51 protein-coding genes (2 of these 51 running past the window's edge) are annotated in these 57,671 nt (G+C 59.6%); 27 read left to right on the forward strand and 24 right to left on the reverse strand.

The window, feature by feature from the left end; all coding sequences use genetic code 11:
• From L1P05_RS06500 to L1P05_RS06520, 5 genes are all read right to left on the reverse strand, one after another.
• A protein-coding gene (locus L1P05_RS06500; protein WP_012848182.1) for an ABC transporter permease crosses the window boundary here: on the reverse strand, positions 1-599 show its start. 1,474 nt of this gene lie to the left of the window's left edge; 599 of the gene's 2,073 nt are visible here — the first part of the coding sequence; the start codon lies at positions 597-599; the stop codon falls past the left edge of the window.
• A gap of 130 nt (positions 600-729) precedes the next feature.
• A complete protein-coding gene (locus L1P05_RS06505) occupies positions 730-1,761 on the reverse strand; it encodes an ABC transporter substrate-binding protein (RefSeq protein WP_012848183.1) in 1,032 nt (343 codons plus the stop codon).
• Complete coding sequence (gene uhpC / locus L1P05_RS06510; protein ID WP_034168768.1) at positions 1,758-3,062, reverse strand: MFS transporter family glucose-6-phosphate receptor UhpC; 1,305 nt, start codon at positions 3,060-3,062, stop codon at positions 1,758-1,760. The genes L1P05_RS06505 and uhpC overlap by 4 nt, the downstream gene beginning before the upstream one ends.
• Before the next feature lie 85 nt (positions 3,063-3,147).
• On the reverse strand, positions 3,148-4,689 hold the full coding sequence (locus L1P05_RS06515) for an MASE1 domain-containing sensor histidine kinase (RefSeq protein WP_012848185.1): 1,542 nt from the start codon (positions 4,687-4,689) through the stop codon (positions 3,148-3,150).
• Positions 4,689-5,318: a response regulator transcription factor gene (locus L1P05_RS06520; RefSeq protein WP_012848186.1), complete on the reverse strand. Its 630-nt coding sequence runs from the start codon at positions 5,316-5,318 to the stop codon at positions 4,689-4,691. The genes L1P05_RS06515 and L1P05_RS06520 overlap by 1 nt, the downstream gene beginning before the upstream one ends.
• Before the next feature lie 434 nt (positions 5,319-5,752).
• Here L1P05_RS06520 and L1P05_RS06525 point away from each other — a divergent pair, with 434 nt between their 5' ends.
• Positions 5,753-6,535 (forward strand): helix-turn-helix transcriptional regulator, encoded by a 783-nt coding sequence (locus L1P05_RS06525; protein ID WP_012848188.1) that lies wholly within the window; start codon positions 5,753-5,755, stop codon positions 6,533-6,535.
• Here L1P05_RS06525 and L1P05_RS06530 read toward each other — a convergent pair.
• Together L1P05_RS06530 and L1P05_RS06535 are read right to left on the reverse strand one after the other, a co-directional pair.
• Positions 6,428-6,847, reverse strand: coding sequence for a universal stress protein (locus L1P05_RS06530; RefSeq protein WP_015461302.1), 420 nt, complete (start codon positions 6,845-6,847; stop codon positions 6,428-6,430). The genes L1P05_RS06525 and L1P05_RS06530 overlap by 108 nt on opposite strands.
• Positions 6,848-7,108: 261 nt before the next feature.
• The gene (locus L1P05_RS06535) at positions 7,109-8,263 is read right to left on the reverse strand and encodes an iron-containing alcohol dehydrogenase (RefSeq protein WP_012848190.1); all 1,155 of its coding nucleotides are present in this window, start codon (positions 8,261-8,263) and stop codon (positions 7,109-7,111) included.
• 943 nt (positions 8,264-9,206) lie between these two features.
• Between L1P05_RS06535 and flhD the strand changes: the two genes are divergently transcribed.
• The 13 genes from flhD (at position 9,207) to L1P05_RS06600 (ending at position 22,576) form a co-directional block, all read left to right on the forward strand.
• Positions 9,207-9,554 (forward strand): flagellar transcriptional regulator FlhD, encoded by a 348-nt coding sequence (gene flhD / locus L1P05_RS06540; RefSeq protein WP_012848192.1) that lies wholly within the window; start codon positions 9,207-9,209, stop codon positions 9,552-9,554.
• A 1-nt stretch (position 9,555) separates the two neighbouring features.
• Positions 9,556-10,137 (forward strand): flagellar transcriptional regulator FlhC, encoded by a 582-nt coding sequence (gene flhC / locus L1P05_RS06545; protein WP_012848193.1) that lies wholly within the window; start codon positions 9,556-9,558, stop codon positions 10,135-10,137.
• Positions 10,138-10,290: 153 nt separating this feature from the next.
• Complete coding sequence (gene motA / locus L1P05_RS06550; protein ID WP_015461304.1) at positions 10,291-11,181, forward strand: flagellar motor stator protein MotA; 891 nt, start codon at positions 10,291-10,293, stop codon at positions 11,179-11,181.
• Positions 11,178-12,176 carry a flagellar motor protein MotB gene (motB, locus tag L1P05_RS06555; protein WP_012848195.1) on the forward strand — a complete coding sequence of 333 codons (999 nt, stop codon included), beginning with the start codon at positions 11,178-11,180 and terminating at the stop codon, positions 12,174-12,176. Before motA ends, motB begins: the two co-directional genes overlap by 4 nt.
• A gap of 3 nt (positions 12,177-12,179) precedes the next feature.
• Entirely contained in the window at positions 12,180-14,288 is a 2,109-nt protein-coding gene (cheA, locus tag L1P05_RS06560) for a chemotaxis protein CheA (RefSeq protein WP_015461306.1), read from the forward strand.
• A 69-nt stretch (positions 14,289-14,357) separates the two neighbouring features.
• Entirely contained in the window at positions 14,358-14,852 is a 495-nt protein-coding gene (gene cheW, locus L1P05_RS06565; protein ID WP_012848197.1) for a chemotaxis protein CheW, read from the forward strand.
• Positions 14,853-15,030: 178 nt separating this feature from the next.
• Positions 15,031-16,701 carry a methyl-accepting chemotaxis protein gene (gene tsr / locus L1P05_RS06570; protein WP_041692501.1) on the forward strand — a complete coding sequence of 557 codons (1,671 nt, stop codon included), beginning with the start codon at positions 15,031-15,033 and terminating at the stop codon, positions 16,699-16,701.
• Positions 16,702-16,848: 147 nt separating this feature from the next.
• Positions 16,849-18,441: a methyl-accepting chemotaxis protein gene (locus tag L1P05_RS06575; RefSeq protein ID WP_012848200.1), complete on the forward strand. Its 1,593-nt coding sequence runs from the start codon at positions 16,849-16,851 to the stop codon at positions 18,439-18,441.
• A gap of 56 nt (positions 18,442-18,497) precedes the next feature.
• The gene (gene cheR, locus L1P05_RS06580) at positions 18,498-19,373 is read left to right on the forward strand and encodes a protein-glutamate O-methyltransferase CheR (RefSeq protein WP_034168386.1); all 876 of its coding nucleotides are present in this window, start codon (positions 18,498-18,500) and stop codon (positions 19,371-19,373) included.
• Positions 19,370-20,422: a protein-glutamate methylesterase/protein-glutamine glutaminase gene (locus L1P05_RS06585; protein ID WP_012848202.1), complete on the forward strand. Its 1,053-nt coding sequence runs from the start codon at positions 19,370-19,372 to the stop codon at positions 20,420-20,422. Before cheR ends, L1P05_RS06585 begins: the two co-directional genes overlap by 4 nt.
• Positions 20,423-20,517: 95 nt before the next feature.
• Complete coding sequence (gene cheY, locus L1P05_RS06590; RefSeq protein ID WP_012848203.1) at positions 20,518-20,907, forward strand: chemotaxis response regulator CheY; 390 nt, start codon at positions 20,518-20,520, stop codon at positions 20,905-20,907.
• Positions 20,908-20,916: 9 nt separating this feature from the next.
• Positions 20,917-21,552 (forward strand): protein phosphatase CheZ, encoded by a 636-nt coding sequence (cheZ, locus tag L1P05_RS06595; RefSeq protein WP_012848204.1) that lies wholly within the window; start codon positions 20,917-20,919, stop codon positions 21,550-21,552.
• 181 nt (positions 21,553-21,733) lie between these two features.
• On the forward strand, positions 21,734-22,576 hold the full coding sequence (locus L1P05_RS06600; RefSeq protein ID WP_012848205.1) for an EamA family transporter: 843 nt from the start codon (positions 21,734-21,736) through the stop codon (positions 22,574-22,576).
• A gap of 5 nt (positions 22,577-22,581) precedes the next feature.
• Here the strand turns inward: L1P05_RS06600 and chaA are convergent, their stop codons facing one another.
• The gene (chaA, locus tag L1P05_RS06605) at positions 22,582-23,688 is read right to left on the reverse strand and encodes a sodium-potassium/proton antiporter ChaA (RefSeq protein ID WP_012848206.1); all 1,107 of its coding nucleotides are present in this window, start codon (positions 23,686-23,688) and stop codon (positions 22,582-22,584) included.
• Between the two features lie 218 nt (positions 23,689-23,906).
• Here chaA and L1P05_RS06610 point away from each other — a divergent pair, with 218 nt between their 5' ends.
• Both L1P05_RS06610 and L1P05_RS06615 read left to right on the forward strand, forming a co-directional pair.
• Positions 23,907-24,467, forward strand: a complete 561-nt coding sequence (locus L1P05_RS06610; RefSeq protein WP_012848208.1) for a DedA family protein — start codon at positions 23,907-23,909, stop codon at positions 24,465-24,467.
• 128 nt (positions 24,468-24,595) lie between these two features.
• On the forward strand, positions 24,596-24,901 hold the full coding sequence (locus L1P05_RS06615) for a YceK/YidQ family lipoprotein (protein ID WP_012848209.1): 306 nt from the start codon (positions 24,596-24,598) through the stop codon (positions 24,899-24,901).
• 56 nt (positions 24,902-24,957) lie between these two features.
• Here L1P05_RS06615 and L1P05_RS06620 read toward each other — a convergent pair whose 3' ends face one another.
• Together L1P05_RS06620 and dcuC (L1P05_RS06625) are read right to left on the reverse strand one after the other, a co-directional pair.
• Positions 24,958-26,238, reverse strand: a complete 1,281-nt coding sequence (locus L1P05_RS06620) for a M20 family metallo-hydrolase (protein WP_012848210.1) — start codon at positions 26,236-26,238, stop codon at positions 24,958-24,960.
• Between the two features lie 18 nt (positions 26,239-26,256).
• Positions 26,257-27,534, reverse strand: a complete 1,278-nt coding sequence (gene dcuC, locus L1P05_RS06625) for a C4-dicarboxylate transporter DcuC (RefSeq protein WP_012848211.1) — start codon at positions 27,532-27,534, stop codon at positions 26,257-26,259.
• Positions 27,535-27,672: 138 nt separating this feature from the next.
• On the opposite strand from dcuC (L1P05_RS06625), the gene L1P05_RS06630 reads away from it, so the two are divergent.
• Together L1P05_RS06630 and L1P05_RS06635 are read left to right on the forward strand one after the other, a co-directional pair.
• Complete coding sequence (locus tag L1P05_RS06630) at positions 27,673-28,599, forward strand: LysR substrate-binding domain-containing protein (RefSeq protein WP_012848212.1); 927 nt, start codon at positions 27,673-27,675, stop codon at positions 28,597-28,599.
• A gap of 32 nt (positions 28,600-28,631) precedes the next feature.
• On the forward strand, positions 28,632-28,955 hold the full coding sequence (locus L1P05_RS06635; RefSeq protein WP_012848213.1) for a hypothetical protein: 324 nt from the start codon (positions 28,632-28,634) through the stop codon (positions 28,953-28,955).
• 48 nt (positions 28,956-29,003) lie between these two features.
• On the opposite strand, the gene L1P05_RS06640 is transcribed toward L1P05_RS06635, so the two are convergent.
• From L1P05_RS06640 to iadA, 5 genes are all read right to left on the reverse strand, one after another.
• Positions 29,004-29,732 (reverse strand): acid phosphatase, encoded by a 729-nt coding sequence (locus L1P05_RS06640; RefSeq protein ID WP_012848214.1) that lies wholly within the window; start codon positions 29,730-29,732, stop codon positions 29,004-29,006.
• Between the two features lie 114 nt (positions 29,733-29,846).
• Positions 29,847-30,689 carry a fumarylacetoacetate hydrolase family protein gene (locus L1P05_RS06645; protein WP_012848215.1) on the reverse strand — a complete coding sequence of 281 codons (843 nt, stop codon included), beginning with the start codon at positions 30,687-30,689 and terminating at the stop codon, positions 29,847-29,849.
• A 40-nt stretch (positions 30,690-30,729) separates the two neighbouring features.
• Positions 30,730-32,088 (reverse strand): 2-hydroxycarboxylate transporter family protein, encoded by a 1,359-nt coding sequence (locus L1P05_RS06650; RefSeq protein WP_012848216.1) that lies wholly within the window; start codon positions 32,086-32,088, stop codon positions 30,730-30,732.
• A 295-nt stretch (positions 32,089-32,383) separates the two neighbouring features.
• Positions 32,384-33,853 carry a C4-dicarboxylate transporter DcuC gene (gene dcuC / locus L1P05_RS06655; protein WP_012848217.1) on the reverse strand — a complete coding sequence of 490 codons (1,470 nt, stop codon included), beginning with the start codon at positions 33,851-33,853 and terminating at the stop codon, positions 32,384-32,386.
• 4 nt (positions 33,854-33,857) lie between these two features.
• Positions 33,858-35,006, reverse strand: a complete 1,149-nt coding sequence (gene iadA / locus L1P05_RS06660) for a beta-aspartyl-peptidase (protein WP_012848218.1) — start codon at positions 35,004-35,006, stop codon at positions 33,858-33,860.
• Between the two features lie 271 nt (positions 35,007-35,277).
• Between iadA and L1P05_RS06665 the strand changes: the two genes are divergently transcribed.
• A complete protein-coding gene (locus L1P05_RS06665) occupies positions 35,278-36,177 on the forward strand; it encodes a LysR family transcriptional regulator (RefSeq protein WP_012848219.1) in 900 nt (299 codons plus the stop codon).
• A gap of 34 nt (positions 36,178-36,211) precedes the next feature.
• On the opposite strand, the gene L1P05_RS06670 is transcribed toward L1P05_RS06665, so the two are convergent.
• A complete protein-coding gene (locus L1P05_RS06670; protein ID WP_015683323.1) occupies positions 36,212-38,374 on the reverse strand; it encodes an FAD-dependent oxidoreductase in 2,163 nt (720 codons plus the stop codon).
• 584 nt (positions 38,375-38,958) lie between these two features.
• Here L1P05_RS06670 and L1P05_RS06675 point away from each other — a divergent pair.
• Positions 38,959-40,425: a basic amino acid/polyamine antiporter gene (locus L1P05_RS06675; protein WP_012848222.1), complete on the forward strand. Its 1,467-nt coding sequence runs from the start codon at positions 38,959-38,961 to the stop codon at positions 40,423-40,425.
• Positions 40,426-40,620: 195 nt separating this feature from the next.
• Here L1P05_RS06675 and L1P05_RS06680 read toward each other — a convergent pair whose 3' ends face one another.
• The 3 genes from L1P05_RS06680 to L1P05_RS06690 all read right to left on the reverse strand — a co-directional run bounded on the left by L1P05_RS06680 (position 40,621) and on the right by L1P05_RS06690 (position 44,188).
• The gene (locus tag L1P05_RS06680; RefSeq protein ID WP_012848223.1) at positions 40,621-41,172 is read right to left on the reverse strand and encodes an ankyrin repeat domain-containing protein; all 552 of its coding nucleotides are present in this window, start codon (positions 41,170-41,172) and stop codon (positions 40,621-40,623) included.
• 63 nt (positions 41,173-41,235) lie between these two features.
• On the reverse strand, positions 41,236-42,783 hold the full coding sequence (locus tag L1P05_RS06685) for a catalase (protein ID WP_012848224.1): 1,548 nt from the start codon (positions 42,781-42,783) through the stop codon (positions 41,236-41,238).
• Between the two features lie 865 nt (positions 42,784-43,648).
• Complete coding sequence (locus L1P05_RS06690) at positions 43,649-44,188, reverse strand: DUF2058 domain-containing protein (protein WP_015461319.1); 540 nt, start codon at positions 44,186-44,188, stop codon at positions 43,649-43,651.
• A gap of 174 nt (positions 44,189-44,362) precedes the next feature.
• Here L1P05_RS06690 and dbpA point away from each other — a divergent pair, with 174 nt between their 5' ends.
• The 4 genes from dbpA to L1P05_RS06710 all read left to right on the forward strand — a co-directional run bounded on the left by dbpA (position 44,363) and on the right by L1P05_RS06710 (position 49,453).
• Positions 44,363-45,736, forward strand: coding sequence for an ATP-dependent RNA helicase DbpA (dbpA, locus tag L1P05_RS06695; protein ID WP_012848226.1), 1,374 nt, complete (start codon positions 44,363-44,365; stop codon positions 45,734-45,736).
• 994 nt (positions 45,737-46,730) lie between these two features.
• A complete protein-coding gene (locus tag L1P05_RS06700) occupies positions 46,731-47,369 on the forward strand; it encodes a GNAT family N-acetyltransferase (RefSeq protein WP_012848228.1) in 639 nt (212 codons plus the stop codon).
• Positions 47,370-47,728: 359 nt separating this feature from the next.
• Positions 47,729-47,932 carry a cupin domain-containing protein gene (locus tag L1P05_RS06705; protein WP_231295888.1) on the forward strand — a complete coding sequence of 68 codons (204 nt, stop codon included), beginning with the start codon at positions 47,729-47,731 and terminating at the stop codon, positions 47,930-47,932.
• A 45-nt stretch (positions 47,933-47,977) separates the two neighbouring features.
• A complete protein-coding gene (locus tag L1P05_RS06710) occupies positions 47,978-49,453 on the forward strand; it encodes an MFS transporter (protein WP_012848230.1) in 1,476 nt (491 codons plus the stop codon).
• Between the two features lie 124 nt (positions 49,454-49,577).
• On the opposite strand, the gene nikE is transcribed toward L1P05_RS06710, so the two are convergent.
• From nikE to nikA, 5 genes are read right to left on the reverse strand one after another with little or no spacing between them, the layout of a single operon-like run.
• A complete protein-coding gene (gene nikE / locus L1P05_RS06715) occupies positions 49,578-50,390 on the reverse strand; it encodes a nickel import ATP-binding protein NikE (RefSeq protein WP_012848231.1) in 813 nt (270 codons plus the stop codon).
• Positions 50,387-51,151 carry a nickel import ATP-binding protein NikD gene (gene nikD / locus L1P05_RS06720; protein ID WP_012848232.1) on the reverse strand — a complete coding sequence of 255 codons (765 nt, stop codon included), beginning with the start codon at positions 51,149-51,151 and terminating at the stop codon, positions 50,387-50,389. Before nikD ends, nikE begins: the two co-directional genes overlap by 4 nt.
• Positions 51,151-51,984 carry a nickel ABC transporter permease subunit NikC gene (gene nikC, locus L1P05_RS06725; RefSeq protein ID WP_012848233.1) on the reverse strand — a complete coding sequence of 278 codons (834 nt, stop codon included), beginning with the start codon at positions 51,982-51,984 and terminating at the stop codon, positions 51,151-51,153. The genes nikD and nikC overlap by 1 nt, the downstream gene beginning before the upstream one ends.
• Positions 51,981-52,925, reverse strand: coding sequence for a nickel ABC transporter permease subunit NikB (nikB, locus tag L1P05_RS06730; RefSeq protein WP_012848234.1), 945 nt, complete (start codon positions 52,923-52,925; stop codon positions 51,981-51,983). Before nikB ends, nikC begins: the two co-directional genes overlap by 4 nt.
• Positions 52,925-54,493, reverse strand: coding sequence for a nickel ABC transporter substrate-binding protein (nikA, locus tag L1P05_RS06735; RefSeq protein ID WP_012848235.1), 1,569 nt, complete (start codon positions 54,491-54,493; stop codon positions 52,925-52,927). The genes nikB and nikA overlap by 1 nt, the downstream gene beginning before the upstream one ends.
• A gap of 312 nt (positions 54,494-54,805) precedes the next feature.
• On the opposite strand from nikA, the gene nanR reads away from it, so the two are divergent.
• The 3 genes from nanR to L1P05_RS06750 form a co-directional block, all read left to right on the forward strand.
• Entirely contained in the window at positions 54,806-55,597 is a 792-nt protein-coding gene (gene nanR, locus L1P05_RS06740; protein WP_034168371.1) for a transcriptional regulator NanR, read from the forward strand.
• 135 nt (positions 55,598-55,732) lie between these two features.
• Complete coding sequence (gene nanA, locus L1P05_RS06745; protein ID WP_034168370.1) at positions 55,733-56,629, forward strand: N-acetylneuraminate lyase; 897 nt, start codon at positions 55,733-55,735, stop codon at positions 56,627-56,629.
• Positions 56,630-56,749: 120 nt separating this feature from the next.
• A protein-coding gene (locus L1P05_RS06750; RefSeq protein ID WP_012848238.1) for an MFS transporter crosses the window boundary here: on the forward strand, positions 56,750-57,671 show its 5' portion. The gene runs 569 nt beyond the window's last position; 922 of the gene's 1,491 nt are visible here — the first part of the coding sequence; it begins with the start codon at positions 56,750-56,752; its stop codon lies off the right edge, out of view.

Here is a 57,671-nt window from a genome sequence, read left to right on the forward strand (position 1 = left end):
GCGATCGACAGCGCGATCGAGTTGAGGATCACCTGCAGAATGTGCGCCTGCGCCAGCACCTGGGTGAACGCCAGCGGGGCAAAGGCGCCGTGTTCGTCGGTAAACATCGGGATAAAAATCGCGATGCTCGGCCAGACGATAAACACGCCGATCAGCGCGACGATCGCGATCAGCGAGCCGATCACGAAGCGATCGCCGCCCAGCCATTCGAGGCGGGCCAATGCCTGCGTCATGATGGCGCCGAGCGCGACAAACAGCGCGATCGCCGCGTACCCCAGCCCCCGACCTTCCACCGTGGCGCTGATCGCCACAAAGAGGATACAGCATAGCGCCCCGCCGGCGTCAGCGTAGTCGCGGCGGCGCGACGTCGGCGCCCCACGGCGCCGGATCAGCAGCAGGGTCGGCAGCAGGTACCACAGCCAGCTGATGTTGAGCTGTGACCAGCCGTAGGCCGCCAGAATTTCGTCGGGCGTTGACGCCAGCAGACCATAGTCCAGGCTCCAGCTTGGCAGCAGCGCAAAGGCCAGCCAGCCGAGTAAAATCCAAAGGCGTAGCGTATCCCGCTTGGCGACGGGAGGCTGCGTTAGGGTGTGTGACATAGGTGCCCCGGTGTGTTGCGCGGCCCGTCTGACGAGGGCGCCGACGGGCCGCGGGTTAGGCGATGAGGGTCGGCGCCGGCGCGGCGTATGCGGCGCGCCGCTGCGTTTGGCCGACGTCTCCTGAGCGGGGCTAGTTCCCCATCTTAACGTCGTTGACCCACTTGTTGATCAGTGCCTTACGCACGTCGGTCGAACCGTATTTGTCCATGTCATAGCTGATAAGATTTAGGTCATCGAGCTTCAGCGAGTGGGGGGAACTCTCTGCCGTGGTGTTGGTCAGGATCTGGTAAGACTTGCCCTTTTTCCAGGCCAGCTCCTGGGCCTCTTTCGACAGCACCCAGTCGACGAACAGTTTGGCGTTGGCGAGGTTGCGGGCGCCTTTCAGGATGCTGACGCCGCCGATCTCATAGCCGGTGCCCTCGCAGGGCGAGACCAGCAGCAGCGGGGCTCCCTGCTCTTTTTCCAGCGAGTAATCGTGCAGGAAACCGATGCCGATGGCGGTCTCACCGCGCGCGGCGTTGCGCGCCGGGGCAATGCCCGATTTGGTGTACTGGGAGACGTTGGCATTCAGCCGCTTCAGATAGTCGAAGGCCTGCGGCTCGCCCCACAGCTGGACAAAGGTCGCTAGCGCGGTGTAGGCGGTGCCGGAGCTTTGCGGATCGGCTATCTGAATTTCACCTTTGTACTCCGGTTTGATCAGATCCTTCCAGCAGGTCGGCACCGGCAGATGCTTCTCTTTGAGGCGCTCGGTATTGACGCCAAAGCCGAGAATGCCGATATAGACCGCCGAGGAGTAGTTGCCTTTTACCTTGGCCGGGTCGCGAAATTTCTCCATCACCTGCGCCAGATTGGGCGAGGTGTAGGGCTGCAGCAGCCCTATCTCACCGGCCTGAGACTGGGGATCCAGCGTACCGCCATACCAGACGTCCGCCTGGGGGTTTTTCTTTTCGGCGTCCACCTTGGCCAGGGTGCTGCCGGAGCCGTTGCGGATGAACGCAGTTTTGACATCGTATTTTTCACCGAAGGCCCGGGTTTCCGTCTCACACATTTCGTTCGTCGCACTGCAGTAGACGACCAGACGGCCCTGGGCGTGCGCGGCGCCGCTCAGCATGGACAGCGTAACGGCAGAGGTCATCAGGGTAGCGATCAGCGTTTTTTTCATTGTTTTATCCTTTGGCCAAGAGAGAGGGTGACGCCCGCCATCAGCAGCGGCATCAGCAACAGCACCATCAGTACGGCGGCGATGGAGAGCAGGCTAAACATCCCCGACCAGCCGTAGCGTTCGATAATCTGTGACAGCGGCCAGCCTGCCAGCGCGGCGCCCAGATACGCGAACAGGCCGAGAAATCCCGTAATGGATCCCGCGGCATCCTTGTGACCGCATTCGACGGCGGCGAGGCCGATCAGCATCTGCGGACCAAAGACAAAGAAGCCCACGGAAAAGAAGCAGACGGCGAGCAGCGCATAGTGGTGAACCTGGACCAGCCACAGCGCGCTCACGGAGACCATCAGCCCGAGCGTGAACAGCAGGATCATGGGCGCCCGCTGTCCGCGGAACAGCAGATCCGATCCCCAGCCGGCAAACAGTGCCCCCAGCAGGCCGCCGACCTCAAACAGCATCACCGTGGCGTTGGCGCTGAGCAGATTGACGCCGTGGCTTTCGGTCAGCCAGATGTTGCCCCAGTCGTTGAGCGCAATACGGATCAGGTAGACCAACACATAGGCGATGCCCAGCAGCCAGATCATGGGGTTCTTCAGCACGGTGGTGCGCAGCATTTGCCACAGCCCCATGGGCGGACTTTGCCGTTCCTGGCGCAGCTCTAGCGGATCGTTACGCCAGACGCCGACGGAGGGCAGCCCCAGCTCCCGCGGCGTTCCCGTTAACTGCATTATCAGCCAGATCCCCAGGATCATACCGATGATCCCCGGGGTCAGCATGGCGGCCTGCCACCCCCAGCGCAGGGCGGCGTAGGCGCAGATCAGCGGCATCAGCGCGCCGCCGAGATTGATGGACATATTCCAGCTGCCCCACCAGAAACCGCGCTCGTTGCGCGAGTACCAGTGGGTGAGCAGCCGGGCGCAGGGGGGCCATCCCCACCCCTGAAAGAAGCCGTTCAGCGTCCAGATCACCAGCATCAGCGGCAGCGACTGGGTAAAGGCGAACGCCACGTTCAGCGCGCCGGTGGCAAACAGGCCAATGCCCATAAACGCCCGCTGACCATGGCTATCGTGCCAGAGCCCGGCGGCAAACTTGGACAGGCCATAGGTGAGGTAAAACAGTGACCCCAGCAGGCCGATGCTGCCTTTGTCCAGTCCGAGATCCGTTTGCAGCGCAGGAAGGACGTAGTTCACGCTTTTGCGCGTCAGGTAAAACGCGGCGTAGCCCAGCGCCATCCCGATCCACAGCCGCGACCGCAGCGTCCGGTAGCGTTGGTCTATTGCCGAGGCGGGGCGTGCGTGCATGATGTTCTCCACTGGCGTTGACTATAGAAAGACGCGGGGCAAAAGGGATGAGACAATGTCTGGCGTGGCTAAGACTTTTTCCTGCTTAGGCGCCGGCGCGTTGCAAAACTGTGGGCAGCTTAACAATGACGCGGGTACCGCGCTGCGACGCCAGCGTGAGCTCGCCGCCGAGGGCATGGACGCGCTCGCGCATGCCCTGAATACCCTGGCCGGGAGGGCTCTGGCGGCCGATGCCCACACCGTTATCCTGCACCAGCAGATGCAGGCAGGGGGCGTGATAGCACAGTACGATGGAGACCGCGCTGGCGTCGGCGTGTTTACAGACATTGTTAAGCAGCTCCTGCAGCAGACGGTACAGGGTAAACTGTACGGTTTCGCCCGCGGGCGGCGCGTCTAGCCGGTAATCAAAGCGGCAGCGGATCCCGCGCTCGGCGAAGGCAAACTCGTTGACCAGGTGGTACAGCGCCTCCTGGAACGACAGCTCATCCAGCGCCGGCGGGCGCAGCTGGCGCAGGAGCTGACGGGTCGAGTGGTGAATGCGCCGGGCCAGATCGTTGATCTGAGCGGCGGCGGAGAGCACGAGGGCAGGCTCCTGCCGCTGTCGGAGCAGCTGAGACTGGATCTGGATCGCCGTGATGTTCTGGCCGATCTCATCATGCAGCTCACGCGCCAGGCGTTTGCGCGTGTTCTCCTCGGTATGCACCAGCTGTTCGGTTAGCGCCCGGCGCGCCGCGAGCTCGCTCTCCAGCCGCTGACGGTAGTGGTGCAGATTTTGCGCCAGGTGCTGCTGACGGCTGATGGCGATGCCCAGGCCGATCCCCAGCAGGGCCTGCGTGGCAAGAAAGATCTCCAGCTCCAGCAGATTGCTGAATCCGACCCCAATCTGGCGCGCGATGGTGATCATCATGCTGCCCAGCAGGCCGGAGAGCACGCCCCCCTGCCAACCGAACTTCCAGGCCATCACCACGTTGGGCAGGAACACGACCATCAGCAGCAGGCGCTCGATCTCCGGGGAGAGCACCATCTGTGTGCCGATGCCGATGATAAAAAAGAGGCTGCACCAGATAAGCAGCGAGGCGCGCAGGGGCGGGTTGTTGGTATCGAGCCCCAGCAGATGATAGCGATGCTGCTGGCGTAGAAAGTCGAAGATCAGGTAGACGAAGGGCGTCAGCAGAACCCCGCCGGTAAATGAGCTCAGGCCGAGCAGCAGCGCCGGACTTTTAACCCACGGGGAGAGTAGGGCGGTGTTGAGCAGCGCGGTCGCGGTAACGGCGGCGAGCAGCAGCGTTAGCCGCTGCCAGTAGAGCGGAAAGCGGTGCCAGGCGCGCTGCACCAGCCGGGCGGGGAGCAGGCTGATCAGCGGCACGATAAGCAGAATATCGCCGTTGAGCAGCTGCTCGCTGCGCAGCCAGTACAGCGCCAACATGGGGGGCAGCACCAGCGCTGGCCAATAGCGTCGAGAGAGCAGTATCAGCAGCGCCAGGTAGACGCCGTGCGGCAAAAATAGCGCCGCCTGCTGACCGCTGTGGGTCAGATAAAATCCCAGCGTCCACAGCATGAGCCACCCAGAGCCCCAGGCCAGCAGAATAAACAGGGAGATAACCCGGTAACGCGCGCGGCGCGACATCAGAGCCCCGTCAGCAGCTGGTGGTCAAGGGCAAAATGCACCAGATCGATGGTGCTGTGGCACTGCAGCTTACCCAGTACGTTGGCCCGGTGTACGTGCACCGTTTTATGGCTGAGATCGAGCGCAAAGGCGATGCGCTTAACGCTATCGCCCTTCACCAGCAGCGCAAAGATCTCGCGTTCGCGCGGGGTGAGTATTTTGAGCGCCTCGGCCGCCGGTTCGCCGCCGCGCAGCGCCCGCAGCGCATCGGCGCACAGGTAGTGCCCCCCCATGCTGACGGAGCGGACCGCCTGGACCAGCTCTTCGGGCCCGCAGCGCTTGGTCAGATAGCCGCTGGCGCCGGCGTCCAGGGCGCTTTTGACAAAGGCGGGGGTGTCGTAAATGCTGAGGATAATCGCGCGGAATCCGGGCCTCTTGGCGCGCAGGCGTTTCAGCAGACTCAGGCCGTTTTCATCCGGCATGGCGATATCGAGCACCGCGACGCTGACATCGTCACGCAGCAGCGGCTGCCAGGCCTCTGCCGCGCTGCTAAACTGGCCGGCGACAGCCAGATCGGGCTCAAGGGTTAGGAGCTGTGCAAATCCGGAGCGGACCACGACATGGTCATCTACCAAGACGACGCGGATCATGAGAATGCCTCCTTGCTAAAGGATGGCGCCTATGATGCCCGCTGCGAAAATCGCTGCAATCAGCTGAGCGTGTTTATGTCGTCAGGGTAACAAAATTGCGCTTCATCCCCCTACGTCGTCACGGCGGCGGGAGCATCAATCGGGGGAATTATCGGGGAGCGCTGCGTCGCCCTACCGGTTTATGCGGAATAACTGTTCACCTTACGGGGGATATTGGCGTAGAAAAATCCGAATACGATAATCCAGCCTAAAAATTAGCGTAACAGGAAAATCACCGTAGAGATAACTGAAAATATTTATCAAGTTGTTCGAATTCCCCAAATAGCAATCTGTGCCTTTAATGGAGGATAATTACTCGCGCAGGATGGTCATCATCGCGATACGGTGATAGCCGCACAGAGATAGGGCCAACGCGTGGGAGGGGGTGCCAGGCAATGACAGCAGTACAGGATCGTTTCGCTCACCAGTCTCCGCCTGCGGATACCGATCGCCGGGTTACGCTGGTGATGGACTGCGATCGTTTTTTTTATGATGGTCTGGCGCAGCATATTATTTCTGACGATCGGATATTACATGAAACGCGCTATGCCCATCTGGCAGACGCGATCGCCACACGGCGGGTCGATCACGTGATCGCCGAGCTGTATACCCATGATGATACGCCCATCGATGCGCTGCTGGCGCTGATGCGCGTGCGCGCCTATCGTCCGTCGCTGCGGATCACGGTGATGACGGATATTACCCACCCAGCGGTGCTGGCGGCGGTGCATAGCCTGGGGCAGGTGAGCCTGATCTCCAAACGGGAGCCGCTGCCCCGTCTCGCCGAGGCCTACCGGCATTCGCTGCGCCAGGCGCACCTTAGCCCGCGGATGAAACGCAAGATGCAGGCGCAGCCTGAGATGGCCGGCATGTCGTTTCCCGAGTGGAAGGTGGTGGCGATTCGCAGCCGCGGCGGCGATAACTACCAGGTCGCCAGCTACCTTGGGATCCACCATAAGAGCGTTAACTATCGCCAGCGCTGCATCATGCAGAAACTGGCGTTTGCCAGTAAGCCGGAGTTTTTGCGCTTTCTCAGCGCCATGAGCGATAACCCCGTGCATGCTCCCCGCTTACAGCGGCACCAGCAGCACGTCGGTATGGGTGCGGTCGATCAGTGCCCCCGCAGAGCTGAGCAGGCGCTTGACGAAGCCTTCGCAGTGGTTGCCGCAGATCAATAGATCGACGCGCTGGCGCCGACAGGTGTCGACGATGCAGTCGATCAGCTCTCCGTGGCCGATGTGGGTGTGGGCGATAGGGTAATCGACCCGGCGGCATAGCTGTTCCAGAAACAGGGCGGTCTCCTCGTGCAGCAGGTGACGCGTCTCTGCGAGCAGGGGACCCGCGTAGCTGCAGCACAGATCGGGCTCATTGCACAGCGTCAGCAGGCTGATGCTCGCGCCCGATGGGCGGGCGATGGCGATGGCTTTATCCAGCAGAATGTGGCTGTCCGGATCCGGGGCAACGGCGACCAGAATCGTATGGTAGCTCATGGGACTCCTCCTTGTGATGGGCCGGCTTTCGATGGGGCGGAGGGCCAGCGCGGCCGGATCGGCGAGGGTATCCGGCTATTCGCCGCGCGGTGCCGCTCTAACAGGAATAGGCCAACTTTATTGACTGCGCCAGCGTCAGGCGGTTTTTAACGACGCCGGCGGGCGGCGTTGACCTTTCTACGTTAGCGCGCTTTCTATGGTATAAAATGCGCGGCGCGGGCGATGTGGCGTCTATCACAGCGTATCCCGCGCCGGATAGCGTCAGTAACTTAGGCTCAGGATACGGCGGGCCGCCGTCTCATCGATGTTCTGTCGCTCGCCCAGCGGCAGCAGCTGAAAACGCCGCAGGTTATCGATAACGGCATCGATACAGCTCTCTTCAAGACCACAGGCGCTGAGCCGGGTCTGCATCCCCATATCGCTGAAGAAGCGCTCGGTATGCTCGATGGCCGAGGCGATTCGCTCCTCTTCGCTGCCGCTGCGCAGCCCCCATACCCGCTCAGCATACTGCAGCAGCTTCAGGCGTTTATCCTGCTGCTGCACCCGCATGACGGCCGGCAGCAGAATGGCCAGCGTCAGGGCATGATCCATTCCGTACAGCGCCGTCAGCTGGTGGCCGATACGATGGCTTGACCAGTCCTGCGGTACTCCGGCGCCGACCATACCATTCAGCGCCATACTGGCCGCCCACATTACGCTGGCGCGGACGTCGTAGCTGTGGGGCTCGCTGAGCGCCCGCGGTCCCTCCTCCAGCAGCGTCAGCAGCAGCCCTTCGGCCAGACGATCCTGAACCCGGGCGTAGACCGGATAGGTGAGGTATTGCTCCATGACATGGACGAAGGCATCCACGACGCCGTTGGCAACCTGCCGCGCGGGCAGGGTATAGGATTTGTGGGGATCCAGCACGGAGAAGCGCGGAAACAGCGCGGGGTGAGAGTAGCCGACCTTGGCGCCGAGGCGTCGATGGCTGACGACGGCGGTCGGGTTCATCTCTGAACCGGTGCCGGGCAGGGTCAGAATGCAGCCCAGCGGCAACACCCGCTGCGGCGGCCGCTTTTGGCGCCACATCTCCCAGGGATCGCCCGTATAGTGCGCCGCGGCGGCGATAAACTTGCTGCCGTCGATCGCCGAGCCGCCCCCGATGGCCAGCAGAAAATCGATGCGCTGCTCGCGCACCTGCTGTACCGCCTTCAGCAGCGTCTCCAGCTCGGGGTTGGCCTCGATGCCGCCAAACTCACCGATGATGCGGGGGCCCAGTACGCGGCGGACTTCGTCCAGGTAGCCAAACTGGCGGGCGCTGTTGCCGCCGTAGGTGATCAGAATGCGTGCCTCGGCGGGAATATGCTGCGGGATATCCGCGATGCGTTCGCCGCCAAACAGAATGCGGGTGGGATTATAGTAGTCAAAGTTGAACATAGGCGGGACTCCTCAGTCGTGGTGGGGGCATACGCTTCCCCCGGTCGGATCGGTCGTGTCCGTGATGTGCGAGTAACGTCGGCGTAGCGCGGCGTGATAGAACACAGCCTAACATGCCCCTTCTGAGCCCACAGGCGCGAAATGTGACGATACGCACTTTTGGTCATAAAAACCATTAACCACGCGCGTAAGGTCTCTGCGTGGCGTAATTTATTCTGTCAAATGATGAATACAACGAATAAATTCTATGAATAGTTATATCGATATTACTGAATAAAGAGAAATAGGTGCTCGGTGGAGGGGGGGATATCCCCGCATTAATTGAGATATATCAGAATTTAGCGCAGGAAGTATTCTATGGCGCCACGCCGGCTATCAAGGCTATCTATTTTTATTCTATGGTTTTGCTCATCGTTTAGTTCTTTGTATGACTATCGAATTTTTATTCAGACTTTAAACCTAAAAATATACATTATTACAACGTAAAAATCTAAAAATGCAAAAATCGGTTTATTTTTTCTCCAAAAATTTTTCTTGCTATTCAAAAAGTTAAATGGATAGCGCGCGCAGATTGCGCGTTAGGTCAAAATGTGAGCCAATACGGCAAAAGTCATACTTTTCCTACCATTTTTTGTGATCTAGATCACACTTTTCTCAAATTTGACGCCTTGGCGCGTTGTACATTCCGGTCATTCAGGGGTAGAGTTGCAGCGTTTTAAGAATAGTCTTAATGGCGTCTGTTATTCACCCTCAGGGTGCCTAACCTCCATTTGTATATCAAAAGTACAACGTCGGGTCATATAACACGCAGTAATCATGGCCGTTATGCTCCATTTCACATTAGTTGAGCGGTTATCAGGTACCTCGTTCACCTGCGCCTCGCGCAGTTATAGTAAAGGTACGTTTCATTGTGTTGGCCGATTGAGTCAAGCAGGGTGAGATAATGAGTACCTCGGAAATACTCAAGCATATTTATGACATTAACTTGTCATATTTGTTATTAGCACAGCGATTAATTCATGACGACAAAGCCTCCGCCATGTTCCGGCTGGGGATTGACGCTGAAATGGCGGAAACGTTGGTTCAGCTGACGCTGCCGCAGATGGTAAAACTGGCTGAAACCAATCAGTTAGTATGCCAGTTTCGCTTTGAAGATCATCAGACTATCCAACGTTTGACCCAAGAGTCACGCGTGGATGATCTGCAACAGATTCATACCGGAATTCTTTTGTCCAGCCATCTGCTTCAGCAGCTGTCGGCGGACGGAAATGATTCGGGGAAACGGGGCTGACATGAGCGAAAAAAGCATCATTCAGGAAGCACGCGACATACAGCTGGCGATGGAACTTATCTCTCTGGGGGCGCGTCTGCAGATGTTGGAGAGCGAAACCCAGCTGAGCCGGGGACGCCTGATCAAGCTGTACAAGGAGCTGCGCGGCAGTCCGCCGCCGAAGGGGATGCTGCCATTCTCCACCGACTGGTTTATGACATGGGAGCAGAATATCCACTCCTCCATGTTCTATAATATTTATGCGTTTATGCTGACCAGCGGCGCCTGCCACGGGGTAGAGGCGGTGATCCGCGCCTACAAACTCTACCTGGAGCAGTGCCCGCCGGCGGATAGCGATCTGCCGGTGCTGGCGCTGACGCGCGCCTGGACACTGGTGCGTTTTGTCGAGAGCGGCATGCTGGAGCCGGCTCACTGCAACAGCTGCGGCGGTAGCTTTATTGCCCATGCGCATCAGCCGGTGCACAGTTTTGTCTGCAGTTTGTGCCAACCGCCGTCGCGGGCGATAAAAAGACGTAAACTTTCTGAGAATCTTGCCGATATCTTTCCACACTTGCTCGGTGAGCAAGAGAAACGTGTGGTGTAACTGATTGAGGCAATCAGTCCAATAGCGTGCGGTGCCGCGGTAGTGCTGCCGTACGCTGTCTTCGGGCAGCATTCTGTCATCGACCTTCCTCTTTCCGGCTCTGCGCCGGCAGATTACATCCGACTGTTCACTCCGATCATGTAAGGAATTCACGTGCTGATTCTACTGGGATATGCCGTTGTGCTAATCGCGGTTTTTGGCGGTTACACGCTTGTTGGGGGCCATCTGGGAGCGTTGTATCAGCCATCTGAGTTATTGATTATCGGGGGAGCGGGCATTGGCGCTTTCATCGTAGGCAATAATGGCAAGGCGATTAAGTCGACGCTGCGTACCCTGCCCAAGCTTGCCCGCGGCTCTAAGTACAACAAGGCGTTGTATATGGATGTGATGGGGCTGATGTATCAGCTCCTGGCCAAATCGCGCCAGCAGGGCATGCTCTCCCTGGAGCGAGATATCGAAGATCCTAAGGCGAGCGAAATTTTTTCTAATTATCCCCGCCTGATTGCCGATAACACACTCATTGAGTTTATTACCGACTATATGCGGCTGATCATCAGCGGCAACATGAATGCCTTCGAGATCGAGTCCCTGATGGACGAAGAGATCGAGACCTTCGAACAGGAAGCTGAGGTGCCGGCAGGCAGCCTGGCGGCGGTGGGCGACTCTCTGCCGGCGTTCGGTATCGTGGCGGCGGTGATGGGGGTTGTCCATGCGCTGGCTTCGGCCGATCGCCCCGCGGCGGAGCTGGGGGCGCTGATCGCCCACGCGATGGTCGGGACGTTTCTGGGTATCCTGCTGGCCTATGGGTTTATCTCCCCGCTGGCTTCGCTGATGCGCCAGAAGAGCGCCGAAACCACCAAAATGATGCACTGCATTAAGACAACGCTGCTCTCTAGCCTGAACGGCTATGCCCCGCAGATCGCGGTGGAGTTTGGGCGTAAGACGCTGTACTCCACCGAGCGTCCGTCGTTCATTGAGCTGGAAGAGCACGTGCGTCAGGTGAAAACCCCGGCGAAACAGGCGGCAACGGAAGAAGAAGTATGAAGGGCGGTAAACACCCGGTCATTCTGGTCAAAAAGAAACGCGGCGGCCACGGTCAGGCCAGCCATGGCGGTGCTTGGAAGATAGCCTATGCCGATTTTATGACCGCCATGATGGCGTTCTTTCTGGTGATGTGGCTGCTGGCGATCGCCAGTCCGCAGGAGCTGACTCGCATCGCCGAATATTTTCGTACCCCGCTGAAGGTTGCCCTGAGCGAGGGACAGCGCTCCAGCGACAGCTTTAGCCCGATCCCCGGCGGCGGCGATGATGTGACGCAGAAAGAGGGCGAGGTGCGTAAGTTTGCCGAGGATCCCGATCCGCAGACGCGCGCCGAGCAGATGCGTCTGAAGCGGCTGCGCGAGCGTTTGGAGCAGGTGATCATCAACGATCCGCGCCTGAAGGCGCTGCGGCCACACCTGATGATCAACATGATGGATGAGGGGCTGCGGATCCAAATTATCGACAGTCAGAACCGCCCCATGTTCCAGAACGGCAGCGCCCAGGTTGAGCCCTATATGCGCAATATTCTGCGCGCTATCGCCCCGATCCTGAATGAACTGCCGAACAAGATTAGCCTGTCCGGGCATACGGACGATCTGCCCTACGCCAACGGTGAGCGTGGATACAGCAACTGGGAGCTCTCGGCCGACCGCGCCAATGCCTCGCGGCGCGAGCTGATCGCCGGTGGGCTGGCGGGTAACAAGATCCTGCGGGTGGTCGGCATGGCCGATACCATGAATCTGCGCAACCTGGCCGGCAATGCGGCGGTCAACCGCCGTATCAGCATTCTGGTGCTGAATAAAGCCGCGCAGAATCGGATTGAACACGAGGATGCGGAAGGGGGAGACGCCGTTGATATGCGTCAGCCGACGGCCTCGGATCAGTGGCAGCGCATCGGCGCCGCCAGTGGTCAACCGGCGGTAACGCCCTTTATTCCGACGCCGATGGCGCCAATGAACGACCACGTCAAAATACCGAGCGCGATAGACAAGAGGTGACCTGTGAGCATGGATATTAGCGCGTTTTATCAAACGTTCTTTGATGAAGCGGATGAACTGTTGGCTGATATGGAACAGCACCTGTTGGCGCTGGATCCTCAGGAGCCGGATAACGAACAACTGAACGCCATCTTTCGCGCTGCCCACTCGATTAAGGGGGGGGCGGCCACTTTCGGTTTTACCGTACTGCAGGAGACCACGCATCTGCTGGAGAACCTGCTCGACGGTGCCCGCCGTGGTGAAATGCGGCTGAGTACCGAGATCATCAACCTGTTTCTGGAAACCAAAGATATTATGCAGGATCAGCTCGATGCCTATAAGTCCGCTCAGGACCCCGACGCCGATAGCTTCGAATATATTTGCCAGGCGCTAAGACAGCTGGCGTTAGAGGCGAAAGGGGAGGCTCCTGCCGCCGTGGCTGCGCCGGCGCCTGCGTCGGCCGCAGCGCCGGCTACGCCTGTCGCCGCGGCGAGCGTGGCGCCGCAGGGCGGACTGTCCATCTCGTTAACCGGGCTCAAGGCGGCGGAAATCCCGCTGATGCTGGAGGAGCTGGGCAATCTGGGTACGGTACAGCAGCATCAGGAGAGCGACAGCGCGCTGGATGTGGTGCTGGAGACCACGGTCAGTGAGGACGACATTACGGCGGTGCTGTGCTTTGTGCTGGAGCCGGAGCAGATCCACTTTACCCGCCCGACGGCGGACCTCGCGCCGCAGGTCAGCCTAGAAGAGGCGGCTCTGCCGCCCGCCGAGGTCGTGCGTGAGGCACCGGTCTCTGCGCCTGCGCCTGAGCCGACTCCCGCGCCTGAATCCGCCTCCGCGCCTGAGCCCGTTTCCGCGCCTGAGCGTGCGACTCCGCCGGATGCGACGGCGGCCGCGGCGCCCCACGTTCCGCGCCACAACCCGCGCGCGGCCAAAGGGGCAGAGAACAGCACCAGCATCCGCGTCGCCGTGGAGAAGGTCGATCAGCTGATCAACCTGGTCGGCGAGCTGGTGATCACCCAGTCGATGCTGGCGCAGCGCTCCAATATGCTGGATCCGGTCGATCATGGCGATCTGCTCAACAGCCTGGGCCAGCTTGAGCGCAACGCCCGGGATCTGCAGGAGTCGGTCATGTCGATCCGCATGATGCCGATGGAGTACGTCTTTAGCCGTTTCCCGCGTCTGGTGCGTGACCTGGCCAGCAAGCTTGACAAGCAGGTCGAGCTGACGCTGCTGGGCAGCTCGACCGAACTGGATAAGAGCCTGATCGAGCGCATTATCGATCCGCTGACTCACCTGGTACGCAACAGCCTGGATCACGGCATCGAATCGCCGCAGGTGCGTCAGGCGGCGGGCAAGAGCACCGTCGGCAACCTGACCCTCTCTGCGGAGCACCAGGGGGGCAATATCTATATTGAGGTCATCGACGATGGCGCCGGCCTGAACCACCAGAAGATCCTGGACAAAGCGCGCTCCCAGGGGATGTCGGTGCACGACAATATGACCGACGAAGAGATTGGCCTGCTGATCTTTGCGCCGGGCTTCTCCACCGCCGAGAAGGTCACCGACGTCTCTGGGCGCGGCGTCGGGATGGACGTGGTGAAGCGAAATATCCAGGAAATGGGCGGCCACGTTGAGATCGAGTCGCGTGAGGGGAAAGGTACGACGATCCGTATCGTCCTGCCGCTGACCCTGGCAATTCTGGACGGTATGTCGGTCAAAGTCAGCAACGAGGTTTTCATTCTGCCGCTGAACGCCGTGATGGAGTCGCTGCAGCCGAACGATGAGGATCTCTATCCGCTGGCCGGCGGTGAGCGCGTGCTGCAGGTGCGCGGCGAATATCTGCCGCTGGTGGAGCTACACCGCGTCTTTGACGTCGCCGACGCCAAGACCGACGCCACTCAGGGCATTGTCGTGATTCTGCAAAGCGCCGGACGCCGCTATGCGCTGTTGGTCGATCAGCTGATCGGTCAGCATCAGGTGGTGGTGAAAAACCTGGAAACCAACTACCGCAAAGTGCCGGGCATCTCCGCGGCAACCATCCTCGGCGACGGCAGCGTGGCGCTGATCGTCGACGTCGCGGCGCTGCAGAGCATTAACCGGGAAAAACGGGTCGCCGGCGCGGCCGCCTGACTCTTAACCATGCAACCGGCGCCGCCGCAGGCGGCGCTGATGACGATGAATAAATAAAGGTGAACTGACATGACTGGACTGGCTTCCGTAAGCAAACTGGCGGGTGAAACCGTAGGCCAGGAATTCCTGGTATTTACGCTGGGGGATGAGGAGTACGGGATCGATATCCTTAAGGTGCAGGAGATCCGCGGTTACGACCAGGTTACCCGTATTGCCAACACGCCCTCCTTTATTAAAGGGGTGACTAACCTGCGCGGTGTGATCGTCCCGATCATCGATCTGCGGGTGAAGTTTTCTCAGCAGGACGTCAGCTATAACGACAATACCGTGGTCATCGTGCTGAACTTCAGCCAGCGCGTCGTCGGGATTGTGGTGGACGGCGTCTCCGATGTGCTCTCCCTGAGCGCGGATCAGATCCGTCCGGCGCCGGAGTTTGCGGTAACGCTGTCGACCGAGTATCTGACCGGCCTCGGCGCGCTCGGCGAGCGTATGCTGATTCTGGTAGACATCGAAAAGCTGCTCAGCAGCGAAGAGATGGCGCTGGTGGACAGCGTCACCGCCTGATATCAGGCCCGCCGCGGCGGCGGCGGGCCGGTGCTCAGCACGACTCTCGGGACTCATGCTTAGTATAATATGCTGCTATAGTGGACAAAAAAGATATTTTGACTGTCCTCCTCGCCATAAAGTTTTATCGCCGCGCGCCGATATCTCTGACATCTGATGCAGCAAAAATGAGACGCCCATGTTAAACCGCATAAAAGTAGTTACCAGTTTGCTACTGGTGTTGGGGTTATTTGGCATTTTGCAGATGACTTCCGGAGGAGTGTTCTTTGACGCCCTGAAAAGCGACAAGGAAAGTATTACCGTTTTGCAAACCATTCGCCAACAGCAGGCCGCGCTTAACGGCAGCTGGGTGGCTTTGCTCCAGACACGCAATACCTTAAACCGTGCCGGGATCCGCTATATGGCCGATCTGAATAAAACCGGCTCCGGTGCCACCGTACCCGATCTGATGCAGCTGGCCAGCGCCGAGCTGAAAGAGGCGGAGCAAGAGTGGGAGCGCTATCAGGGCTTGCCGCGCGATCCGCGTCAGAGCGACGAAGCCGTACAGGCCATGAGCCAAAGCTACGATACGCTGCACAGCGCGCTGGGCGAGCTGATCCAGATGCTCACCGCCGGTCGGATTAACGACTTCTTCGAACAGCCGACGCAAAGCTATCAGGACAGCTTTGAAAAAGCCTATGAGACCTACCTGGCGCAGAACGACAGCCTATACCATCAGGCCGTGGCATCAAATAACGACGCCTATCATATGGCGCTGTGGATCCTGCTGGCCGTGATGGTGGTGGTGGCCGCGGCGATCGTGCTGGTGTGGATGGGTATCCATCACACGCTGATCCGTCCGCTCAATAGCCTGATGGGCAATATCCGTCAGTTCGCCGCCGGCGATCTCTCCGGTCGCATCGAGGTGTGCGGCAGCAACGAAATGGGGCAGCTGGCCGACAGCCTGCGCCATATGCAGACCGAATTTGTCCGCACCGTCAGCGACGTCCGTCAGGGTGCCAATGCCATCTACAGCGGCGCCAGCGAAATCTCTGCCGGAAATAACGATCTCTCCTCGCGTACCGAGCAGCAGGCGGCCTCGCTGGAAGAAACGGCGGCCAGTATGGAGCAGCTGACGGCGACCGTGAAACAGAACGCCGAAAACGCCCGCCAGGCCAGCCAGCTGGCGCTGAGCGCCTCCGAAACGGCCCAGCGCGGCGGCAAGGTTGTCGCCAACGTCGTGCAGACCATGCATGACATCGCCAGCAGCTCGCAGAAGATCGCCGACATTACCGGGGTTATCGACGGTATTGCCTTCCAGACCAATATTCTGGCGCTGAACGCGGCGGTAGAGGCGGCGCGCGCCGGTGAGCAGGGGCGCGGCTTTGCCGTGGTGGCGGGCGAGGTGCGTAACCTGGCCCAGCGCAGCGCTCAGGCGGCGAAAGAGATTAAAGGGCTGATTGAAGACTCCGTCAGCAAGGTCGATACCGGCTCGGTATTGGTCGAAAGCGCCGGCGATACCATGGGCGACATCGTTAACGCGGTGACCCGGGTGACCGACATCATGGGTGAGATTGCCTCGGCCTCTGACGAACAGAGCCGCGGCATCGAGCAGGTTGGTCAGGCCGTTTCCGAGATGGATCGGGTGACGCAGCAGAACGCCGCGCTGGTGGAAGAGTCCGCCTCTGCCGCCGCGTCGCTGGAAGATCAGGCCAGCCATCTGAATCAGGCCGTCGCGGTATTCCGCATTGAGCCGCAGGGTGAGGCGGAGCCGGTGGTTCGCGCCGCGCCGCGCAGCAGCGCCGCTCCCGCGCCGGCGAAAGCCAAAGCGTCGGACGACAGCAGCAGCGATAACTGGGAGACGTTCTGACAACCCGACCGGCTCCCCGCCCCTGACGGCGGGGAGCTGACTGCCAGTGCCGGGCGCCGTGAGGCGCCGCAGGCATATGGGGAGCCAACAGAAAAATAACAACCGAGCCGGTACCCTACACGCTGCCGGCCAACGAGGAAGCCTATCGTGTTTAACCGAATCCGCATATCGACCAGTTTGTTTGCGTTGGTGCTGGCATTCTGCTTTTTGCAGCTGTCATCCAACGGGGTGTCGTTTATGGCCATCCGATCTGACAGTGATAACTATGCCCGGGTACAGATATCCAACGATCAGCGCGAAACGCTGGGGCAAACCTGGGTTGCCCTGCTGCAGGCGCGTAACACGCTGAACCGCGCCGGTACCCGCGCGGCGCTGCATATCCCTCAGGATCAGATCGATGCGCTGATGCACCGCGTGCGCGCCATGCTGAAAAAGGCCGATGACTCGATGCAGCAGTATATGGCCTGCTCAGACAGCGATGAGGAAGATCGCGCGCTGTCTCAGGAGGCGCTGCAGCACTATCAGGCGCTGCGCACGGCGCTGCTGCAGCTGGTCTCTCTACTCGAGAAGGGAGACCTGCAGGGGTTTATGGACCAGCCGACCCAGCGGATCCAGGATCAGTTTGAAGCCAGCGTGGCGAAGCTGACGCAGCACGTTGAGGGCGAACTGAAGCAGGGCGCCGAGATCAATCGCAACTCCTACCACCTCTCCATGGCGCTGAATCTAGCGGCCGTGGTGCTGCTGGCGCTGGTGATGCTGATCGCTATCTGGTGGCTGCGCAATATGCTGCTGGCGCCGCTGACCGTCATGCGCGCGCACTTTGAGCGCATCGCGCGCGGCGATCTGTCGGCGGAGATCAAGGTGTATGGCCGTAACGAGATCAGCCAGCTGTATGCCAGCCTGCGTAACATGCAACAGGCTCTGGCCGGGACGGTGCTGTCGGTACGCCAGGGGACGGACGCCATCTATACCGGGCTGCAGGAGATCGGCGCCGGTAACAACGACCTCTCTTCGCGCACCGAGCAGCAGGCGGCCTCGCTGGAAGAGACGGCCGCCAGCATGGAACAGCTGACCGCCACGGTGAAACAGAACGCCGACAACGCCCGCCAGGCGTCACAGCTGGCGCAGGAGGCCTCTCATACCGCCGGTGAAGGCGGCGAGATCGTCAGCCAGGTGGTGCGGACCATGCATGATATTACGCAAAGTTCGCAAAAGATTGGCGATATCACCGGCGTTATCGACGGCATCGCTTTCCAGACCAATATTCTGGCGCTGAACGCGGCGGTAGAGGCGGCGCGCGCCGGAGAGCAGGGGCGCGGCTTTGCGGTGGTCGCGGGTGAAGTGCGCAATCTGGCCCAGCGCAGCGCCCAGGCGGCGAAAGAGATCAAAGGGCTGATCGACGAGTCGGTCAGCCGGGTAAAACAGGGGTCAACCCTGGTAGAGAGCGCCGGAAATACCATGGATAACGTGGTGCGTTCGGTGGTGCGGGTGACCGATATCATGGGCGAAATCAGCTCCGCATCGGAGGAGCAGAGCCGGGGCATTGAGCAGGTCGCCCAGGCGGTAACGCAAATGGATCAGGTGACGCAGCAGAACGCCGCGCTGGTAGAAGAAGCGGCATCGGCAACCCAGTCTTTGGAAGCGCAGGCCGATGTCCTGTCGCGTGCCGTCGCCACGTTCCGTCTGAGCGGCGATGCGGCGCAGACCGACCTGCAGGGGCAAGCCAACGGCACGAGCTGATGGGCTTTCCGCTCGGCGGAAAGCGAAATTGAAGTAGGTGAGTTAACTGGTGAGTGATGACGAATTTATTACTACAGGCAGCACAGGGGGAAAACAACGTCTCCTCACTGGCAATGCAACGTCTGACGTTGGGGGATGCCCATTTTCGGCGGATTAGCCAGTTGATTTACCAACGGGCCGGTATCGTACTTGCCGACCATAAACGTGAAATGGTTTACAACCGGCTGGTGCGTCGCTTACGGGCGTTGAATCTGAGCGACTTTGGCGACTATCTGGCGCTGCTGGAGAGTCACCCGGAGAGCGATGAGTGGCAAACCTTTGTCAACTCGCTGACCACTAACCTGACCGCCTTCTTTCGCGAGGCGCATCACTTCCCGATTCTGGCGGAGCATGCGCGCGCGCGGCGGCACAACTACTGTGTCTGGAGTACGGCGGCCTCCACGGGCGAGGAGCCTTACTCGATCGCGATGACCCTGGCTGAGGCGCTGGGGCCATCGCCGATGGCGCCGCAGGTGTGGGCCAGCGACATCGATACACAGGTGCTGGAAAAGGCGCAGCGCGGTATCTACCGCCAAGAGGAGGCCAAGCTGCTGAACGCCACGCAGCTGCAGCGTTTTTTTCTGCGCGGCACCGGGCCTCATCAGGGGCTGATCCGGGTTCGCCATGAGCTGGCGCAGCGGGTGCATTTCCAGATGCTGAACCTGCTGGACGCTAAGTGGGATCTGCCGGGCCCATTCGATGCGATTTTTTGTCGTAACGTAATGATCTATTTCGATAAACAAACGCAGGCTCGCATTCTGCGTCGTTTTATCCCCTTGTTAAAGCCGGGTGGCCTGCTGTTTGCCGGTCATTCGGAGAACTTCAGCCAGATCTCCCGCGATTTCCATCTGCGCGGGCAGACCGTTTATGGGCTGACGAAGGAGAGCCGATGAACAAGATCCGGGTATTGTGCGTGGATGACTCCGCGCTGATGCGCCAACTGATGACCGAGATCGTGAACAGCCACCCCGATATGGAGATGGTGGCCGCCGCGCAGGACCCGTTGGTCGCGCGGGATCTGATCAAAAAATTCAATCCTCAGGTGCTGACACTGGATGTTGAAATGCCGCGCATGGACGGCCTCGACTTTTTGGAGAAACTGATGCGCCTGCGCCCGATGCCGGTGGTGATGGTCTCTTCCCTGACCGGGAAGGGGTCGGAGATCACCCTGCGGGCGCTGGAGCTGGGCGCGGTGGACTTTGTGACCAAGCCGCAGCTGGGGATCCGCGAGGGGATGCTGGCCTATAGCGAGCTGATCGCCGATAAGATCCGCACCGCCGCGCGCGCGCGTCTGCCGCGCCAGCTGAAGCAGAGCGAGCCGCCGGCGACTCTCAGCCACGGCCCGCTGCTCAGCAGCGAAAAGCTGATCGCCATCGGCGCCTCTACCGGCGGCACCGAGGCGATTCGCCACGTGCTGCAGCCGCTGCCGCCGACCAGCCCGGCGCTGCTGATCACCCAGCATATGCCGCCGGGCTTTACCCGCTCTTTTGCCGAGCGGCTGAACAAGCTGTGCCAGATCACGGTGAAAGAGGCCGAGGATGGCGAACGTATCCTGCCGGGACATGCCTATATTGCCCCTGGCGCCCACCATCTGGAGCTGGCGCGCAGCGGTGCCAACTATATCGTGCGCCTGCATCAGGGGCCGCCGGTGAACCGTCATCGCCCCTCTGTCGAGGTGCTGTTTGACTCCGTCGCCCGCTGCGCCGGCCGCAACGCCGTCGGAGTGATCCTGACGGGAATGGGCAACGACGGCGCCGCGGGGATGCTGCGACTGCACCAGGCGGGCGCCTATACCATTGCGCAAAATGAAGCCAGCTGCGTGGTCTTTGGTATGCCGCGCGAGGCGATTCAGATGGGCGGGGTCGACGAGGTGGTCGATCTCTCCCAAATCAGCCAGCGTATGCTGGCGCAGGTCAGCGCCAAGCAGGCGCTGCGTATTTAACCGATACCGGACCGCGCCTGCGGGCGCGGTCATTAACCGAATGCCTGTTTTTCAGGTTATTGTTCCCGGCTCAAGGGATTTTTTTAGGAGTTAGTATGGCGGATAAGAATCTGCGTTTTCTGGTTGTCGATGATTTCTCTACCATGCGTCGTATTGTACGCAATCTGTTGAAAGAGCTGGGATTCAACAACGTAGAGGAAGCCGAAGACGGCGCCGATGCGCTGAGCAAGCTGCGCGCCGGCGGATTCGACTTTGTGGTATCTGACTGGAACATGCCGAACATGGACGGTCTGCAGCTGCTGCAGGCGATCCGCGCGGACGGCACGCTGAACAAGATGCCGGTATTGATGGTAACGGCCGAGGCGAAGAAAGAGAACATCATCGCCGCCGCGCAGGCAGGGGCCAGCGGCTACGTGGTGAAGCCGTTTACCGCCGCAACGCTGGAAGAAAAACTGAATAAGATTTTTGAAAAGCTCGGGATCTAAGGAGTCACGATGAACGAACATCCGATGCCAGCCGCCGATGCCGGCGATATTATCGCTAGGATTGGCCAACTGACGCGTATGCTGCGTGACAGCATGAAAGAGCTTGGACTGGATCAGGCCATCGCTCAGGCAGCCGAAGCCATTCCGGATGCCCGCGACCGTCTGGACTATGTGGTGCAGATGACCCGCCAGGCCGCCGAGCGCGCCCTGAGCTGCGTTGAAGCGGCGCAGCCGCGTCAGACGCAGATGGAGAAGGGCTCCAAAGAGCTCAAGCAGCGTTGGGATGCCTGGTTTGAAAATCCGATCGAGCTTGAGGATGCCAGGGCGCTGGTAACGGATACCCGCCAGTTCTTGAGCGAGGTGCCGGAGCATACGGCCTTCACTCACAGCCAGCTGCTCGAAATCATGATGGCGCAGGATTTCCAGGATCTGACCGGTCAGGTGATCAAGCGCATGATGGACGTGATCCAGGAGATCGAAAAGCAGCTGCTGATGGTGCTGCTGGAGAATATGCCGGAGCAGCCGCCCAAGCCGAAGCGTGAAAATGACAGCCTGCTGAATGGCCCGCAGATGAACCAGAACGGGCCGGGTGTGGTCGCCAACCAGGAGCAGGTCGACGACCTGCTGGACAGCCTGGGATTTTAAGCGCGATAGCGGCAGCGCGGTGCGAACATCAGGCCACCCTCGGGTGGCCTATTTTATTGGGGGCCGCCATGACAGCGCGTGTCGTGCCGGTTATGCTGTAGTCAGCGTGGATTCCAGCCCAGAGTGGGTGGCAATACCGCGCTGATTCGCCGTTTATCTTGGGAAAGGATACCAGTGCCAGATGACGACCTCCGTGTTTATTGCCGTGCTGTTTGCCGCGCTGCTGCACGCCAGCTGGAATGTGCTGGTGAAAGGCGGTTCGGATCGCTTTGCCAGCGTCGCACTGGTGGCGCTGTTTGCCGGGCTGACGGCGCTGCCGCTACTGCCGCTGTGCGCCGCGCTGCCGACGGCTGCCTGGTACTGGCTCGGTCTGTCGGTGCTGTTTCATACCGCCTACTGCCTGTTTCTTAGCCGGGCCTATAGCCATGGCGATCTGGGGCAGATGTATCCGCTGGCCCGGGGCTGCGCCCCCCTGTTGGTGATGCTGCTTAGCCTGCTGCTGCTGCGGGAGACGCCGCCGCCTTTGGCGACCGTCGGCGCGCTGATCCTGATCGGCGGGGTGCTGCTGATGGCCCTGCGCGGCGCCGGCAGACGCCCGCTGAGCACCGCCGCGCTGCGTGATGCGCTGATCACTGCGCTGTGTACCGCTGGCTATACCCTGACCGACGGCGCCGGCGCGCGGGCGGCGGGGGATGCGCTGGGATATACCCTGAGGCTGTTTACGCTCAATGGGGCGGTGATGCTGGTATGGCTCTGGCAGCGTCAGGGGCGTCGCACCGGCTATCTGATACGCAGCGCCTGGCGCCGGGGATGGGCCGGGGGGGCGATGTCGTTGCTGGCCTATGGCATCGTTATCTGGGCGATGACCCAGGCGCCGATCGGCATCGTCGCGGCCCTGCGCGAGAGCAGCGTGCTGTTTGCGCTGCTGCTGTCGGCCCGCCTGCTGCATGAGCCGCTGGGGCGGGCACGGGTGACGGCCGCGCTGGTGATCCTCTGCGGCGTACTGCTGACCCGTCTGGGGTAGGTCGGCTACAGAAACAGGGTCATCAGGTAGGCGACGAACAGCGCCAGATGCGCCGCGCCGTTGAGCACATTGGTACGGCCGGTGTTAAACGAGACCTGGCACAGCATCAGGGTGGCCAGCATCACCACCATCTGCGGCTCGCCCAGCCCGAACAGCAGGGGCTGATCGGTCAGCAGGGCAATCAGCGTGACCGTCGGCACCGTCAGCGACAGGGTCGCCAGCACCGAGCCAAAAAACAGATTCATGGCGCGCTGTACCTGATTGGCCAGCACCGCTTTCAGGGCGCCCAGCCCCTCGGGGGAGAGGATCAGCAGCGCGACCAGAAAGCCGGTCATCTGCTGCGGCGCGTTCAGGGCGCCGAGCAGTCCCTCCAGCGGCAGAGCGTTCAGCTTGGTGACCGCGATGACGGCGATAAGGTAGGCGACCAGCCAGGCGGCGTGCCACAGATTACCGTGGGATGAGGGCTTACCGTGGTGTGGATCGCTGGGATCGTCGCCTTCATCCTCATGTTCGTAGACGAACAAACTCTGATGGGTGCGGGTCTGGATCAGCAGGAATACGCCGTACATGGCGGCCGATAGCAGCGCGACCACCAGCGATTGGCCGTGGGTAAAGTTATCGCCCGGCAGGGTCATCGGCAGCACCAGCACAATGATCGCCAGCGGGATCAGCGCGATCAGATACTGCTTGATCCCGCCCAGATTGACATACTGCGTGGCGAACTTATGGCCGCCGAGCAGCAGGGAGAAACCGACCAGCCCGCCGCTGACGATCATCACGATGGAGTAGAGCGTGTCGCGCATCAGCTCCGGTGCGGCTTTGCCGCTGACCATCAGGGCCGAAATCAGGCTAACCTCCAGGATCACCACTGACAGGGTCAGGATCAGCGAGCCATAGGGCTCACCGAGGCGGTGGGCCAGGACATCGGCGTGACGCACTACGCTGAAGGCGCTGGCGAGGATCGCGATCAGCGCCAGCAGGTTGATCGCGGCTAGGGCGCCCAGGGTGGTGGGCTGCGTCACCGCCAGCACCCCCAGCGCGATCAGCGGCAGGATCAGCTGATACTCGCTGTGGCGGGTATTGTGGTGACTGGTTTTAATATGAGACTTCATGAATGGCACCCTCCTTTTAATGACTGCGCGCTCACCGACCGCGGGGCGGAATACCGCCGCGCTGACATTATCAAAAAAAACGATATACCATAACAGTTTTTATGATTATTCGCGTTTCTATTCAGCCTGGATTTAAGTATGGCTCATCGGATGCGCTGGCGTGACGCCGGACGTTTTTTCGGTATGATAGGCGCCCTGCGCAGCACTAAGGATGAACAATGATCGATGCAGCACGCTGGATAAGTGAATATGGCTATGTTGCCGTGGTAATCGGCAGCATTATCGAGGGGGAGACCATCGCCTTTTTGGCCGGGGCCGCCGCCCATAAACACCTGCTCGCCTACCCGTGGGTGGTGCTGCTGACGGTGGTCGGCGCGACGCTGGGCGATACCACGCTCTACTTCGTCGGACGCCACTTTGGCACGCCTATTTTACGGCGTTTTCCGCGCCAGCAACAGAAGATAGCCTATGTGCAGCGTCAGGTGCGTCGTAACGAAAGTTGGCTGATCTTGGGAATGCGCTTTGCCTATGGCTTTCGCACCATTGGCCCGATCATTATTGGATCTGCGGGCGTTAAGCCGGGAAAATATATTCTGTTTAATCTGCTCGGCGCGATCCTGTGGGCGCTGACCATCGTCAGCCTTGGCTATGGCGCCAGCGAAGTGCTGCTGCGGATCTTTGCCGACCCGCAGCAGCGCCTGTGGGCCGGCGGCGGACTGCTGGTGGCGCTGCTGCTGCTGGTAGCGTTGCTGCGCTGGTACAGAGCGCACCGCGGCTAGGTGCGTGCGGTGGGGCGGTAAAATCGTGAGCCGCTGCAAAAAAATGCAGCGATGGATCGGCGTCAGGTATCCTGCGCCGGGGATCCCGATTATTATCGGCCCAGGACGGATTATCCAGGGAGATATTGATGAAACAGCGATCGTTAAAGATGGCGGTGGTACTGGTGGGGGCGACGATGCTGGCGGGATGCGGCAGCATCATGGGGCGTACCACCATGCAGGAGGGGCATACCTATTACGCCGGGGTGCATAACGATATGGCGCGGGTGAGCGGCAGCGGCAACTACGACTACGATTTTATGACCCGCAGCCGGGCGTTTATCGATCTGCCGTTTTCGCTGTTGGCCGATACGCTGTACGCGCCGGTGGACTATTTCCACGGCCCCTATCGTGGCCAGTCGGAGAGCGCGGACGCCCCGCAGAAGCCGCGCTGAGGGCATGGGGTGCCACCGTCAAGGAAAGCCATCGCCGAGCGATGGCTTTTGCGTTATTAGGCCGAGTGCGCCGTACGGCAGAGGCGGCTGACGCAGGCGGTAAACAGCGCGCAGCCGCGCGACAGCACCGCTTCGTCAAAGTCGAACTCAGACTGGTGATGGCCCGCGCGCAGATCGGCGCCCAGCACCACGTAGGCCGCCTGGCCGCCGTGCGCCTGCACCCGTTCGACCAGCAGCGTGGCATCCTCGCTGCCGCCAAAGCTGGCTTCAGCGATCCGCAGATCCTGCTGTTGGCTAGCGATATCCGCCACCAGCGTCATCAGCGCCGCATCGTTGTGCAGATCGACGGCGCTGCCCATCACCTGGTGCTCTACCCGCAGGCCAAAGCTCTGCGCCGCGCCGTCGGCGATGCGCAGGGCCTGCTGTGCCATGTAGTCATTAATGGTGCGGTTGGCGCCGCGCACCTCCAGCTGCATCTCGGCGTAGGCCGGGATCACGTTACGCCCTTCACCGGCGCGCAGGGTGCCAATGTTGATGCGCGACATACCGTCGCCGTGGCGTGGGATGCCCAGCAGCTGCGTGACGCAGTGACAGGCGCCGGCCAGCGCGTTGGCGCCGCCCTGGGGCATCATCCCCGCGTGGGCCGGCGCGCCGAAAAAGCGCAGGTCCAGCTTGGTCGTGCAGAGGAAGTCGCGCGGATCGACGACGATCTCCCCGCTGGGAACCCCCATGCCGATATGGGCAGAGAGGAAATAGTCGACGTCGTCGAGCATTCCGCCCTCCGCCACCGGCTTAGCGCCGCGCACCCCTTCCTCCGCCGGTTGAAACAGCAGTTTTACCGTACCGCAGAGCCGATCGCGCAGGGCGTAGAGCGCCTGGGCGACGCCGAGCCCGATGGCCATATGGCCGTCGTGTCCACAGGCGTGCATGCAGCCGGGGTGGCGCGAGGCAAAGTCAGCGGCCCGCGGCGGATGCTGCGGCGCGTCGCTCTCGGTGACCGCGACGCAGTCGATGTCGAAACGCAGGGCGACGGTGGGGCCCGGTCGTCCGGTTTCCAGCAGGGCAACGCAGCCGGTTAAATCCCCCATCTCCTCCAGCAGGGCATCGCTAATCGGATAGCGGCGCGCCCGCGCCAGCCCCTGCGCGACCTCATCGTCGTTACGCCCCTGGATATGCTCCCGGGAGAGAAAGGCGCGGCCCGGCAGCACCCGGTAGCCCATGGCGCGCAGCATCTCTATCAGCCGCGCGCTGGTGATGAATTCACTCCAGCCGGTTTCAGGTATTTGGTGGAACATACGGCGCCAGCGGCGCAGCTGTTCCGGATCGGAAACGGTCATCATGATCTCCCTGTGTGATTAAAGGAAAAACAGCGCCACGTACAGCACGGCAACGATAGCGCCCGGCGCGGTGCGCTTGGCGATTTCGACCGGGCTGACGCCGGCCAGGCCGGCGCAGACGATGGCGGCACCGGCGAGCGGTGACATATTGCGACCCAGGGCCGACGCGAGCATGACGCCGGCGCCTAGATTATTGATTTCATATCCAAAATCCCCTGCGTGCGGGGTGACGGCCTCATTAAAGGCAAAGGCGGTGGCGTCGCCGGTGCCGGTGATCAGTCCCATCAGGAATGGCCCTAAGGTGCCGCCCCAGCGGGCGAACTCCGGCGAGTCGGTCAGCAGCTGGATGAATGCCTTGATCAGACCGACGGCGTTTAACCCTTCGATGAAGACGGCGGCGGCGATGATGATGCCAAGGATGTTGGCGTAAGAGGAGCCCATCCCATCAAAAAAGCTTTTGGTCAGGGCGCTGGGGCTTACCCGGGTGATCAGCAGCGCGTACAGGGAGCCGATGATCATCGCCGCCGGGACGCTCATCTTGCTGCTGCCGAGCCAGCCCAGACTGGAGCAGACCAGCAGCAGCACCGGCAGAAATGGGGCCAGGGTCTGCAGATAGAAACGCAGATTGCGTACCGGATCCGCCTGTGCCGCCCCCGTATCCTGCGCCGCAGGACCTTCCGGGCGGTAGTTAAGGCCGTTGCTGGCAAAGGCCACCAGCGTCAGGCAGACGGCGCAGATAACGGCGCAGATGACGGTGGTCGGCGCATGATAGAAGACAAAGTCCATCAGCGGCGTTTTAGAGATATGGGAGATAAAGGCATTGTGGGCCACGCCGGGATTCAGGTAGGCCCCCAGGGTGCCGGAGAGCACGGCGCCGCCGGCGATGGCCGGATGCACCCGCGCGGCGATCAGCAGCGGGATCAGCGTGGCGCCCACCGCGGCGGAGACCCCGGCGGCGGAGGGGATGGCGATACAGATGACAAAGGTGACGGCCACGGCCGTCGGCACCAGCAAAAAGCCGAGCTTGCTCAGCCCGCGGGTCAGCAGACGCACCAGACACATATCGCAGCCGGTAAATTTCATCACATAGGCAAAGCCCATGCTGCTGCAGATCGATTCGATCAGCCCGGAGGTGGTCATTCGGGTACTGAAGGCGTTAAATGCATTCATCGGCGCCAGAGAAATAATACATAATAGAATGCCGGCGCCGATAAGCGTGGTACGGGTGTCGTACCGTTTAATCAATAAAACGACCGTAGCAATTAATACTACGATGCCTAATATTACCGTTAGCATAAATGCCTCTCCCCAGATTTATGGTTTGTTTTATAGTGGATAAAGTCAGTATCATGGCTATTGATTTAACGCAAAAATTGATGGCAGGGTAATATGCTATTAGTTTCACGATGATAAAAAAAACTGATAGGGGGAGCGATGCGCTATTTGCCAAAAATACAACATCTGAAGGTGTTTAATGAGGTTATTCGCAGCGGAAGCATCCGGGCAGCGGCGCGTAAAATGGATCAGTCTCAGCCCGCTTTAACTCGTACACTCAAAGAGTTAGAGCATCATATGGGGGCGACGCTGCTGATCCGCAGCAACGAGGGGGTGACGCTGACCGACGCCGGAAAATCCTTTGCCATTCGGGCGCACTTGATCCTGGAGGAGCTGGAAAAGGCGGCGGAGGAGGTGGAGCAAATAACCAAAAACGGCCATGGACATGTCGCCTTTGGTATTTCATCTTTATTCGGAATAACTGTGTTAAATAAAGTGTTGAATGATTTTAAACAGGGATTTCCGGCAACCGTAATTAATGTTAAGGAAGCGCAACTTTCTACACTATTACCCAGTTTACGTGATGGGCGACTCGATTTTGCACTCGGGACATTGACAGAGGAGATGCCGCTGGGGGACTTTATTTCGATTCCCCTGTTCGATGCGCCATTTTGTATTGTTGCCAGAAAAGAGCATCCGTTAGCTAATTGTTCTGAGCTGGAGGCGTTACGCCAGGCGAAGTGGGTAATGCCAGAAACTGATATGGGATATTATCATAACATCCGGCGTATTATTCCTTTTGACCATCCGGATAATCCGCACTATCCCATTCTGACGGACTCCACGGTGTGCATCATGAACCTGGTGATGAACGGTGACTATCTGACCATTCTGTCGCGCGCGCGGCTGCGCGAGGCCCGCTTCGGCGGCGTGCTGACGGCGCTGCCCATCGGACTGCAGTTCCTGCCGGTGGGGCACTATGGCTTGATCTACCCGCGAAAGCGTCCGCTGACGCAGGCCTCACAGGCGCTGATTGAACAGTTTCGCTGGCACTGCCAGCACCATGACTGGCAGCACCCGCAGTGACGGGCGCTGTCGCACTCTTTGCAGGAGGCTATATGGACTTTTCCGCCGCATATCACCGGTTCCAGCAGAGTTTGGATGGAACGGACAGCTACGTGGCCCTGAGCCGCGATATGCAGACGCTGATGACGCAGGATGCGCAGAACGCCAGCCTGTATTACACCGTCTATCGCTTTGCTCGCCAGTATGTGCTGCTGTATGAGGATCAGGCGATCGATCCCGACTTTGCCCAGCACGCCAAGCGTACGCTGGCGGGGTTTCTGGCGACGCTGGAGGCTGCCTTAAACGGGGCAGAGGCGCCCTACAGCGCGCTGAATCGCGTGGTGACGGCGTATCTGGCGGGCGATCGCATTTTCTGATCTTTGCGCGGCGACCCCGGCGGCGCCGGGATCGCGCAGCGCGCGCGTTTAGCGCTGGTGCAGCCGTGCGAACTCGGCCTTTGCGGCGGCCAGGTCGCGCTCAAACTGCGGCTGAGCGTGCAGGCTGGCGACAAACGCAGAGCCCAGCAGGCGCCCCTGGTCGACGTCGCTTTGCCAGTGTGCGCCGCAGATCACCCGGCTCTGACCAAACTGGTAGCCGCGCTGCAGCAGCGCGTCCTGCCGGGCAGGATTGATCTCTGCCAGCACCAGCGCCACCGCCCAGCCCAGCGTGGCATGGCCGGAGGGGTAGGAGCCGGAGCCAGCCATCTCCTTATCATACTGAGGCGTACAGGTCTGCCCGTGGTAGAAGACGAACGGGCGCTGGCGCATATAGTGATTCTTGGCGGAGCGCAGGGTCGGGTTGTGGCTGTCCGCCATCATATTGCTGAGCAGGCGGTAGATCGCCGGCGTCGCCGCGTCGCTAATGGGCATGCCGAAGGCGGGAGAGAACAGCTCAGGGATCGCCTTGTAGTTACCGTCGCGGGCGGCCTGCTCGACGCGTTTGGCATCATAGACGGCGCCGGTCGACTGGTAGACGGCCTTATCTTGCAAAAAGGCGACGGAGTCATAGCCCGGCGGCGGCGGCAGTATCTTGACCGCGTTCGGGGCGCTCTGCGGTGTCAGGTAGACGTCATGGCCGGCGGCGAAGACCTGACCGGCCAGCAGTAGCGCGGTAGAGATAAGCAGTAGCCGGTGCCTATAGCCGATAAACAACATGATAAATCCTCTTGCTAACGCGGGTGTGCCGTACCGGATAGCCCGCAGATGGGCGCGTCATGGATGGCGCACCTCCCGGTCGGCGGCGTGAGGGCTCGCCCACGCCGCCGGCGCTCAGATCGTGCCTTCGGCGACCCGATTCGTCAGATGACCGACCCGCTCGATATCGACCTCAATGCAGTCGCCGGGGTACATAAACAGCGGCGGCGTGCGTTTTTTACCTACGCCGCCCGGCGAACCGGTGATGATAACATCGCCGGGGCTCAGGACGGTAAAGGTGCTGATGTACTCCACCAGGCGACTGACGGGGTGGATCATCGCGGCGGTGCTCTCCTCTTGTACCATGCTTCCGTTAAGCCAGGTGCGGATGCGCAGATGCTGGGGGTCGGGAATCTCATCGCGGGTCACCAGCCAGGGGCCGAAGGCGCCGGTACGGCTCCAGTTTTTCCCGGCGGTGAACCAGCTGTGCTGCCAGTCCCGCACCGAGCCGTCCATATAACAGCTGTAGCCGGCGATATGCTCCAGCGCTCGGGCGTGGGGAATCGAGCTCCCGCCGCGGCCAATAATGACCGCCAGCTCGCCTTCGTAGTCAAACTCCTGCGACTGCAGCGGCTTTAGCAGCGGCGTCATATGGCCTGCCTGTGAGTCGGCGAAGCGGACAAACAGGGTCGGCGCCGGATCCTGCTGGGCGAACTCCCGCCGCTTATCGGGGTAGTTCATGCCGACGCAGAGGATTTTCCCCGGATTGTCGATCACCGGTAAAAAGGTAATCTGTTCATAGTCGAGATCCACCGGATAGCGCTGCAGCGTCCGTGCCTCCTCCAGCGCCTGGGCACTCAACAGGGCCTTTAAATCGGCGTAGTAGAGACCGAGGCGGCGACCGAGATCGATGATGCCATCCGGGCGGGCAATGCCATAGCTGCGCTGCCCTTGGTACAGATAACTGATAAGTTTCATGATAGGGATAATGTAATGGTGTATGGGATAGAGGGCGCTATCAGAGTAGCACTTTGCCTAAAAATAGCAGGGCCAGCGAGACATTAATCGCGCCGCCGATGCGGGTGGCTATCTGGGCAAACGGCATCAGCGACATGCGGTTGCCCGCGGTGAGGATCGCCACATCGCCGGTGCCCCCCTGACCGCTTTGGCAGCAGGAAACGATCGCCACATCGATCGGGTACATGCCAATCTTCTTGCCGACGATAAAGCCGGTGGCGACCAGCGTCGCGACGGTGCAGACGATCACCGCCAGGTTGGCCAGCGTAAAGGCGTTGACCAGCTCCTGCCACGGCGTAATGGCCACGCCGACGGCGAACAGGATCGGGTAGGTTACGGAGGTGCGGAAGAAATGGTAGACGATCTGTGACCCCTGCATGATGCGCGGAGAGACGCCGTGCGCCAGCTTGATCAGCACCGCGACAAACAGCATGCCGACCGGCGCAGGCAGACCAATGAGACGGTGTCCCAGCATACCGACCATATACAGCAGTACGGCCAGCAGCGCGCCGGAGGCCAGGGCGCTGATATCCAGTTTATCGCCGCCGCGCTCGCTCAGGGCGGCCATCGGCTCCCCGTTATCGCCGTCGCGGCGCGGCATCAACTCGCCTTCGCCGGTCAGATGGGGGAAGCGTTTACCCAGCATATTCAGGGAGCCGGCGATGATAATCGCCGTCAGGCTGCCGAGCATCACGATGGGGAGAATGCGCCCCAGCGCCACGCCCTGCTGCATATGTAGCAGGGTGGCATAGCCCATGGAGAGTGGAATGGCCCCCTCGCCGACGCCCCCGGCCATGATCGGCAGGATCAGGAAGAAGAAGGTCTGAAACGGCGCTAATCCCAGCGCATAGCCTACCCCCATTCCGACCAACATACCGGCGATCTCACCGCACAGCATGGGGAAAAATATCCGCACAAAGCCCTGTATCAGGGTAGTGCGGTTCATGCTCATGATGCTGCCGACGATAATGCAGCAAATGTAGAGGTAAAGAATATTGGTGCTTTTAAAAAAATGGGTGGTCGAGGTAATGACCGGCTGGGGCAGCAGACCGTAATAGACCAGCGCAGAGGGGATAAAGGTCGCGCAGATCGCGGCGGCGCCCATCTTACCGACAATTGGCAGGCGCTTACCAAATTCGCCGCAGGCAAAGCCAAAGAATGCCAGGGTAGCAACCATCACCACAATATTATTGGGCAGGCTGTCGTTGATACAGTCGATGGTAATTAAGATACCGGCCAGGACAAATAACGGCAGGGGAATAATCCCCACCTTCCAGTTATCCATCAGATTCCACCACAGCATTTTTAGCGACGGCGCAGGGCTGGCGAGGGTTGCCAGTTTTTCATTGGATGTAGTCATATTTCAGCCCACCTGTTTTATTGGTGGAATATATATAGCATGCTAATTTTTGAGAAAAATGTGATCGTCCACGGATACGCTGGGGTTATTTAATGTCTTTATTCTGACTTAACTTATTTAAATAGAATTAAATTTTGGGATATGTTTTTTATTTAGTTAAATCGTTAGGGCGCGACAGGTGAGGTCGGCGGGGGCGCGGTGCGAAAGAGGGGGACGCCGGCGTCGGCGAGGGGGAGAACGCGGCCCCGGCGATGGCGGGAGCCGCGTGGATATCCCGGCGAAGGGGATACGACGTTTAACCGGCGTGGCTCTGCGCCGCGCTGCGCTTTTTACGCGCCATGGCGTATACGGCGCCGACCATGATCACCACCAGCAGCGCGATAAAGGGCAGTACCGACAGCAGCTGACCGGAGCGGTAGAAGGTCAGCAGCAGCATAAAGCACCAGCCGCCGAGCATCGGGATCAGGGTGCGGCGCACGATGTCGACCTGCGAGATGCCGGCGATACCGGCGACGGCGATGATCACCCCGGCGATCGGCGAGATGGTGCGCCCCATGCCGGCGGAGATCTGCACCGGCAGGATCATCTCTGCGGTACTGCCGCCGACGCGCTTGGCGATATCCGGCAGCATCGGGGCGAAAGAGAAGAAGGCGGCGTTGCCAGAGCCCATCAGGGCGGCGATGGTGAAGGTTAACAGCGCCATCAGCAGTACCACGACGCCGCTGCCAAAGCCGGCGTTGCTGGCCAGATCCAGCAGGTCATGCACCGCCCCGATCGACTTCAGCCCCTCGGCGAAGGTCTGACCGGCGACGATCAGCGTCACCACGGTGGCGAACACCTTACCCATATTGCTGAAGACTACGCTGAGCCCGGCCATCACCGGCTTGGCGGCGCGGAAGCGCAGGTATTCGCACAGCATGGAGAGCGCGACGCTGATCAATACGGCGGTATTCATGTTGATGACGATCGTGCCGACGCCCAGCTTGCTGAAGGTCAGCATAAAGAACAGCGGTAGCATCGGCAGCAGCACATAGTGCAGCGGCGCATCGCTCTGCGTCTCCTGTAGCTTCTCCTGATCCAGGCTCACCTCTTCGGCCATGGCGCCATCGCGGCGGTCGAAGTAGCGTTGTACCAGGATATGCAGCAGCGCTACCGCCAGGATAGTCAGCACGGCGACCGGCAGCTGCTGGTGGATAAAGTATTCGGTGATATCCACGCCCGAGGTCTGCGCCGCCATGATGGAGTTGCCGGAGCCGGGGCCGAATTCGATGGCGCAGGTGCTGGCCAGCACCGCCGCCGCCGCCGCGCGGCTACAGCCCAGGCGAGTCAGCACCGGGTACAGGGTCGCCATCAACAGCAGGCTTAACCCGGTGGCGCTGGTGATAAACAGCGACAGCGTCTGGCCGAGGATAAAGGCGATCCCCAGCAGCAGATAGGGGGAGTTGAGGCGCTGCAGCGGACGCGCCGTTACCCGCACCAGCGCCTGGCTGGCGCCGATGGCGGACATATACATGGCAAAGCCGCCGATCAGCATGATCTGCAGCCCAAGGCCGCCGCCCATCTTCTGAAACAGCTGGTTGATGTATTCCAACAGGTCAAAGCCGACCCAGCCGGTCGACTTGTTGATAAAGGTGGCATCGTTGGTAAAGACGGCGATGGCCATCATCACCAGGCCGCTCAGCAGCAGTACCGCCTGGGGATTATAGTTTTTTAGGATCAGGCGTCCGGCAAACAGCACGGCGCACAGCGCGATCAGTAGGCTCATTCTTTCAGTTTCCTTGTTCAAAGTTACCCGTGGCCAGACACTCTTCTCCCTTCAGCATCAGGCGGCCACGGGCGTATACGCGTTCGGGGCGCAGATTATCATCGAATAGGCACAGATCTGCATCCCCTGCGGGTAAAATTCTGCCCTTCGCGATCCCCAGCGCGTCGGCCACGTTGGCGGTGACCATCGCCAGCGCCTGCGGCAGGGGAATACGCTGGTCAATCAGCTGCGGCAGCAGCTGCAGGTTGCCGTCCAGCGGCGCCGCGTCCAGTCCGATAATGCTGCCCTGCGCGTCAAAGCGCGGCACGCTGCCGTTGCCATCGGAGCTGATGGTGAGCCGATCCGGACTGACGCCGGCGTCCAGCGCCAGGCGGGCGGCGCAGGCCGGCGGAACAAAGCGGCTGCCGCCGGAGGTAATATCGATATGGCCGCCGGCGCGGGCAAAGGCGATGGCATCGCTGAACAGCGCCTCGGTGCGCGCCACGTGGGTCGGCGAGATATGCTGGATAGGCAGGCCGTGCGCCAGCAGCGCATTGATCTGGGCAAAGGCATCGGGCAGCGCGCCCAGATGGATGTGCAGCAGCCCGCGCTTGCCCGCCAACAGCGCGGCAACGCGGATATCGGAGACGATACGCAGCAGCTCCTGGGTCGCCGGGAACGAACCGCGGTGATCGGCCAGCGCTATCTTCACCCCCAGTACCCGCTCAATAAAGGCGATGTCATCGCGAATGGTGCCGGTGATGGTGCGGGTGGGGAGTTCGTAAGATCCGGTGTGCATATAGGCGCTGATCCCCTCTGCGTTCAGCGCTTGCATTTTGGCGTACAGATCCTTCGGGGTACGGGAGATACCGTCGGTGCCGAGCACCCCGACGACGGTGGTGGTCGCGGCGCGGATCAGGCGCGACAGGGAGGCCGCGGGCGTCCGGCTGGCAAAGCCGCCTTCGCCGCCGCCGCCGATCAGATGCACGTGCTGATCGATGAGGCCGGGGGCCAGGATTTTACCGCGACAGTCGATAACCTCACGCAGTCCGGGCAGCGCGCTGACCTGCAGGTTCTCCTCGATGGCGACGATCTTCTCGCCGCACAGCAATACGTCCCGGCGCCCCAGGGGCTGTGGTTGATAGACGTCGGCATCTTTAAGCAGGGTAAACATGGGCTTCTCTCCTGTGTTGGACATGCAATAGCGTGACCCGCCGAGGAGGCGGGGGAATGGCTGTGTCGATATGACGATCGGCGAATCCCCATGGCGGGGCGGGCGCGGCGGCGGATCGCCGCCGAGATTCGGGTGATGACGCCGCGGTAGGGGGCGGTTTAGTGCCGCGCATCCCATAGGAATCTATTTGTATAAAATATAATATCACCACAGTTTATACCGCCATTGCTTATTGGGCATGGCGCTATGCCGCCAGAACATAGGACGCACGATGGATGTAAAATGGTTGGAGGATTTCATCAGCCTGCAGCGACTGGGCAATTTTTCGGCGGCGGCGCGGGCGCGCAACGTCACTCAGCCCGCCTTTAGTCGCCGGATCCGGGCGCTGGAGATCTGGCTGGGAGTGCCGCTGTTCGATCGCAGCAGTAACCCCATTGCCCTTACGCCCTACGGCGAAAAGTTTCTTCCCTCGGCCGAAGATATCCTGGCGCGGATCCTCGATGTCAAGCTGGACTTCGCCCAGTTGGCGATCCAGTCCGACGAGACGGTGCGTATTGCCAGTCTGCACACCTTTGCCGTCAATATGCTGCCGATGCTGCTCGACGCCATGGGATCGGCGCTGGAGGGGATCAAGGTGGTCGTTAATCCGGGGCTACAGGGGATTGATAACCATTTTAATACGCTGTTGGAAAACAGCGCCGATCTGCTGATGGTGTACGACATCGACGGCGCGCGTCCCAGCGCCGCCGAAATGGACTGCCTGCAGTCGCATCTGCTGGCCCATGAAACGCTCATTCCGGTCATCTCGCGCGCGCTGGCACAGCGCCACCCGCCGGGACAGCCGCTGCCCTACCTGGCCTACAGCGACTTCTCCTTTATTGGCCGCGTCGTAGCCCCCCTGTGCCGTCATGCGCCGCAGCCGCTGGTGAAATGCTATGAAACCAGCATGAGCGAGGGGTTAAAGCATATGGTGCTGCGCGATCGCGGCCTGGCCTGGCTGCCGCTCTCCATGGTGCATCGAGAGCTGGCGCAGGGGGTGCTATGTAATGCCTTTCCAGACTATCCGCGTCTGAGCCGCTGTCTGCAGATCCTGCTGTATAAACGCCGCGAGAGCAGTCGCCCAGCGGTGGAGCGCTTCTGGCAGGCGGCCACGGCGTGCCGGCTGCCTTAGGCCGCGGCGGGATACGCGCTCATATCGCGGCGCGCTACGGGTGCGATCGCCCCCGCTGCCAGCGATGATAGCGAGCCAGCCAGGCTAACGCCCGCTGCGGCGCGTGGGCCTTTTTCCACACGCCGGCCGCATATTTATTGGCTTCGCTGTAGGTCGGGTAGGGGTGAACGGTCGCCAGCAGCTTATTCAGCCCGATCCCGTGGCGCATGGCCAGGGTATATTCCGCCAGCATCTCTCCCGCCTGCTCGCCGACGATGGTGACCCCCAGCAGGCGATCTTTACCTGGCGGGGTCAACACCGTGATAAACCCCTCGGTAGCGCCATCGGTGATGGCCCGATCGAGATCCGCCAAGGCAAAGCGGGTCACCTCATAGGGAATGCCGCGCCGCTGCGCCTCGGATTCGTTTAGCCCCACCCGGGCGACCTGGGGATCGACAAAGGTACAGCGCGGGATAACCGTATCGTCGATGCGCCAGCGCCAGAGGCGGCCAAACAGGGCATTGACGCTGGCGTACCAGGCCATATGGGCGGCAAGGTGGGTAAACTGATCGCCGCCCGCCACGTCACCGGCGGCATAGAGGGTGGGACACAGGCTCTGCAGATAGGCGTTGCTACACAGCTGCTGCGCGCTCTCGATCCCCAGCTGCTCCAGCCCATACCCGGTCAGGCGGGGGCGTCGTCCTAGCGCCAGCAGCAGGTCATCAAACGCCAGGGCGATCTCTTGACCGTTTCGACTGACGATCAGGCGCTTGCCCAGGGCGTCCCGCTCAATGCGCAGCGTCTGGCAGTCGGTGAATAGCGTAATGCCGTCGGCGCATAGGCTGCGCTGTATCCGTGCACTGACCTCTACATCCTCTTTGGGCAGAACGCGCGGCCCCCGCTGTACCAGCGTGACGCCGGCCCCCAGCCGCGTCAGCGCCTGGGAGAGTTCACAGCCGATAGGGCCACCGCCCAGCACCAGCAGGCGCGGCGGCGGCGCGTCTCTCTGCGCCAACGCCTGCCACAGCGTATCGCTGGTCAGGTAGTCATCGGGCTGCAGCCCGGGGATATCGGGTACGATCGGTTCCGCGCCGGCGGCGATGATGATGGCGCGAGTGCTGATGATCCGCCGAGTGCCGTCAGCCAGGTCGACCTCTACCTGCCAGGGCGATATGACGCGGGCGCGCCCTTTTAGCACCTCGACCCCCAGCGCCGTGTAGCGCTCGACGCTGTCATGGGGAGCAATATTTTGGATGGTTTCCCGCACCCGCGCCATCACCTGTGTAAAGTGCAGCGCCGGCGGCGTGGCCGGTAGTCCGTAGCGATCGGCGTGGCGCATCTGATGTGCCAGCGTGGCGCTACGGATGAGCGCCTTGCTGGGTACGCAGCCGGTATTCAGGCAGTCGCCGCCCATCGCGTCGCGCTCTATCAGGGTGACCTTGGCGCGGACGGTCGCGGCAATATAGGCGCTGACTAGACCGGCGGCGCCGGCGCCAATGACCACCAGATTACGCTCAAGGTGGCGCGGCCGTCGCCAGCGACGATAGTAGCGTCGCTGCGCAAGCTGACGTACCCCAAAGCGGGCCAGCCAGGGAAATACGCCGAGCAGGGTAAATGAAAGCAGCAGCGTCGGTGAGACGATGGCGGCCAGCGAGTCAATGTCGGCCAAGCGGGTGCCCGCGTTGACGTAGATCAGCGTGCCCGGCAGCATCCCCAGTTGGCTGACCCAATAAAAGCGCCGCGCGGAAAGGGGGCTGAGCCCCAGCAGCAGGTTGATAAGAAAAAAGGGCATCAGCGGCACCAGGCGCAGGGTAAACAGGTAAAAGGCGCCGTCGCGCTCCAGCCCCTGGTTGAGCGTGGCCAGACGCTCGCCCAGCCGGCGCCGCAGCGTATCGCGCAGCAGAAAGCGCGAGGCTAAAAAGGCCAGCGTTGCTCCGGCGCTGGAGGCAAAGGAGACCAGCAGGGTACCCTGCCAGAGGCCAAACAGCAGTCCAGCGGCCAGCGTCATGACCGCGGCGCCGGGGAGAGAGAGTGCGGCCACCAGAAGATAAAGAGCGAAAAATGCCGCGGCGCTCTGCCAGGGGGCTTGGTGACGCAGCGTTTCCATGGCGGCCTGGTGCTGTTTTAGCGTCTCGAATGTCAGCCAGCGCTGACCATCCAGGGTGAAGAAGGCCAGGATTAACAGCAGCAAGAGGAGCAAGATCAGCGTTTTTTTCATGGTGACTCCGGAGAGGGTTGCCGGAGCAACGTGCCGATTGAGCGATTGTTTTAACATTGAATATACATTTGGGCTCGGCAGCGTCAATTTATTTTGTATCGTGCGATACAAAATAATAGATAATCTATTGATAATAAACTTGAAATTGATATAGCTGTGCGCTGGTCAGGCACGGCCTGGCCGTGAGCGGAGAACGATGGCATTCGCTCTCGCTCGGGCTACGGGGACGGAGAGCAAGGTGAACGATAACCCCGTGTCGCGGCTACCTGCGCTTAACGGGCGACGTTGAGCGCTGTCGTCGATGCTGCGTATCGCGGGTAATACATGGCAGGGCCTCGCGTGCGGCGGCGCGTTGTCTTTTATATATAATAAATAGCCTAGGCGACGCGCTCTATTTTATTTGCTTGTGAGCCTGAGGAAGCACGGTGCGGCAAGGGGCTCCGTGTGAATATATATTGACACCTCACGTGTTGGATCATAAATAATCAATCGTGGCTTATCTAAAAATAAAAAAAGCTAATTTTAGGTTGATGTTTGTCTAAAATATAAAAATGCCATCTATCTTTACAGTGAGCGGATAAATCATGTCAACAGATGCATCTGACAACGGCAAGGGCCAGAAGCTGGGCCTCCTGGCACTGGTGTCGATCGTCGTCAGCTCCATGATCGGCAGCGGCGTAGATAGCCTACCGCAAAACATGGCGGTGCACTCGGCGGTTGGCCCGATAGCCACGGCGTGGCTGATCTGTGGCTTTGGCATGTTTTTCATCTCGCGAACATTTATTGTACTGTCCCGCATTCGTCCCGATTTACAGTCAGGAATCTATATGTATGCGCGGGAGGGATTCGGCGCATTTATCGCGTTTATCGTTGCCTGGGGCTACTGGCTGATGACTATTTTCAGCAACGTCGCCTTTGCTATCATGGTGATGGATACATTGAATTACTTTCTCCCCGGTGACTTCACCGGGGGGAATAACCTGACCTCTGTTATTGGTTCATCTGTCTTAATTTGGGGATTTAATTTTTTAGTTTTGTCAGGACTGCGCGTCGCCGGGGCTATTAATATCGTCGGGACAATTTCAAAAACGATTCCACTGATCGTTTTTGTTTTGGTCCTGATCTATTTTCTTGATGACCAGAAGATCATAAGCAATGTCTGGGGACACAGCGCATTATTGCCACAACAGCGGCTGGGGCCGATATTTACTCAGATAACCTCACCGCTTGATGTCGCGCTGTGGTGCTTTATCGGGGTCGAGGGCGCCGTGGCGCTGTCAGGCCGGGCCAAGCACCCAGCGGATGTCGGCAAAGCGACCTTTATCGGCTTTATCATCTCACTGGTGATTTGTATTTTGGTATCAATACTGCCGTTTGGCGTTTTGTCGCAGCAGGCGCTTAGCGTGATCCCAACGCCATCGACGGCGGGCGTTTTGAAGGCCGTGGTCGGTGAATGGGGCGAGGTATTGATAAACATTGGCGTCCTGATTTCGGTGCTGTCCAGCTGGTTGGCATGGACCATGATTTGCGCCGAGATCCCCATGGTGGCGGCGAATAACGGAACCTTTCCGCTCAGGTTTGCGCAGAAAAATAGCAAGGGCTCGGCCTCTGTGTCGCTATGGGTCAGCAGTGGTTTGATGCAGCTGGTCGTTTTTATGGCCTATTTTTCACAGCATGCATGGCTGGCTATGTTAGCGATTTCCGCGCTGACGGTGCTGCCTGCGTATTTGATGTCAACAGCCTATTTATGCAAACTTTGTGTAACAGGAGAATACCGCCGGTATTGCGATAATAATCGCTGGGTGGGGCTGGTGACGGGAGCTATCGGTCTCCTGTTTTGTCTTTTCATGTTTTACGCAAGCCAGATTAAATATCTCACGCTGGTTCCTCTTCTCCTGACGTTGGGCATTCCCTTGTTTGTCTGGGCTAGGCGCAGTGAGTGTGACAGCAGAGAAATATTTACCCGCACTGAGATGTCTGTGCTGTTAGCTCTGCTGATTATCGATATTATTAGCCTGTATCTACTATTGAGCAATATTATTAATATTTAACTAAAAATATGACTGACGTGGGCTAAAAAAGGGGGGCGGCGGCGAGTACGCACACCCCTGATAATACGTCCGCTCGGCGGGCGCCTTTTACCGGCGGCTCCTTTCCGTGGCGAGATACCCTGGGGGGAACTCGGGCCAAGGCGTATTGCGCGCCCCCCAAAGGGCGGCGTCGGCGAGATACCGTGATGCAGAGGATTATTTTCCTGTATTAATCTCGCCCGTGGAAAGGGTAGCAACGCTGTTGCCGTGAGTGTCCGTGATAGTCATATCCGCTCCACTGGCCTCGAGTTTGGCAAGCAACTCATGCTGCTGGAAGAGTGATGCATACATCGCTGCCGTTTGCCCTGCTTTATTCTGAATATCCGGGCTGCATTTGGCTGCAATCAGTTTCCGGGCAATACTGACTTCACCTTTGAAAATGGCTCCCATCAACGCGGTATTTCCACGATTATCCCGCAGGCAAGGATCTGCTCCTGCATGGATTAAACGCATTACAATGTCTTGATGGCCATGGTAGGCCGCTAAGATCACGGCCGTATAACCATGGCTATCTTGCACATTCATGTTGTAGCCCGTGGAGATAAAGTCATTGATGACCGCGATATTGCCATCGCGAGCGGCATTCCACAGATAGCCGTTTAGCTGTTGCTTAACCGAGTGTGAGTCGGGGAGCGGCTGGGCAAATGTTGGCGCACTGGATACCGCCACTAGGCTTGATAAGAGAAAAAACAGAGCGCGTATTTTCATACTATGGCCTTATCAGGTGATATAAATAGCCCGCGCGATCACGCGGGCTAAGTCGATTACGATTTAATCTTGGAGCTTATCCGCCAAGTTTTTTACCGTTGGCAAATCACCGTTAGCGACGCTGGTAAGGCGAGTGCCGTAGTCCTTATCCGCTTTATAAAAATAGGATAACATAATGTTTTTACTGACAGTGTCAGCGCTAGTCAGGGAGGTTCCCAGGCTATTGATGAGGTCATTTTGCTCTTTTTTACTGTACGAGCGATAAAGCTCTCCCGCCTGTTTGAAATTTTGCTCGCGCTGGATTTTACTTTGCTGCGTGGTGCCTGACAGGGGCGTCTGGCTATAACGGCTGGAGACCAACTCTTCCCGCGGGTAAATACGGCTTGGCTGGTAGTTAACCCCTTTGTCTAGCGTATGCCCACTGTTGAGTTGCCCATCCTGGTTGCCATTATTGACCGCGCTATGAGGCTTGTTTATCGGTAGGCTAAGTCCATTGGCGCCGATACGGTAAAATTGTGTATCGGCATAGGCGAACAGGCGCCCTTGCAGTAGCTTATCTTCCGATGGTTCAATGCCCGGGATGAGGTTTGAGGGCGCCATCGCCACCTGCTCGGTCTCTTGGAAAACGTTATCAGGGTTTTTGTTAAGAACCATTTCGCCAATTTTTCGCTCAGGCACATCTGGCCAGACCTTCGTGGCATCAAGCGGATCGAAATCGAAGTTTTTTAGGTCGGCGGGCTTGAGAACCTGGATGTACAGATCCCATTTTGGATAGTCGCCACGGTTGATTGCCGTCACCAGATCCTGCGTCATATGGCTATAATCTTTACCTTGAATCTGTTCAACCTGCTGTGGATCCAGATTCTTGATCCCTTGGCGCGTTTTCCAGTGAAACTTCACATAGTGGACTTCGCCTTTGTCATTAATCAGCTTATAGGCATGTACGCTGTTACCGTCCATATTGCGATAGGATAGCGGCGTACCCTCGTTAGAGTAGAGCAAGGTCAAGGTCCGCGTTGACTCAGGCAGGTGTGAGAAAAAATCAAAGCGTCGCGCATCATTATCAAGATTTGTCCGGGGATCGGGCTTAAACGCATGCACCATATCCGGGAACTTGATTGCATCACGAATAAAGAAGGTGGGGAAGTTATTGCCTACCAAGTCCCAGTTACCCTCGGCAGTATAAAATTTTGTCGCAAAGCCACGCGGATCGCGCAGGGTTTCCGGCGAGTGGGTTCCATGCACCACGCTTGAGAAACGGACAAAAACAGGCGTTGTACTACCGGGGGTAAAGACTTTTGCAACGGTTAAATCTGAAATATCCGCCGTTGGCATAAATACACCGTGAGCGCCTGTACCTCGAGCATGCACTACGCGTTCTGGAACACGCTCACGATCAAAGCGCTGTAATTTTTGTAATAGCTGTACATCCTGTAGCAATACTGGACCATTAGGGCCGGCAGTTTGTGAGTTTTGATTATCCCCGACGGGGGCTCCATTATCCCGGGTTAAGGTGTCAGCCAATACGGAAGGGCTGATGGCTAAGGAGGTTAAGAAAAACAACACATTCTTTTTTGCGATTAATCCATTGATTCCATTGACTATATGCATAGCACTCTCCTCGGTTGTTGTGGCATGTTGCGATGGTTTATTGAGTTATGTTTTTTCTAAGAATTGCAAAAAATCAATATTGACTATTGGGTAAATAACCATTCCTGCCATTCATATTGTATGTTTTTTTGATGGAAAGAATACGCGTATCGACATCCTAATGTTTTATTTTATTATGCTGAATGCTAATGGGTGGAGATATTTTATTATAATAATATGCTATGACTTATAACCTTCCGCGCGGTTACTATTTGAACATTTTTATCATTGTAGGTGGCCGACTGCCATATTTGTTAACTAATTATATCTATTGATTTGATAGGGGGCGGCGAATATAGCATGGTTTACATGCATACCGGGAATTATCCGAAAAGCGATAGCATGTGGGTAATTGCAGAATAGTCTACGAGTAAAACTCATCTCATTATAAAAGCATGCTGTGTACCTTATCTGGATTCGTTGAGGTTGCGCCATTGTGGCATTTTGCCTGGGCAAGTACGGCGCCACGAATAGGGTGGCTTTAGGCGTCGCGTAAGACAACCGGGGGGCTAGCGCTTGCGTGATAATGCCATTGAAGGCGAGATGCGCTTCTCTCTACTGGCATGGGCGATGTCAATAGCGAGACATACGTACTGATGCCGGGCAGCAATGATGGCGCGCGAGGAAGAAAGCGTCGCGCCGCTAACGCGAGTGCAAGCAAACGCTGGGGCGGGGCGGCGGCGATCGCGCTATTTTACGTTAGGCGGCCACCCGCGCGATGGTGACTCACGGGCCCGCGACGCGTGCAGGCTATAGGCTGGTAAGTGTATGTACCCCGCCTGGATATATATTCCCGACCATCACGCCGCGGTTCCCGGTGGCGGACTTACCACATCAAGTCATCAGGCACTTTAAAGTCGGCGTACGGATCGTCCTCGTCCTGCGCTTCCTGGCTTAGCGTGCTGTTTAAGACGATGCTGTCTGCGTCTCGCTGTGCAATTTTATCGGCAACGCTTGCCGGAATGACGGCGTATTCACATTTGCCGCTGCTATCGACGACTAAACGGGCAATGGCGAGCCGGCCGCTGATCAGCTGGGTCTGCGTCAGCTTATCCACAGCGATTTTTTTGATCACGTTATTATCGGTGAAGTTAAAGTCTATATCGCCTCTTTTAAGCGTGATTCTATTCATCTCAATAAGCTGCTTAACCTGAGCCTTGACCTCTTTGGCGATAGTCGCCTGCTTCTGCTGTTCGCTCAGCTGCTTATCACGCTCAAGTTGCGCCTGCTTCTTTTCTTCCACGGCCTCTCTGGCCTCACGCGCCTGAACCCGTGATTTTTTGGCCGTTCTCTGGACCTTGGCCATCTTTTTGCTGGTCACGAGTCCTGCTTTGAGCATCTGCTCTTGTAAAGTAAGTTTTGTCATCGTCGTATCTAAGTCAGCCAAGTTATCGGTGAGATTATACCTGCAATCTTGAAGGCTGTACCCCGTCTCAGGGTAAAATCACGGTATAGCCACCGGTATTGAATGGTATCATGGTGCTTTGACGGCCTGGCAATAACGCCCGGACGGCCTTTTTTATCCGCTGAGACTATCACTGTGACATCGTTTGCTGAACTTAATGCCCTTCCTGAAGAACAACTCAACAACCTTAATGAGCTGGGCTACCAGACCATGACGCCGGTGCAGGCGGCGACGCTGCCGGCTATTCTGGCGGGAAAGGATGTCCGCGCGCAGGCGAAGACCGGCAGCGGTAAAACGGCGGCGTTTGGCCTTGGCCTGCTGCAGCATATTGATGCCAATCGGTTTATTACCCAGTCGCTGGTGCTGTGCCCGACCCGTGAGCTGGCCGACCAGGTGGCGACCGCGCTGCGCAAGCTGGCGCGCTACATGCCGAACATCAAAGTGCTGACGCTGTGCGGTGGCGTCCCCTTCGGCGCGCAGCGCGATTCGCTGATCCACGCGCCGCACGTCATCGTGGCCACGCCGGGCAGACTGCTCGATCACCTGAAAAAAGAGACCGTCAGCCTAGAGGCGCTGCAGACGCTTATCTTGGATGAGGCGGATCGGATGCTGGACATGGGCTTTGCCGATGCGTTGGACGAGGTGATCTCCTGGGCACCGGAAAAGCGTCAGACGCTGCTGTTTTCCGCGACCTGGCCTGCGGAGATCGCCGCCATTAGCCGCCGAATTCAGCGCGATCCGCTGACGATTGAAATCGATACCCACGGCGAACTGCCCGCGGTGGAGCAGCGTTTTTACGAAGTCTCCCGCGGCGGCAAGGTCGGCCTGCTGCAGACGCTGTTAAGCCAGTATCAGCCGGCCTCTTGCGTGGTGTTCTGCAATACTAAGAAAGATTGTCAGGCGGTTTATGATGCGCTGGAGGGCAGCGAGCAGAGCGTGCTGGCGCTGCACGGCGATATGGAGCAGCGCGATCGCGATCAGACGCTGGTGCGTTTCGCCAACGGCAGCAGCCGGGTGCTGGTGGCGACGGATGTGGCGGCCCGAGGGCTGGATATTAAGGCCCTGGAGATGGTGATCAACTATGAACTCTCCTGGGATCCGGAGGTTCACGTGCACCGCATTGGCCGCACCGCCCGCGCCGGCGAAAGCGGGCTGGCTATCAGCCTCTGCGCGCCGGAGGAGGCTCAGCGTGCCAACGCGCTGGAGGAGATGCTCGGCGCTAGACTCCAGTGGCAGCCGCTGCCGAGCGGCGTGCGCATCGTTGCCTTAGAGGCCGCGATGGCAACCCTGTGCATCGATGGCGGTAAAAAAACCAAAATGCGCCCGGGCGATATCCTGGGGGCGCTAACCGGTGAACTGGGGCTGGACGGCGCGGATATCGGTAAGATCGACATCCACCCGACCCACGCCTACGTCGCGGTACGCCGAGCGGTAGCTCGCCAGGCCTGGAAGCAGCTGCAGCAGGGTAAGATCAAAGGGAAGGCGGTAAAGGTACGACTGCTGAAGTGATGCGCCTTGATTGCCGCCGGAGCGGGGGACCCTCCCCCTCCGGCGCGTGTTTTAAGGGGCGCGAGCCGCCGCGCCGATCGCGATATTAAAAAAATCCACGCCAATGCGTGGATTTTTTTAGGTGTTACGGTCAGCGAAGAGGGCGGAAAAACCCGATGCGGTAGCGGATTTTGATTTTAGTTGGACGTTAAATTGGCCGTTGGCGCGGTTATATTGATTTTAGTATTTTTCACATACAATATAATATATTCCTATGGATATACTATCACCTTACTTTTTGACAGGGAATGCGCGGTGATTTCGTATATTAAACAATATCCGTGCGTTTTTTATTAGACTCCAGCGTGACGGATTCACTACGCTTTGTTTACGTAAAAATGCTTAAGGCCCACATGGCAATACGGCGTTGACGATCAGCGCTTTAAATAACGCATATTCACGGCGGGGAACCTTCATCAAGGTCGCGCTGTGATGAGGTGCAGACCATTTCAATCCCATAATGCCCCTCTCTGGCATTGGCTTTGTGGATTAGCCGAAAAGGCCTGTCCGCCGGGGTGTCTCGTTACGGCTCTATTTCACCCCTATCGACTCGATAAAACGGCCGGTTACATGTCGACCCCTCTGAACAAGGGCCAAGCGATGGCTTGCGTCGGCTCTTCCGACCGATCATCGCGTTTCATGGGCTGAGTCACTGTAAGGGGCTCGGCCTGCCCACGCTCGTCACGCAAAATGCTGCCGTGAACCCTCTGGTGCTTTCCCGCTGATATTCCTCAATATATTTTCATATGTGGTATTTAATATATTGATTTTATTTTGATTTGATCATGAGGCTAAATTTGAGCGACTGCTCATTTTTGATGTTGAGCAACCGCTCAATCGTGTGTATAGTGCCCACATCACTCGCGCGAGCCCGGTTAGACACGCTGCCGGAGTCCCGGCGCGGCAAAAACGGTGCGCTGGACGAGGGACAACATAACAATAAGGAAATTCTACGGTGACGAATCCTATTGAGATAGCCGAAGTCTCGCGGATCGATGACGATGCCTATGCCCAACTGACTACGTTGATTATTAAAACTTGGGAGTATGACGCTTGGCTGGAGGAGGATCAGGTCTCGCCAATGGCCGAGTATTTTTTAAATGACATCATTCTCTCGTCACAAAAAATTTATGTGGCGCGTTGCGCGCAGCAGATCATCGGTATTATTACCATTGCGCAATCGCCTGACTTTCTCTATGAGAGTCAATTTAGCTATAAGCAATTGACGGCGATGTCGGCGTTGATTTCTCGCGAGGGAAAAAGTGGGGTGTTTGCGCAATATATTGATACGCTACGCATCAATCAGCGGTTATTGCAGCGTACGCATCGTCACTATCATGCGTCATTGAATTTCTTCGCCATCGATGCCCCGTTTCGTGGTTTAGGACTCGGCAGTCGTTTGTACCGTCAAGGTCTTGCCTATCTACAGACGCAAGGTATCGATACCTTTTTTGTCTTTACGGATAGTGCGTCGAACTCTCTATTTTACGAGAAGAAGGGACTGCTCAAGATCGCGAGTGAGACTTTCTATTGGCAGGATGGCGTTGAGGAGTATTACCTGTATGAGGGACATATCGCGACGACCATTAGCTGAATCATGAACAACGGCCTCTGAGGGAACAAGATGATAAAAGAACCATATGATTTGGGCTAATCCCGCTACCGACAGTTTAATCGCCCAGATCGCCGCGCGAGTCAACGCGCGGGCGAATGTCCGTGGCATTGGTGTGCTGGCGACGGATTTATATTGTTTGGGGTGCGATCCCTGATGGGATGTCGCGGATGAGCCCGATTGGCATCATCTGGACAAGGCCTATTCGCCCCAGGCGCCGCGGGATGATGGGGACGATTTCGCGCAACTGCAGATGACCCCTTTTGCGGGGGAGGGGGACATCGAATGGTAAATATCTTATTAATGACGCGGCACGTAGCGTTGATACGGGCTATTTCGCCGTGAAGCTGAATAAATTCAGTAGGATATTTCCTTTTTCAGCGCTAGCGAGCGTGTTGCGGGGGCGTGTGACCCTGACCAATACCGCACCGGGCGAACGTAAGACGTATCCTCCCGGGGATCGCTGGATTATTCGTAAGGGGACGCCGATCGTCTGGGAGACGCACTCTGCCGAGTTTGTTAAATACTATGTCAAGGTCGAATAAACCAAGCGCTGATCTGCGCTCTGCTTAGGGATGGAATGATTTTTTATGTTCTCGTTAACAAAGATAACGGTGTTATTCGTTATCATCTTGGTCTACTTGCCCGTGTCGCTGGATGCGACTATTTTGCATGTTGCGGTGCCGACGCTAAACCGCAGCCTAAATTTAACCAGTAATCAGCTGCTGTGGGTGATCGATATTTATGCCTTATTGATGGCGGGATTATTGTTACCGATGGGCAGCCTCGGTGATCGCATCGGTTATAAGAAGCTGATGCTGGCCGGCGTGCTGATCTTCGGCCTGGCGTCGTTGGCGGCGGCGCTCTCCCAGAGCGCGCAGATGCTGATCGCCTCCCGCGCGCTGCTGGCGCTGGGGGCCTCGATGATCTTACCGGCGACGCTCGCTTGCCTGCGCGATGTCTTTACCGACAACGCCGAGCGCAATATGGCGATCGGCGTGTGGGCCTTTGTCGGCGGCGGCGGCGCGGCGCTGGGTCCACTGGTCGGCGGCTATATCCTGAATTATTATGACTGGACGCTGGTGTTTTTGATCAATATTCCCATCGTGCTGCTCTCCATTCCCCTGATCGTTTGCCTGTTACGGCGCCAAGAGATAAATAGCCGGCAAAGCATCAATCTATTGCAGGCGCTGGTGTTCATTAGCGCGATCATCGCCATCGTCTTCGGTCTCAAGAATGTCTTTGCGGGCCTGGGCTATATCAGCCTGGCGGTATTGGCCAGCGGCCTGCTGGTGATGTATGGTTTCATTCGCTTCTCCCTGCGGAAGGCGCATCCGCTGATCGACTTTGCCCTGTTTGGCAACCCGATGGTGTCGACCAGTACCGTGGTGGTGGTGTTTTCGATGGTGGCGGTGGTAGGGTTTGAGCTGCTGATGGCGCAAGAGCTGCAGTTTACCCATGGCTATTCGCCGTTGCAGGCGGGCCTCTTCATGTTCCCCTTTATGCTGTCGTTCGGTCTCTCCTCCTTCCCGGTGGTGATGCTGCTAAACCGGCTCGGCTTTAAACTCACGGCGTGTCTCGGGTTAGTCGTGGGAGGGACGGCTCTGCTGAGCCTGGCGCTGATCGATGTGACGGCGGCCTATGCTAAGTCGACGCTGTTGATGGTCCTGCTGGGCGTTGGCCTGGAGATGGCGTTCCTGTCGGCTACCTCGACCATCCTGGCGGCGGCGCCGAAGGATAAGGCGGCGGCGGTGGGAGCGATCGAAGGGATGGCCTATGAGCTGGGCACCGGTCTCGGCGTGACCCTGTTCGGGATCCTGCTGTCGCTGTTTTATGTGGGGAATCTGCGCGAGCGCCTGGGCGACATGGCCCCCGCCGAGTTCGGCACCTCGCTGGGAGAGACCATCCAGGTGGCCGCACACCTTAGCCCCGCCGATCGGGAGGCGGTGCTCAGCATCGCCGGCCAGGCGTTTCTGTCGGCGCATAGCGCGGTGCTGATCATCGCCTGCCTGATCCTGTTTCTGTTGGCCGCGCTGTCGTGGCGCCTGATCCCGAGCCGATCGTGAGAGGGGAAAGTTAGCCACCGCTCAGGCGGGCGATGATGCGGGGATGCTGCAGGTAATCCATACACCAGCTACATACCTTACCCATGCCATCCCCTTATCACCGCCTGAACGCCGCCAGACAGGGTTAGCGGCGCACCGCCTCTTCCGCGCCCGCGCGGCGTCGCAGGGGAAAGGCGGGCAGCACCGCCTGCTGGAGTGCCTGCCCGGCGGCGGAGGTGAGCGTCAGGCGTTCGCCGACGGTCTGCGTCTCGACGATCTGCCCTTGATCCATCACGAGTACCCGTTGGCAGAAGCGTTCGACCAGGCGCAGATCATGGGTGATGAACAGGTAACCGGTGTCCCGCTGCTGCTGGAGCCGTTTGAGGAGCGCGAGGATCTCGGCCTGTAGCACCAGGTCGAGGCTAGAGACGGCTTCGTCGAGGATCAGCAGTTTGGGGTTGACCACCAGCGCCCGCGCCAGGCAGACGCGCTGTAGCTGGCCGCCGCTCAGCTGCGGGGGGCGCTGATCGAGCACGCCTTCGTCCAACTCGACCGCCCGTAGCATCTCGCCCGCCCGCACCCGCTGCTCCGCCGGGGAGAGCGACAGCAGGTGGCGCATCGGCTCGCGCAGGATCGCCCGTACCGTCTGGCGCGGATCGACCGCGCCGATCGCATCCTGGAACACCAGCTGGATGTCGCGGCGGAACGCCTTTTTCGCCCGGCGATCGAGCTGCGACAAGGGGGTATCATGCCAGCAGACGATCCCTTGCGTGGGCTGTTCCAGCCCGACTAACAGGCGCGCCAGCGTGCTCTTGCCGCAGCCGCTGCGCCCCAGCAGGGCGACACTCTCGCCCCTGTGCAGCTGTAACGAGATCGCCTGGAGCACCTGCTGCGCTTGGTGTCCCAGTGCCGCATGGCGGTAGCGGTGGGAGAGGGTCTGCGTACTGAGTAGGCTCATCCGGCGATCTCCAGTCCATACAGGGCCAAATGCGCGGCGACTAACGCCTGCGTCACGGCGTGGCGTGGCGCGTGGAACACCGGTTCGACCTCACCCTGTTCCACCACCCGTCCGTCGGCCATCACCGCCACATCGTCCGCCAGGCGGGCGACGACGCCCATATCATGGGTGACCAGCAGCATGCCGGGCGCGCGTTGGCGCACGATCGTCGCCAGCAGATCCAGGATGCGCGCCTGCGCCACCGCGTCGAGATCGGTGGTCGGCTCGTCGGCGATGAGAAACGGCGCGTCGCTCAGCAGCGCCATGGCGATCATCATCCGTTGCAGCATGCCGCCGCTCATCTCGAAGGGATAGCTCTGTAATACCCGCAGGGGGTCATCCAATCCGACCGCCGTCAGGGCGCGCATCAGCGTGTCGTCGTCCGCCGGTTTCGCCAACGCCAGACAGGTTTCTCGGGCATGGCTGGTCATGGTGTGCAGGGGATTAAAGGCGCTGCGCGGATTCTGCATAACGGTGGCGACATGGCGACCGCGCAGCGCGGCGGGGGCGATGGGCATGCCATCCAGCCGGATCTGCCCGGCCAGTTGGCGCACACCGGCGGGTAAGACGCCCAGCGCGGCGGCGCAGGTCAGGGACTTGCCGCTGCCGCTGCCGCCAACCAACGCCAGCACCCGGCCGCGTCGTAGGGTCAGCGAGACCCCGTGCACCAGCGGACGCGTCGCCTGGAGGGAGATCTGGTGTAAATCGAGTCGTTGTGGCATCAGTGTGCGTGCTCCGTTACCAGGTGAGGATCGAGATGGTCACGCAGTGCGTCGCCCACCAGATTAAAGGCCATCACGCTGAGGAACAGCGCCAGGCCGGGCCAAAACATTTGCAGCGGCTGGGTCCAGATGTACTGGCGGGCGTCGTTGATCATCACCCCCCATTCGGCGGTCGGCGCCGCCACGCCGAGGCCGAGGAAGGACATGCCGGCGACGTGCAGCATCATGTGGCCGATATCCAGCGTCGCCAAGACCAGTAGCGAGGGGATCACCGCCCCCGACAGGTGGTCGATGAATATCCGCAGATAGCCGGCGCCGGAGAGGCGGGCGGCGAGGATGTACTCGCGCTGGCGCAGGGTGATGACCAGACTGCGCACCATCCGCGCATACCAGGCCCAGTGCGACAGGGCGATGGCGATGATCACGTTGGTCAGACCGGTGCCCAGCACCCCGACCATGAAGAAGGAGAGGATCGAGGTCGGAAAGGTCATGAACATGTCGGCGAGGCGCATGCTCGCCTGATCGATGCGCCCGCCGAGTAGCCCGGCGCTGCCGCCGATGATCAGACCCAGCGCCAGTACCAGCAGCAGGCAAGCCAGTACCGATCCCAGCGAGACGCGCGTCGCGGCCAGCAGGCGCGAGAGGATGTCACGCCCCAGGTGGTCGGTACCGAGCCAGTGTTGGCCATCCGGCGCACGCAGGCGCGCGGCGAGATCGATGGCGTAGGGATCGTGCGGCAGCCAGTAGTGGCTGCTGAGGGCGATCAGCGTCAACAGGATAATGAGCAGCAGGGCCAGACGTACCGACCCGCGGGCGGAGCGGTAAAAATTCATGCGTGCGCCCCCTCATGATGGCGAATGCGCGGATCGAGCGCGGCGTTAAGGAGATCGACCGCCAGGTTACAGAGCACAAAGACCACCACCATGATCAGGGTGAAGCACTGGATCACCGGATAGTCGCGGTTGAAGATGGCCGACACGGCATAGCGGCCGACGCCGGGCCAGGCAAAGATGTTTTCGATGATCATCGTGCCGCCGATCAGCTCGCCGATGTGCATCCCGACGGCGGTGACGATGGGCAGCGCGGCGTTGCGCAGGATGTGACGCCGCTCGGTCTGGCGGCGGTCCAGCCCGCGTAGCCGCGCCCAGGTGACGTGGCGCTGGCCGGCGGCCTCCAGCATGCTGGCGCGCAGCAGGCGGGCATTGATCGCCAGCGACATAAAGGCGATCGAGGCGGCGGGCAGGATCAGATGACGCCAGCCACCGTAGCCCATCGCCGGCAGCCATTGCAGGTAGACCGCGAAGAGCATCACCAGCAGAAAGGCCAGCCAGAAATTCGGCATCGAGACACCGAGAAAGGCGATCAGCCGGACGATGAAGTCTGGCAAGCGGTCGCGGTGGCGCGCCGCCCAGATCCCCAGCGGAATCGAGATGAGCAGGATCAGCACCAGGGCCGCCCCCGCCAGCAACAGCGTGGCGGGCAGGAAGCCCAGCACGTCATCCAGCACCGGGCGCTGGGTGGCGTAGGAGAGGCCGAAATCCAGGTGTAGCGCTCGCCATAGCCAGTGGGCGTACTGCATCCATAGCGGCTGATCCAGCCCGAGCATGGCGCGGGTGGAGGCGACCATCTCGGGGGTCGGCGGCAGGTTGGAGAGGCGCAGGTAGTCGAGCGCCGGATCGCCGGTTCCCAGGCGCAGCATCAGGAAGATGAGCAGCGAGGCGGCGAAGATCATCGGGATTAGCAGCAGCAGACGCCGCGTAGCGTAACGCCACATCAGGGAGCCTCCGGGGCGATCTGTTCGAAGGGGATCTCCGAGGCGATGGCCGCATACGGAATGGGGCCGAGCGCCGGCTTCGCGACCACCATCGTCGAGACGTAGCTGATGGGCAGATAGACCGCCTGGCGATGCAGCCGTGTCAGGATGTCCTGGTACAGGGCCCGGCGCCGCTGCTCATCACCGGTGGTGAGGACGTCGCCGATCAGCCGATCGATCTGCGCCTTATCGGGCAGGCCGCGTTGCGCCTGGAAGTCGGCGTGCGACGGGACGCGCATCGAGCTCATGAAGGCGTGCGGGTCGTAGGGGGCTCCCCAGGTGCGGTTGAAAATCATGCCGAAGCGGCCGTCACGCTGGCGGGCGAAGATACTGCTCTCCTCCTCCGCGACGAGCGTGATGTCAACGCCGATCTGGCGCATATCCCCTTGGATGATCTCGGCCATCGACTTGCTCAGGGCGTCGGTGCCGACGAAGGCGAGTTCAATGCGCAACGGCTTGCCCTGTTTTTCGCGGATCGTTTTGCCTGCGGGGAGAGTCCAGCCCGCCTGCTCTAACCGCGCGCGGGCCTGCTGAGGATCATAGTGCCGTGGCGCCAGCCCAATGTCGGCATAGGGAACGCTGGGGGCGAACAGGGTATCGGCCACCTGTTGGGTACCGTACAGGGCGTGTGCGATCAGCGCGGGCTTATTGACCGCGTGGTTCAGCGCCTCACGCACCGCCAGCTCATCGGTTGGCGCCTGGGCGGAGTTGAGCGCCAGCACGACCGTCTCGACGGGGGCGGAGAGCTGCGTGCGGTAGCCGGGGGTCTGGCTGAAGCGGGCGAAGGTGTCGAGGGGCAGCAGTCCCTCATTCCCATACAGCAGATCGATCTCGCCGGTCTCGAAGGCCACGGCGCGGGTGGTGGCATCGGGGATCACCTTGACGGTGATCTGACGCAGGGCCGGTTTGCGGCCCCAGTAGCGTTCGTTGCGCACCAATACATCGTATTGATTGAGCTTGCTGCTTTTCAGTATCCAGGGACCGGTGCCGATCGGTTGCTGGATGCCGAGATGGCTGCCCTGTGCCTTGAACTGCGACGGGGCGATGAAACGGAAGGGGCGCGGCAGCGCCAGCTCCTGCAGGAAGGGGTAGTAGGCGCTTTTGAGGGTGATCTGCAGCGTCTGCGGGGCGATTGCCTGGACGTCGACGATCTGATTGGCCAGCTCCAGCCAGGCGTGGCGCTGGCGGTTCGCCAGCACCGCGTGGAAGTTGGCGGCGGCGGCCTCGGCATCGAACGGCTCGCCGTTGGAGAAGGTCACCCCCTGGCGCAGGATAAAGGTCCAGACCTTGCCATCGGCGGAGTGGTGCCAACGCTCGGCCAACCAGGGGCTCACTGAGCCATCCGCCTGATACTTGACCAGCGGTTCATACACCATGCTCTGGGCGAACATCTGGTTAGGGGCATACAGGTGTGGGTTCAGCGGTCCGACATTGGTCGGCCAGGCGGTGGTGATTTGTTCCACGGCGGCGTGGGCGAATAGGGTGGCGCAGCTGAGCAGCGCGCAGAGGGTGCGGCGTAGTCGGGACAAAACGGTGGCCTCAGATTAGGGAGGAGAATGAGTATGATGATTTTATAAATTCTGCATACTCTTAATGTGTGATGGATCAATGAAATGGCAATATGTAAAAATATGTTGCGGCGTGAGCGGGCCGCGTTGGCGCTCGTCGTCGCGTCTGGCGGTCAGTCGATGCGGCGGCGGCGATGGCGGGAGTGAGAGGGCCGGAAGGTGGTCGCCGTGCGCCAGCCGAGCCACGGCTTGCCAGGGGAGTGGCGAGGTTTCCCCCTGTTTTCGATCCTGTGTTAGGATAAACGGGTTTACCGTGACTGACTGCTGACTTGAATGGACGCTATGAACGACTTCGACCCCACCACGCTCTCCTCGCCTGCGGCTATCGGCCATAACCTGCGCCGTCGTCCGCTGGTGCGTAAGAAGCTGTCGGAGATGGTCGAGGAGGAGCTGGAGCAGATGATCCGCCGCCGCGAGTTTGGCGAGGGGGAGCAGTTGCCCTCCGAGCGTGAGCTGATGGCGTTCTTCAACGTTGGCCGCCCGTCGGTACGTGAGGCCCTGGCGGCCCTGAAGCGCAAGGGGTTGGTGCAGATCAACAACGGCGAGCGCGCCCGCATTTCGCGCCCTTCAGCCGATACCATCATCGGTGAGCTGTCCGGCATGGCCAAGGACTTTCTCTCCCATCCGGGGGGCATCGCCCATTTCGAACAGCTGCGCCTGTTCTTCGAGTCGAGCCTGGTGCGCTATGCGGCCGAACACGCGACGGATGCGCAGATCGCGCTGCTTGAGCAGACCTTGGCCCTCAATAGCCAGTCGCTGGATGACAACGCCCTATTTATCCGCTCCGACGTCGATTTCCACCGGGTACTGGCCGGGATCCCCGGTAATCCGATCTTCATGGCGATCCATGTCGCCCTGCTTGATTGGCTGCTGGCGGCGCGTCCTGCGGTCGCCGATGCCGATCTGTATGAGCATAATAATACAAGTTATCAACAGCATATCGAAATTTTCAACGCCATCCGCCGCCATGACCCCGACCAGGCCGATCGCGCGTTGCAGACGCATCTCAACAGTGTCTTCGCCAGCTGGCACACCCTGAGCGCACAGTCGTCATCCGACGAATAGTGACGATCCTAACGATCATTTAGTGAACTAGATCGCACAATGGTGCTGCGGTCGTGGTCTGTCGATTATTTAACCTGGTATAACAGGTATACAGGTATGTAGTTAGACAATATTACACCATCGACAGAGGTCATCATGGCAAGAGCGTTAAGGGGCGTAATGCCCGCATTGTTAACACCGTTCGACCATCAACAGCGGCTGGATACCGAGAGTCTGCGCCGTCTGGTGCGGTTTAACATCGCACAGGGTATCGATGGGCTGTATGTCGGTGGCTCCACCGGCGAGGCCTTCATGCAGAGCCGGGAAGAGCGTGAGCAGGTGCTGGAGATCGTCGCCGATGAGGCGCAGGGGAAGGTGACCCTGCTCGCCCACGTCGGCGCGATCAGCACGGCGGAGAGCCAGCAGTTGGCCCAGGCGGCGCGGCGCTACGGTTTTGACGCCGTCTCGGCGGTCACCCCGTTCTACTACCCCTTTAGCTTCGCCGAACACTGCGACCACTACCGCGCGATCATCGAGGCGGCCGACGGCTTACCGATGGTGGTGTACAACATTCCGGCGTTGAGCGGCGTGAAGCTGACGCTCGACCAGATCAACACTCTGGTCACCCTGCCGGGTGTCGGGGCGCTGAAGCAAACCTCCGGTGATCTGTATCAGATGGAACAGATCCGCCGCGCCCATCCCGACCTGGTGCTCTACAACGGCTATGATGAGATCTTCGCCAGCGGCCTGCTGGCCGGGGCCGACGGCGGCATCGGTAGCACCTATAACATCATGGGATGGCGCTATCAGGCGATTGCCCGGGCGCTGCAAGCGGGTGACGTGCCGACGGCGCGCTCGCTGCAGAGCGAGTGTAACCAGGTGATCGATCTGCTGATCAAGGCCGGGGTATTCCGCGGGTTGAAGATGGTGCTGCACTATATGGATGTCCTCTCCGTCCCGCTGTGCCGCAGGCCGTTTACCCCGGTCGAGGCGTGCTACTTGCCGGCGCTGAAGGCCTTGGCTGAGCAACTGATGGCCGAGCGGGCGCGTTAATGGCCTAACCTCCATGCGGGAGGCGTGACGCCGTTCTGGCCACACAACGTTAGGAACCCAGGCCGGCGGTCCGCGCCTCCCTGCGCATAACAATGAAAAACAGAGCGTCGGGAGAGTGACATGAGTACGACAACCCAGAACATCCCGTGGTATCGCCATCTCAATCGGGCACAGTGGAGAGCCTTTTCCGCCGCCTGGTTGGGGTACCTGCTTGATGGTTTTGACTTTGTTTTAATTGCCCTGGTGTTGACCGATGTCCAGGCTGAATTCGGACTGACAACGGTACAGGCGGCCAGCCTGATCTCCGCTGCCTTTATTTCCCGCTGGTTCGGTGGACTGATGCTGGGCGCCATGGGCGACCGCTACGGCCGTCGTCTGGCGATGGTCTCCAGTATTATCCTCTTCTCCGTCGGGACGTTAGCCTGCGGCCTGGCGCCGGGCTACACCACCATGTTTATCGCCCGCCTGGTCATTGGCATGGGGATGGCGGGGGAATATGGCTCCAGCGCCACCTATGTCATCGAGAGCTGGCCTAGGCAGCTGCGTAACAAAGCCAGCGGCTTCCTGATCTCCGGTTTCTCCGTCGGTGCGGTGGTGGCGGCCCAAGTCTATAGCTTGGTGGTGCCCACCTGGGGCTGGCGTGCGCTGTTTTTCATCGGCATCCTGCCGATCATCTTCGCCCTTTGGCTGCGTAAAAACATTCCTGAAGCTCATGACTGGAAAGAGAAGCATGCCGGTAAGGCGCCGGTCCGTACTATGGTGGATATCCTCTATCGTGGCGAACATCGGCTGATTAACATGCTGATGACGGCGGTCGCCGCCATCGCGCTGTGGTTCTGCTTCGCTGGCGACTTACAGAATGCGGCCATCGTGGCGATCCTGGGGCTGCTGTGCGCCGCTATCTTCATCAGTTTTATGGTACAGAGCAGTGGCAAACGTTGGCCTACCGGGGTGATGTTGATGGTGGTGGTGCTGTTTGCCTTCCTCTACTCCTGGCCGATCCAGGCGCTGTTGCCCACCTATCTGAAAACCGAGCTGAACT

Origin of the sequence: Edwardsiella piscicida (genome assembly GCF_021733145.1) — a bacterium.
In the GTDB taxonomy this organism is placed as follows: Bacteria; Pseudomonadota; Gammaproteobacteria; order Enterobacterales; family Enterobacteriaceae; genus Edwardsiella; species Edwardsiella piscicida.

Excerpts from the sequence above, each read along its gene's own strand:
- L1P05_RS06505 (WP_012848183.1), bottom strand. The coding sequence starts at position 1,761 with ATGAAAAAAACGCTGATCGCTACCCTGATGACCTCTGCCGTTACGCTG.
- uhpC (WP_034168768.1), bottom strand. The coding sequence starts at position 3,062 with ATGCACGCACGCCCCGCCTCGGCAATAGACCAACGCTACCGGACGCTG.
- L1P05_RS06515 (WP_012848185.1), bottom strand. The coding sequence starts at position 4,689 with ATGTCGCGCCGCGCGCGTTACCGGGTTATCTCCCTGTTTATTCTGCTG.
- L1P05_RS06520 (WP_012848186.1), bottom strand. The coding sequence starts at position 5,318 with ATGATCCGCGTCGTCTTGGTAGATGACCATGTCGTGGTCCGCTCCGGA.
- L1P05_RS06525 (WP_012848188.1), top strand. The coding sequence starts at position 5,753 with ATGACAGCAGTACAGGATCGTTTCGCTCACCAGTCTCCGCCTGCGGAT.
- L1P05_RS06530 (WP_015461302.1), bottom strand. The coding sequence starts at position 6,847 with ATGAGCTACCATACGATTCTGGTCGCCGTTGCCCCGGATCCGGACAGC.
- L1P05_RS06535 (WP_012848190.1), bottom strand. The coding sequence starts at position 8,263 with ATGTTCAACTTTGACTACTATAATCCCACCCGCATTCTGTTTGGCGGC.
- flhD (WP_012848192.1), top strand. The coding sequence starts at position 9,207 with ATGAGTACCTCGGAAATACTCAAGCATATTTATGACATTAACTTGTCA.
- flhC (WP_012848193.1), top strand. The coding sequence starts at position 9,556 with ATGAGCGAAAAAAGCATCATTCAGGAAGCACGCGACATACAGCTGGCG.
- motB (WP_012848195.1), top strand. The coding sequence starts at position 11,178 with ATGAAGGGCGGTAAACACCCGGTCATTCTGGTCAAAAAGAAACGCGGC.
- cheW (WP_012848197.1), top strand. The coding sequence starts at position 14,358 with ATGACTGGACTGGCTTCCGTAAGCAAACTGGCGGGTGAAACCGTAGGC.
- tsr (WP_041692501.1), top strand. The coding sequence starts at position 15,031 with ATGTTAAACCGCATAAAAGTAGTTACCAGTTTGCTACTGGTGTTGGGG.
- cheR (WP_034168386.1), top strand. The coding sequence starts at position 18,498 with ATGACGAATTTATTACTACAGGCAGCACAGGGGGAAAACAACGTCTCC.
- L1P05_RS06585 (WP_012848202.1), top strand. The coding sequence starts at position 19,370 with ATGAACAAGATCCGGGTATTGTGCGTGGATGACTCCGCGCTGATGCGC.
- cheY (WP_012848203.1), top strand. The coding sequence starts at position 20,518 with ATGGCGGATAAGAATCTGCGTTTTCTGGTTGTCGATGATTTCTCTACC.
- cheZ (WP_012848204.1), top strand. The coding sequence starts at position 20,917 with ATGAACGAACATCCGATGCCAGCCGCCGATGCCGGCGATATTATCGCT.
- L1P05_RS06600 (WP_012848205.1), top strand. The coding sequence starts at position 21,734 with ATGACGACCTCCGTGTTTATTGCCGTGCTGTTTGCCGCGCTGCTGCAC.
- chaA (WP_012848206.1), bottom strand. The coding sequence starts at position 23,688 with ATGAAGTCTCATATTAAAACCAGTCACCACAATACCCGCCACAGCGAG.
- L1P05_RS06610 (WP_012848208.1), top strand. The coding sequence starts at position 23,907 with ATGATCGATGCAGCACGCTGGATAAGTGAATATGGCTATGTTGCCGTG.
- L1P05_RS06615 (WP_012848209.1), top strand. The coding sequence starts at position 24,596 with ATGAAACAGCGATCGTTAAAGATGGCGGTGGTACTGGTGGGGGCGACG.
- L1P05_RS06620 (WP_012848210.1), bottom strand. The coding sequence starts at position 26,238 with ATGACCGTTTCCGATCCGGAACAGCTGCGCCGCTGGCGCCGTATGTTC.
- dcuC (WP_012848211.1), bottom strand. The coding sequence starts at position 27,534 with ATGCTAACGGTAATATTAGGCATCGTAGTATTAATTGCTACGGTCGTT.
- L1P05_RS06630 (WP_012848212.1), top strand. The coding sequence starts at position 27,673 with ATGCGCTATTTGCCAAAAATACAACATCTGAAGGTGTTTAATGAGGTT.
- L1P05_RS06635 (WP_012848213.1), top strand. The coding sequence starts at position 28,632 with ATGGACTTTTCCGCCGCATATCACCGGTTCCAGCAGAGTTTGGATGGA.
- L1P05_RS06640 (WP_012848214.1), bottom strand. The coding sequence starts at position 29,732 with ATGTTGTTTATCGGCTATAGGCACCGGCTACTGCTTATCTCTACCGCG.
- L1P05_RS06645 (WP_012848215.1), bottom strand. The coding sequence starts at position 30,689 with ATGAAACTTATCAGTTATCTGTACCAAGGGCAGCGCAGCTATGGCATT.
- L1P05_RS06650 (WP_012848216.1), bottom strand. The coding sequence starts at position 32,088 with ATGACTACATCCAATGAAAAACTGGCAACCCTCGCCAGCCCTGCGCCG.
- dcuC (WP_012848217.1), bottom strand. The coding sequence starts at position 33,853 with ATGAGCCTACTGATCGCGCTGTGCGCCGTGCTGTTTGCCGGACGCCTG.
- iadA (WP_012848218.1), bottom strand. The coding sequence starts at position 35,006 with ATGTTTACCCTGCTTAAAGATGCCGACGTCTATCAACCACAGCCCCTG.
- L1P05_RS06665 (WP_012848219.1), top strand. The coding sequence starts at position 35,278 with ATGGATGTAAAATGGTTGGAGGATTTCATCAGCCTGCAGCGACTGGGC.
- L1P05_RS06670 (WP_015683323.1), bottom strand. The coding sequence starts at position 38,374 with ATGAAAAAAACGCTGATCTTGCTCCTCTTGCTGCTGTTAATCCTGGCC.
- L1P05_RS06675 (WP_012848222.1), top strand. The coding sequence starts at position 38,959 with ATGTCAACAGATGCATCTGACAACGGCAAGGGCCAGAAGCTGGGCCTC.
- L1P05_RS06680 (WP_012848223.1), bottom strand. The coding sequence starts at position 41,172 with ATGAAAATACGCGCTCTGTTTTTTCTCTTATCAAGCCTAGTGGCGGTA.
- L1P05_RS06685 (WP_012848224.1), bottom strand. The coding sequence starts at position 42,783 with ATGCATATAGTCAATGGAATCAATGGATTAATCGCAAAAAAGAATGTG.
- L1P05_RS06690 (WP_015461319.1), bottom strand. The coding sequence starts at position 44,188 with ATGACAAAACTTACTTTACAAGAGCAGATGCTCAAAGCAGGACTCGTG.
- L1P05_RS06710 (WP_012848230.1), top strand. The coding sequence starts at position 47,978 with ATGTTCTCGTTAACAAAGATAACGGTGTTATTCGTTATCATCTTGGTC.
- nikE (WP_012848231.1), bottom strand. The coding sequence starts at position 50,390 with ATGAGCCTACTCAGTACGCAGACCCTCTCCCACCGCTACCGCCATGCG.
- nikD (WP_012848232.1), bottom strand. The coding sequence starts at position 51,151 with ATGCCACAACGACTCGATTTACACCAGATCTCCCTCCAGGCGACGCGT.
- nikC (WP_012848233.1), bottom strand. The coding sequence starts at position 51,984 with ATGAATTTTTACCGCTCCGCCCGCGGGTCGGTACGTCTGGCCCTGCTG.
- nikB (WP_012848234.1), bottom strand. The coding sequence starts at position 52,925 with ATGTGGCGTTACGCTACGCGGCGTCTGCTGCTGCTAATCCCGATGATC.
- nanR (WP_034168371.1), top strand. The coding sequence starts at position 54,806 with ATGGACGCTATGAACGACTTCGACCCCACCACGCTCTCCTCGCCTGCG.
- nanA (WP_034168370.1), top strand. The coding sequence starts at position 55,733 with ATGGCAAGAGCGTTAAGGGGCGTAATGCCCGCATTGTTAACACCGTTC.